Annotated in this window: 51 protein-coding genes and 2 pseudogenes (2 of these 53 cut by a window edge); 33 read left to right on the top strand and 20 right to left on the bottom strand. The window is 66.0% G+C overall.

The features are described from left to right. A protein-coding gene (locus tag H276_RS0116765) for an LLM class F420-dependent oxidoreductase (RefSeq protein WP_019972459.1) crosses the window boundary here: on the top strand, window positions 1-589 show its 3' portion. The gene continues 263 nt to the left of window position 1, outside the view; only the last 589 of its 852 coding nucleotides appear in the window; the start codon falls outside the window, past its left edge; it ends in the stop codon at window positions 587-589. Between the two features lie 841 nt (window positions 590-1430). On the opposite strand, the gene H276_RS0116760 is transcribed toward H276_RS0116765, so the two are convergent. The 5 genes from H276_RS0116760 to H276_RS0116740 form a co-directional block, all read right to left on the bottom strand. Further along, a complete protein-coding gene (locus H276_RS0116760) occupies window positions 1431-2897 on the bottom strand; it encodes a glutamate synthase subunit beta (RefSeq protein WP_019972458.1) in 1467 nt (488 codons plus the stop codon). Further along, the gene (gltB, locus tag H276_RS0116755; protein WP_019972457.1) at window positions 2890-7485 is read right to left on the bottom strand and encodes a glutamate synthase large subunit; all 4596 of its coding nucleotides are present in this window, start codon (window positions 7483-7485) and stop codon (window positions 2890-2892) included. The genes H276_RS0116760 and gltB overlap by 8 nt, the downstream gene beginning before the upstream one ends. A gap of 410 nt (window positions 7486-7895) precedes the next feature. Beyond that, a complete protein-coding gene (locus H276_RS25040) occupies window positions 7896-8048 on the bottom strand; it encodes a hypothetical protein (RefSeq protein WP_369758501.1) in 153 nt (50 codons plus the stop codon). Between the two features lie 147 nt (window positions 8049-8195). Next, window positions 8196-9095: a DNA-3-methyladenine glycosylase gene (locus H276_RS0116745; RefSeq protein WP_019972455.1), complete on the bottom strand. Its 900-nt coding sequence runs from the start codon at window positions 9093-9095 to the stop codon at window positions 8196-8198. A gap of 53 nt (window positions 9096-9148) precedes the next feature. Beyond that, window positions 9149-9967 carry a class I SAM-dependent methyltransferase gene (locus H276_RS0116740; protein ID WP_019972454.1) on the bottom strand — a complete coding sequence of 273 codons (819 nt, stop codon included), beginning with the start codon at window positions 9965-9967 and terminating at the stop codon, window positions 9149-9151. A 242-nt stretch (window positions 9968-10209) separates the two neighbouring features. On the opposite strand from H276_RS0116740, the gene msrA reads away from it, so the two are divergent. Then, the gene (gene msrA / locus H276_RS0116735) at window positions 10210-10725 is read left to right on the top strand and encodes a peptide-methionine (S)-S-oxide reductase MsrA (protein WP_019972453.1); all 516 of its coding nucleotides are present in this window, start codon (window positions 10210-10212) and stop codon (window positions 10723-10725) included. Between the two features lie 4 nt (window positions 10726-10729). Here msrA and H276_RS0116730 read toward each other — a convergent pair whose 3' ends face one another. Beyond that, entirely contained in the window at window positions 10730-12073 is a 1344-nt protein-coding gene (locus H276_RS0116730) for a cytochrome P450 (RefSeq protein WP_019972452.1), read from the bottom strand. A gap of 90 nt (window positions 12074-12163) precedes the next feature. On the opposite strand from H276_RS0116730, the gene H276_RS0116725 reads away from it, so the two are divergent. Beyond that, a complete protein-coding gene (locus H276_RS0116725; RefSeq protein WP_019972451.1) occupies window positions 12164-12796 on the top strand; it encodes a TetR/AcrR family transcriptional regulator in 633 nt (210 codons plus the stop codon). Between the two features lie 200 nt (window positions 12797-12996). Here H276_RS0116725 and H276_RS0116720 read toward each other — a convergent pair whose 3' ends face one another. Then, window positions 12997-13554 (bottom strand): hypothetical protein, encoded by a 558-nt coding sequence (locus H276_RS0116720; RefSeq protein WP_019972450.1) that lies wholly within the window; start codon window positions 13552-13554, stop codon window positions 12997-12999. A 128-nt stretch (window positions 13555-13682) separates the two neighbouring features. Between H276_RS0116720 and H276_RS0116715 the strand changes: the two genes are divergently transcribed. The 11 genes from H276_RS0116715 (at window position 13683) to H276_RS0116660 (ending at window position 23812) form a co-directional block, all read left to right on the top strand. Then, window positions 13683-14063 (top strand): helix-turn-helix transcriptional regulator, encoded by a 381-nt coding sequence (locus H276_RS0116715; protein ID WP_369758503.1) that lies wholly within the window; start codon window positions 13683-13685, stop codon window positions 14061-14063. Window positions 14064-14068: 5 nt separating this feature from the next. Next, a complete protein-coding gene (locus tag H276_RS0116710) occupies window positions 14069-14479 on the top strand; it encodes a VOC family protein (protein WP_026357098.1) in 411 nt (136 codons plus the stop codon). Between the two features lie 101 nt (window positions 14480-14580). Further along, window positions 14581-15381, top strand: a complete 801-nt coding sequence (locus tag H276_RS0116705; protein ID WP_026357097.1) for a DUF427 domain-containing protein — start codon at window positions 14581-14583, stop codon at window positions 15379-15381. Window positions 15382-15499: 118 nt separating this feature from the next. Further along, complete coding sequence (locus H276_RS0116700; RefSeq protein ID WP_019972446.1) at window positions 15500-15895, top strand: hypothetical protein; 396 nt, start codon at window positions 15500-15502, stop codon at window positions 15893-15895. 100 nt (window positions 15896-15995) lie between these two features. Then, entirely contained in the window at window positions 15996-16547 is a 552-nt protein-coding gene (locus tag H276_RS0116695) for an isochorismatase family protein (protein ID WP_019972445.1), read from the top strand. Window positions 16548-16865: 318 nt separating this feature from the next. After that, window positions 16866-19016 carry a glycogen debranching protein GlgX gene (gene glgX / locus H276_RS0116685; protein ID WP_019972443.1) on the top strand — a complete coding sequence of 717 codons (2151 nt, stop codon included), beginning with the start codon at window positions 16866-16868 and terminating at the stop codon, window positions 19014-19016. Between the two features lie 278 nt (window positions 19017-19294). Further along, the gene (locus H276_RS0116680; protein WP_019972442.1) at window positions 19295-19810 is read left to right on the top strand and encodes a MarR family winged helix-turn-helix transcriptional regulator; all 516 of its coding nucleotides are present in this window, start codon (window positions 19295-19297) and stop codon (window positions 19808-19810) included. Next, window positions 19807-20631 carry an ATP-binding cassette domain-containing protein gene (locus tag H276_RS0116675; RefSeq protein WP_019972441.1) on the top strand — a complete coding sequence of 275 codons (825 nt, stop codon included), beginning with the start codon at window positions 19807-19809 and terminating at the stop codon, window positions 20629-20631. Before H276_RS0116680 ends, H276_RS0116675 begins: the two co-directional genes overlap by 4 nt. 73 nt (window positions 20632-20704) lie before the next feature. Continuing rightward, window positions 20705-21457: an ABC transporter permease gene (locus H276_RS0116670; protein ID WP_019972440.1), complete on the top strand. Its 753-nt coding sequence runs from the start codon at window positions 20705-20707 to the stop codon at window positions 21455-21457. An 85-nt stretch (window positions 21458-21542) separates the two neighbouring features. Next, window positions 21543-22703: an acyl-CoA dehydrogenase family protein gene (locus H276_RS0116665; RefSeq protein ID WP_019972439.1), complete on the top strand. Its 1161-nt coding sequence runs from the start codon at window positions 21543-21545 to the stop codon at window positions 22701-22703. Window positions 22704-22711: 8 nt separating this feature from the next. Continuing rightward, window positions 22712-23812, top strand: coding sequence for an acyl-CoA dehydrogenase family protein (locus tag H276_RS0116660; RefSeq protein ID WP_019972438.1), 1101 nt, complete (start codon window positions 22712-22714; stop codon window positions 23810-23812). Window positions 23813-23924: 112 nt separating this feature from the next. Here the strand turns inward: H276_RS0116660 and H276_RS0116655 are convergent, their stop codons facing one another. Beyond that, window positions 23925-25166 (bottom strand): maltokinase N-terminal cap-like domain-containing protein, encoded by a 1242-nt coding sequence (locus H276_RS0116655; RefSeq protein WP_026357094.1) that lies wholly within the window; start codon window positions 25164-25166, stop codon window positions 23925-23927. A gap of 331 nt (window positions 25167-25497) precedes the next feature. Between H276_RS0116655 and H276_RS0116650 the strand changes: the two genes are divergently transcribed. Together H276_RS0116650 and pyrE are read left to right on the top strand one after the other, a co-directional pair. Then, window positions 25498-26298, top strand: a complete 801-nt coding sequence (locus H276_RS0116650; protein ID WP_026357093.1) for a HugZ family protein — start codon at window positions 25498-25500, stop codon at window positions 26296-26298. A 57-nt stretch (window positions 26299-26355) separates the two neighbouring features. Next, window positions 26356-26934, top strand: coding sequence for an orotate phosphoribosyltransferase (pyrE, locus tag H276_RS0116645; protein WP_019972435.1), 579 nt, complete (start codon window positions 26356-26358; stop codon window positions 26932-26934). Window positions 26935-26944: 10 nt separating this feature from the next. Here the strand turns inward: pyrE and H276_RS23130 are convergent. The 4 genes and pseudogenes from H276_RS23130 to H276_RS0116625 all read right to left on the bottom strand — a co-directional run bounded on the left by H276_RS23130 (window position 26945) and on the right by H276_RS0116625 (window position 30754). Continuing rightward, window positions 26945-27985 (bottom strand): annotated as a pseudogene (locus H276_RS23130) (ABC transporter ATP-binding protein). A 50-nt stretch (window positions 27986-28035) separates the two neighbouring features. After that, window positions 28036-28818: an ABC transporter permease gene (locus H276_RS0116635; RefSeq protein WP_019972432.1), complete on the bottom strand. Its 783-nt coding sequence runs from the start codon at window positions 28816-28818 to the stop codon at window positions 28036-28038. Next, window positions 28815-29675 carry an ABC transporter permease subunit gene (locus tag H276_RS0116630; protein ID WP_036461232.1) on the bottom strand — a complete coding sequence of 287 codons (861 nt, stop codon included), beginning with the start codon at window positions 29673-29675 and terminating at the stop codon, window positions 28815-28817. Before H276_RS0116630 ends, H276_RS0116635 begins: the two co-directional genes overlap by 4 nt. An 8-nt stretch (window positions 29676-29683) precedes the next feature. Beyond that, window positions 29684-30754 (bottom strand): ABC transporter substrate-binding protein, encoded by a 1071-nt coding sequence (locus H276_RS0116625; RefSeq protein ID WP_019972430.1) that lies wholly within the window; start codon window positions 30752-30754, stop codon window positions 29684-29686. 265 nt (window positions 30755-31019) lie between these two features. Between H276_RS0116625 and H276_RS0116620 the strand changes: the two genes are divergently transcribed. The 3 genes from H276_RS0116620 to H276_RS0116610 all read left to right on the top strand — a co-directional run bounded on the left by H276_RS0116620 (window position 31020) and on the right by H276_RS0116610 (window position 34259). Continuing rightward, a complete protein-coding gene (locus tag H276_RS0116620) occupies window positions 31020-31532 on the top strand; it encodes a hypothetical protein (protein WP_019972429.1) in 513 nt (170 codons plus the stop codon). Window positions 31533-31559: 27 nt separating this feature from the next. Further along, window positions 31560-31994: a TIGR03668 family PPOX class F420-dependent oxidoreductase gene (locus H276_RS0116615; protein WP_019972428.1), complete on the top strand. Its 435-nt coding sequence runs from the start codon at window positions 31560-31562 to the stop codon at window positions 31992-31994. A gap of 87 nt (window positions 31995-32081) precedes the next feature. Further along, complete coding sequence (locus H276_RS0116610; RefSeq protein WP_019972427.1) at window positions 32082-34259, top strand: elongation factor G-like protein EF-G2; 2178 nt, start codon at window positions 32082-32084, stop codon at window positions 34257-34259. A 26-nt stretch (window positions 34260-34285) separates the two neighbouring features. On the opposite strand, the gene H276_RS25350 is transcribed toward H276_RS0116610, so the two are convergent. After that, window positions 34286-35125 carry an alpha/beta hydrolase gene (locus tag H276_RS25350; protein ID WP_231376699.1) on the bottom strand — a complete coding sequence of 280 codons (840 nt, stop codon included), beginning with the start codon at window positions 35123-35125 and terminating at the stop codon, window positions 34286-34288. Between the two features lie 819 nt (window positions 35126-35944). Next, on the bottom strand, window positions 35945-36853 hold the full coding sequence (locus H276_RS0116590; protein ID WP_019972424.1) for a DMT family transporter: 909 nt from the start codon (window positions 36851-36853) through the stop codon (window positions 35945-35947). A gap of 212 nt (window positions 36854-37065) precedes the next feature. Here H276_RS0116590 and H276_RS0116585 point away from each other — a divergent pair, with 212 nt between their 5' ends. Further along, entirely contained in the window at window positions 37066-38511 is a 1446-nt protein-coding gene (locus H276_RS0116585; protein WP_026357091.1) for a hypothetical protein, read from the top strand. 44 nt (window positions 38512-38555) lie between these two features. Beyond that, complete coding sequence (locus tag H276_RS0116580; RefSeq protein ID WP_019972422.1) at window positions 38556-39329, top strand: DUF2127 domain-containing protein; 774 nt, start codon at window positions 38556-38558, stop codon at window positions 39327-39329. A gap of 43 nt (window positions 39330-39372) precedes the next feature. Here the strand turns inward: H276_RS0116580 and H276_RS0116575 are convergent, their stop codons facing one another. Both H276_RS0116575 and H276_RS0116570 read right to left on the bottom strand, forming a co-directional pair. Further along, the gene (locus H276_RS0116575) at window positions 39373-41112 is read right to left on the bottom strand and encodes an ABC transporter ATP-binding protein (RefSeq protein WP_019972421.1); all 1740 of its coding nucleotides are present in this window, start codon (window positions 41110-41112) and stop codon (window positions 39373-39375) included. Further along, on the bottom strand, window positions 41109-43667 hold the full coding sequence (locus H276_RS0116570; RefSeq protein WP_019972420.1) for an ABC transporter ATP-binding protein/permease: 2559 nt from the start codon (window positions 43665-43667) through the stop codon (window positions 41109-41111). The genes H276_RS0116575 and H276_RS0116570 overlap by 4 nt, the downstream gene beginning before the upstream one ends. A gap of 129 nt (window positions 43668-43796) precedes the next feature. On the opposite strand from H276_RS0116570, the gene H276_RS0116565 reads away from it, so the two are divergent. Both H276_RS0116565 and H276_RS0116560 read left to right on the top strand, forming a co-directional pair. Beyond that, entirely contained in the window at window positions 43797-44405 is a 609-nt protein-coding gene (locus H276_RS0116565) for a TetR/AcrR family transcriptional regulator (RefSeq protein WP_026357090.1), read from the top strand. Window positions 44406-44444: 39 nt separating this feature from the next. Then, window positions 44445-45104 (top strand): enoyl-CoA hydratase-related protein, encoded by a 660-nt coding sequence (locus H276_RS0116560; protein WP_019972418.1) that lies wholly within the window; start codon window positions 44445-44447, stop codon window positions 45102-45104. 43 nt (window positions 45105-45147) lie between these two features. Here the strand turns inward: H276_RS0116560 and H276_RS0116555 are convergent, their stop codons facing one another. Next, a complete protein-coding gene (locus tag H276_RS0116555) occupies window positions 45148-45453 on the bottom strand; it encodes a hypothetical protein (RefSeq protein ID WP_026357089.1) in 306 nt (101 codons plus the stop codon). 107 nt (window positions 45454-45560) lie between these two features. Further along, window positions 45561-46229: a GNAT family N-acetyltransferase gene (locus H276_RS0116550; protein ID WP_019972416.1), complete on the bottom strand. Its 669-nt coding sequence runs from the start codon at window positions 46227-46229 to the stop codon at window positions 45561-45563. A 284-nt stretch (window positions 46230-46513) separates the two neighbouring features. Between H276_RS0116550 and H276_RS0116545 the strand changes: the two genes are divergently transcribed. Genes H276_RS0116545 through lipE form a run of 3 tightly spaced genes read left to right on the top strand, consistent with a single transcriptional unit; the run spans window position 46514 to window position 49532 of the window. Next, window positions 46514-47737 carry a globin domain-containing protein gene (locus H276_RS0116545; protein ID WP_019972415.1) on the top strand — a complete coding sequence of 408 codons (1224 nt, stop codon included), beginning with the start codon at window positions 46514-46516 and terminating at the stop codon, window positions 47735-47737. A gap of 42 nt (window positions 47738-47779) precedes the next feature. Then, on the top strand, window positions 47780-48265 hold the full coding sequence (locus H276_RS0116540; RefSeq protein ID WP_019972414.1) for a peroxynitrite isomerase: 486 nt from the start codon (window positions 47780-47782) through the stop codon (window positions 48263-48265). Between the two features lie 31 nt (window positions 48266-48296). Further along, window positions 48297-49532, top strand: a complete 1236-nt coding sequence (lipE, locus tag H276_RS0116535; RefSeq protein WP_019972413.1) for a lipase LipE — start codon at window positions 48297-48299, stop codon at window positions 49530-49532. An 8-nt stretch (window positions 49533-49540) separates the two neighbouring features. Here lipE and H276_RS0116530 read toward each other — a convergent pair whose 3' ends face one another. Beyond that, window positions 49541-49984 (bottom strand): PPOX class F420-dependent oxidoreductase, encoded by a 444-nt coding sequence (locus tag H276_RS0116530; RefSeq protein WP_019972412.1) that lies wholly within the window; start codon window positions 49982-49984, stop codon window positions 49541-49543. A 110-nt stretch (window positions 49985-50094) separates the two neighbouring features. Between H276_RS0116530 and H276_RS0116525 the strand changes: the two genes are divergently transcribed. After that, complete coding sequence (locus H276_RS0116525; protein WP_019972411.1) at window positions 50095-50532, top strand: DUF4383 domain-containing protein; 438 nt, start codon at window positions 50095-50097, stop codon at window positions 50530-50532. 180 nt (window positions 50533-50712) lie between these two features. Beyond that, window positions 50713-52506: a CocE/NonD family hydrolase gene (locus H276_RS0116520; protein ID WP_026357087.1), complete on the top strand. Its 1794-nt coding sequence runs from the start codon at window positions 50713-50715 to the stop codon at window positions 52504-52506. Window positions 52507-52516: 10 nt separating this feature from the next. On the opposite strand, the gene H276_RS0116515 is transcribed toward H276_RS0116520, so the two are convergent. Further along, window positions 52517-53125 (bottom strand): class I SAM-dependent methyltransferase, encoded by a 609-nt coding sequence (locus tag H276_RS0116515; RefSeq protein ID WP_026357086.1) that lies wholly within the window; start codon window positions 53123-53125, stop codon window positions 52517-52519. Window positions 53126-53198: 73 nt separating this feature from the next. Here H276_RS0116515 and H276_RS0116510 point away from each other — a divergent pair, with 73 nt between their 5' ends. The 5 genes and pseudogenes from H276_RS0116510 to H276_RS0116490 form a co-directional block, all read left to right on the top strand. Further along, window positions 53199-54050: an AraC family transcriptional regulator gene (locus tag H276_RS0116510; RefSeq protein WP_019972408.1), complete on the top strand. Its 852-nt coding sequence runs from the start codon at window positions 53199-53201 to the stop codon at window positions 54048-54050. A gap of 131 nt (window positions 54051-54181) precedes the next feature. Then, window positions 54182-55366, top strand: coding sequence for an alpha/beta hydrolase-fold protein (locus H276_RS0116505; RefSeq protein WP_019972407.1), 1185 nt, complete (start codon window positions 54182-54184; stop codon window positions 55364-55366). 20 nt (window positions 55367-55386) lie between these two features. Then, complete coding sequence (locus tag H276_RS0116500) at window positions 55387-56865, top strand: FAD-binding oxidoreductase (RefSeq protein ID WP_019972406.1); 1479 nt, start codon at window positions 55387-55389, stop codon at window positions 56863-56865. Between the two features lie 22 nt (window positions 56866-56887). After that, window positions 56888-57154, top strand: a pseudogene (locus H276_RS0116495) (fumarylacetoacetate hydrolase family protein); the annotation flags it as partial. A gap of 159 nt (window positions 57155-57313) precedes the next feature. Then, window positions 57314-57671, top strand: the 5' end (the start) of a protein-coding gene (locus H276_RS0116490) for a diguanylate cyclase (protein ID WP_019972404.1). Its footprint extends 737 nt past the window's final position; only the first 358 of its 1095 coding nucleotides appear in the window; it begins with the start codon at window positions 57314-57316; its stop codon lies beyond the right edge, outside the window.

Genomic DNA, 57671 nt, shown 5'->3' with positions numbered 1-57671 from the left:
TGCAGCCCTTGACATCATTTCCGACGGACGCCTGGAGTTGGGCATCGGCGCCGGCTGGAACGAAGAGGAATCCGGCGCCTACGGCATTGAACTCGGCAGCATCAAGGAACGTTTCGACCGCTTCGAGGAAGCCTGTGAGGTGCTCAAGGGTCTGCTGAGCCAGGAGACGACGACGTTCGACGGCAAGTACTACCAGCTCAAGGACGCCCGGAACGAACCCAAGGGTCCGCAGCAGCCCCACCCGCCGTTCTGCATCGGCGGCAGCGGTGAGAAGCGCACGTTGCGGATCACCGCCAAGTACGCCGATCACTGGAATTTCGTCGGCGGAGCACCCGAGGAGTTCGCCCGCAAGCGCGACGTGTTGGCCGCCCACTGCGCCGATCTGGGTCGCGATCCGAAGGAGATCACGCTGTCAGCTCACATTCGCTTGGGTGCGGACCGCGATTACGCCAAGGTCGTCGACGAGGCCGCAGCACTCGGGGCCGAGGGGCTGGATCTGGCGATCATCTACCTGCCGCCGCCCTATGACCCGGCGGTGTTGGAACCACTCGCCGAAACGATCCGGGATTCGGGCCAGCTGAGCGCGTAGCTCGGCAGCCGACCCCGCGACGCTCGACCGCGCCTACCAGCACAGCCGGGCGCGGTCGGTCGGCGAAACACTTTTGCTCACCGGCGCTGATGCGGCTCGTTATCTTGGGCACAAACTGACAAACTTGCCGAAGCAAATGTGGCCCTCAGGCCATCACGACCACGGATGAAGACAGGCACCGAGGTCTTAAACTCCGAAGCGGAGTAGCTCGTCGGCCGTCACGAGACGTTCATTCTTGGCCGGAAACTCGCGGCTTTTCACGGGGTGGCGGAACCATGACCAGGCGATTCGTCCCATCCACGACCGACTCAGCGGGATGTTGTACACGGTGATCTCTCCTGCGATGTTTTGATAGCTGTGCCCGTGGCACTACGTTACCGCAGCGCTCTCATAAAGTCATTAGATACCTGTTCGTTGGCAAACAGTGTGTGCCACGCCGCCAAAAGAGCCGATGTTTCTGGTGATACTGATGTGATAGAAGTGGCGATAAATTTACCGCCGCTCGTGGCCTGCATCACTTCCCGGAGGCCATCTCACCCGATTATCACGATGCTGTAACAAAGCGGGCAAAGAATAAGAAAACGCCGTGAAAGGGCCAGCGGTAGACGATGCCGAGGTCTTAGGCACTTGTCAGTGCCGTGAACTCCGGGACCCAACGGGATCGCACCGCGACGGCGATCACCGCGCGCGGCACCCGTCACCGCCAGGCGACCGACGCCAGCACGAGGTCGAGAAGGGCAGTTAGACGAACCAGACTCGCCGCAACGCCGGCGCAGAACCGTCTGCCTGTCGGCTCTTCGCGCAAGCGCTCATCGGTACCGTCGGCTCTTCGCGCAAGCGCTCATCGCTGCGGAGCGGCGGTCGGCCCAATCGGCACCGGCAGCGCAGTGTGACCCATCAGGTAGCGGTCGACACCGGCCGCTGCAGCGCGACCCTCGGCGATCGCCCACACGATCAGAGACTGCCCACGGCCCATGTCGCCGGCGACGAACACGCCCGGCTCGGTGGTCTGGAAGTCCTTGTCACGCGCCACGTTTCCACGGTCGGTCAGCTCGACACCCAGCTCGGTCAGCAGGCCCTCACGCTCGGGGCCTACGAAACCCATTGCCAGGAACACGATGTCGGCGTCCAGCTCGAAGTCCGAGCCGTCGACCTTCTCGAACTTACCCGCGTTCATGACGACCTCGTGCACCTTGAGCGAAGTCACCCGCCCGTCGCCGCCGACGAACTGCTCGGTGTTCACCGAAAACACCCGCTCACCGCCCTCTTCGTGCGCCGAGGACACCCGGAACATCAGCGGGTAAGTCGGCCACGGGGTCGATTCTGCGCGGGCCTCGGGTGGCCGCGGCATGATCTCGAACTGGTGGATGCTGGCCGCACCTTGCCGGTGTGCGGTGCCCAGGCAGTCCGCGCCGGTGTCGCCGCCGCCGATGATGACGACCTTCTTGCCCTTGGCGGTGATGGGCGGTTCGCCGTCGGGACCCAGCACATCGTCGCCCTGCTGGACCCGGTTGGCCCACGGCAGGTATTCCATGGCCTGGTGAATGCCGTCGAGTTCACGGCCCGGGATCGGCAGGTCGCGCCACGCGGTTGCACCGCCCGCGAGCACCACAGCGTCGAAGTCTTCACGCAGCTGCTCGACTGTGAGGTCCACGCCGACGTTGACGCCCGCGCGGAACTTGGTGCCCTCGGCCGTCATCTGCTCGAGCCGGCGGTCGATGTGGCGCTTCTCCATCTTGAACTCGGGAATGCCGTAGCGCAGCAGACCGCCGATACGGTCGGCGCGCTCGAACACCGTGACGTCATGCCCGGCGCGGGTCAGCTGCTGAGCCGCGGCCAGGCCAGCGGGCCCGGATCCGACAACCGCAACCTTCTTGCCGCTCAACACATCCGGCGGCAGTGGTTTGACCCAGCCCTGCTCGAAGGCGTTGTCGATGATCTCGACCTCGACCTGCTTGATGGTCACCGGATCCTGGTTGATCCCCAGCACGCACGACGCCTCACAGGGCGCCGGGCACAGCCGGCCGGTGAACTCCGGGAAGTTGTTGGTCGCGTGCAACCGCTCGATCGCGTCACGCCACCGGCCCCGGAACACCATGTCGTTCCACTCCGGGATCAGATTGCCCAGCGGGCAGCCGTTGTGGCAGAACGGGATACCGCAGTCCATACAACGTGATGCCTGCACCTGCAGAGCGTCGTGGGAGAAGTCTTCGTAGACCTCTTTCCAGTCCTTCAACCGCAGTGACACTGGCCGGCGGGCCGGGAGTTCGCGGGTGGTGTGCTTGAGGAAACCGCTCGGATCAGCCACGAGCCGCCGCCATGATCGATTCGTTGACATCGGAACCGGTAGCCTCAGCCTCGGCGATCGCCGCCAACACCCGCTTGTAATCCCGCGGCATCACCTTCACGAAGTTCTCCGCCTCACCATCCCAGTCGACCAAAATCCGCTGTCCCACAGCTGAATCCGTCGCATCGACGTGCGCGGTGATCATGCCGCGCAGCCATTCGCGGTCGGCGCCGTCCAAACCGTCAAGATCGACCATCTCCGTATTCACGTTCGGCGGAAACGCACCGACCGGGTCGTACACATAAGCCACGCCACCGGACATGCCCGCGGCGAAGTTGCGTCCGGTGGCACCGAGGATCACCACCTTGCCGCCGGTCATGTACTCGCAGCCGTGGTCGCCCACGCCCTCCACGACAGCGTGCGCACCCGAGTTACGGACGGCGAACCGCTCGCCCACCACACCGCGCAGGAAGGCCTGGCCACTGGTGGCGCCGAACAGGATCACGTTGCCGCCGATGATGTTGTTCTCGGCAATGTAATCGGCCGGCGCATTGTCGGAGGGCCGCACCACGATGCGTCCACCCGAAAGGCCCTTGCCGACATAGTCGTTGGCGTCGCCGTACACCCGGAGCGTAATGCCGCGCGGCACGAACGCGCCGAAGCTGTTACCTGCGGAGCCGTCGAACGTGATGTCGATGGTCCCGTCCGGAAGCCCCTGCTCGCCATAGGCTTTGGTGACCTCGTGGCCCAGCATGGTGCCGACGGTGCGGTTGACGTTGGCGATCTTGGTCGAGAAACGAACCGGCGTACCCGTGTCCAGTGCTTCACGGCTCTGCACGATGAGTTGCTGATCAAGCGCCTTGTCCAGACCGTGGTCTTGGCGTGAACTGCAGTACAGGTCCTGATTCATGAAGGCCGATTCCGGCTCGTACAGCACCGGCGACAGGTCTAGCTTGTGCGCCTTCCAGTGCTCCCCGGCGCGGCTGGTGTCCAGCATGTCGACCTGGCCGACCATCTCGTTGACCGTACGGAAGCCCAACTGGGCCATGAGTTCACGGACTTCCTCGGCGATGAACATGAAGAAGTTCTCGACGAACTCGGGCTTGCCGTTGAAGCGCTCGCGCAGCGCCGGGTTCTGGGTCGCCACGCCCACCGGACAGGTGTCGAGGTGGCAGACCCGCATCATGATGCAACCCGACACCACCAGCGGAGCGGTGGCGAAGCCGAACTCCTCGGCGCCCAGCAGCGCGGCGACGACCACGTCACGGCCCGTCTTGAGCTGACCGTCCACCTGCACCACGATCCGGTCGCGAAGCCCGTTCAACAGCAGCGTCTGCTGTGTCTCGGCAAGACCCAGCTCCCAGGGTGCGCCCGCATGCTTCTGCGAAGTCAGTGGGGTGGCACCCGTGCCGCCGTCGTGCCCGGAGATGAGCACCACGTCCGCGTGCGCCTTTGAAACACCCGCGGCGACGGTTCCGACGCCGTTCTCACTCACCAGCTTGACGTGGATGCGCGCTGCCGGGTTGGCGTTCTTCAGGTCGTGGATCAGCTGCGCGAGATCCTCGATCGAGTAGATGTCGTGGTGCGGCGGCGGCGAGATGAGCCCGACGCCCGGTGTCGAATGCCGTACCTCGGCCACCCACGGGTACACCTTGTGCGCCGGAAGCTGCCCGCCCTCACCGGGCTTGGCGCCCTGGGCCATCTTGATCTGGATGTCGGTGCAGTTGGTCAGGTAGTGACTGGTCACGCCGAACCGGGCGGACGCCACCTGCTTGATGGCGCTGCGGCGCCAGTCACCGTTGGCGTCGGGCTCGAAGCGGTCGACACTCTCGCCACCTTCACCCGAGTTGGACCGGCCACCGAGCCGGTTCATCGCGATGGCCAGCGTCTCGTGGGCCTCGGCCGATATCGATCCGTAGCTCATCGCACCGGTGGAGAACCGCTTGACGATCTCGCTGGCTGGCTCTACCTCGTTGATCGAAATCGACGTGCGTACACCGTCTTTGAACTTCAACAGACCGCGCAGCGAAGCTATCCGCTCGCTCTGGTCGTCGACCAGCTTGGTGTACTCCTTGAAGACCGAGTACTGCCCGGTGCGGGTCGAGTGCTGCAGCTTGAACACCGTGTCCGGATTGAACAGGTGGTACTCACCCTCGCGGCGCCACTGGTACTCGCCGCCGACCTCCAGTTCGCGGTGTGCCCACTCGTCGGGCCGGTCCAGGTACGCCAGCTCGTGCCGCGCGGCCACCTCGGATGCGATGTCATCGAGGCCGATACCGCCTGTGGGGCAGTGCAATCCGGTGAAGTACTCGTCGAGCACCCGCCGGCCGATGCCGACCGCCTGGAACAGCTGGGCACCGGTGTAGGAAGCCAGAGTGGAGATGCCCATCTTCGACATCACCTTGAGCACACCCTTGCCTGCGGCCTTCACGTAGTTGGCCTTGGCCTGATCACTGGTCAGCCCGGTGATGATGCCGCGGTCGATCATGTCCTCGATCGATTCGAAGGCCATGTACGGGTTGATCGCTGCCGCACCGAAACCACACAGCATGGCCATGTGGTGCACCTCGCGGGCGTCGCCGCATTCGACCACAAGCCCGACCTGGGTCCGGCTGCGTTCCCGGACCAGGTGATGGTGGACGGCAGAGACGGCCAGCAGCGACGGAATCGGTGCCAGCCACTCGTTTGATTCGCGGTCGGAGAGCACGATGATGCGGGCTCCGTTGCGGATCGCCTGCGACACCTTGGTGCGTACGTCCTCCAGCGCCCGGCGCAGGCCGGCACCGCCGTCGGCCACCGGGTACAGGCAGTTCACCACCGCGGCCCGCATGCCGTGCTTACGGCCGCGGATCTCGTGGTCGGGGTCGACGTCGACGAGCTTCGACAGCTCGGCGTTACGCAGGATCGGCTGCGGCAGCACGATCTGCCGGCACGAGTTCTCGTCGGGGTTGAGCAGGTCACCCTCGGGACCGATGGCGCCCTGCAGGCTGGTGACCACCTCTTCGCGGATGGCGTCCAGCGGCGGGTTGGTCACCTGGGCGAACAGCTGCTGGAAGTAGTCGAACAGCATCCGGGGCCGCTGCGACAGCACAGCCATCGGCGTGTCGGTGCCCATCGACCCGAGCGCTTCAGCGCCGGTACGCGCCATGGGCGCGATCAGCAGGTTCAGCTCTTCGTAGGTGTAACCGAACGCCTGCTGGCGCTGGACCACCCGATGGTGCGGCATCTTGACGTACTTGCCCTGCGGCAGCTCGTCGATGTGGAACAGCCCGGCGTCCAGCCACTCCCGGTAGGGGTGTTCGGCGGCCAGCTCGGCCTTGATCTCCTCGTCGGAGACGATGCGGCCCTGCGCGGTGTCGACCAAGAACATCCGGCCGGGCTGAAGGCGCATCTTCTGCACCACGGTCGAGGGATCCAGATCCAACACTCCGGCCTCGGATGCCATGACGACCAAACCGTCGTTGGTCACCCAGATACGCGACGGCCGCAGCCCGTTGCGGTCGAGCACGGCGCCGACGACGGTGCCGTCGGTGAAGCAGACCGACGCCGGACCGTCCCACGGCTCCATGAGCGAAGCGTGGTACTGATAAAAGGCCCGGCGGGCCGGGTCCATGTCGGTATTGCGTTCCCAGGCCTCGGGAATCATCATCAGCACCGCATGGTGCAGGGGACGCCCGCCCAGGTGCAGCAGTTCGAGGACCTCGTCGAACCGGGCCGTATCCGAGGCGCCCGGAGTGCACACCGGGAAGATCTTGTTCAGGTCGTTGTGGTACCCGAACACGTCGGTATGGATGAGCGCCTCGCGGGCCCGCATCCAGTTCTCGTTGCCGGTGACAGTGTTGATCTCACCGTTGTGAGCGATGCGGCGGAACGGATGTGCCAGCGGCCACGACGGGAAGGTGTTGGTGGAGAACCGGGAGTGCACGATGCCCAGCGCGCTGGTCAGCCGTTTGTCCTGGAGGTCCAAATAGAACGCTCGCAGCTGCGGCGTGGTCAACATGCCCTTGTAGACGATCGTCTTGGCCGAAAGGCTCGGGAAGTACACGGTCTCGCGGCCGGGGCCGTCCTGGCCGGGGCCCTTGGTGCCGAGTTCGTGTTCGGCGCGCTTGCGGATGACGTAGGCACGGCGTTCCAGCTCCATGCCTTCGGCGCCGCCGATGAAGACCTGACGCAGCGTCGGCAGGGCATCGCGGGCCAGTGCGCCCAGCGAGGAATCATCGTGCGGGACATCGCGCCAGCCCAGCAGCTTCAGACCCTCGGCCTCGACGATCTTCTCGACGGCCTCGCACGCCAGCTTGGCGTCGCGCGAGGACTGTGGGAGGAAGGCGATGCCGGTGGCGTAGCTGCCCTCGGGCGGAAGCTCGAAGTCTTCTTGTTCCTTACAGACAGCGCGCAGGAACTCGTCAGGTACCTGAAGGAGGATGCCTGCGCCGTCGCCGGTATTGGGTTCCGCGCCCGCAGCACCACGGTGCTCCAGGTTCAGCAGCGCGGTGATCGCCTTGTCCACAATGTCGCGACTGCGACGGCCGTGCATATCGGCGACCATCGCGACGCCGCAGGCGTCATGTTCGTACGCGGAGTTGTACAACCCGACCTTATTGGGCGTCATTACCACTTGCCCTCCAACCACGCTCTTTTACAAGCTGGCGTCAGCCACTCGGCGGGGGAGGCCGTTCGTGCACCGCTGAACGACGGCTATGTCCGACACACCAAGTGGACAACCATAAGTGGACAAAACGATAGGGCAGATACCGTCTGACATGCCAACTTAGCTAAGCCTAACCATATCGCCCACTCGGCTCGTTCCACTCTGCCTACCAATGTACAGACTTCCGGAAACACCTTGCCCCGCTTTGGATTCCAATGCTCAGCCAAACTACTTCCAGGACTGCACCGACCACCTCAAGACCCGACACCCAGCTATTTATATTTGCTGTATTGACTTCGCAATGGTGTTATACAGTCGTTATACGAAGTATTATGTTTGCAGAAAAGCCTGGTCAGATTCTTAGATTTTGCTCATGCCCCGCTGGAATAGCCTTTACGACCCGTTTCAGGCCACAGATCGAGCCGGCGCAGCAGCTGCGCGTTGAGCGTGACCACGCTATTAGACATCGACATCACGACCGCTCCAACAGGCATCGGCATCACGAATCCGATCGGAGCCGGCATGCCGGCCGCCACCGGAACCGCGATCAGATCGTAACTCGCTTGCCTACCAACGGTTTTGCTGCGTCATGCGCTGGGACTGCCAATACAATGTTCGGATTACCGCACAGCCCAGTATTTTTCGTCGTGTTCGGTACGCTTGCCTTCGACTCATAGGGCCCGCAGATTCGGTATCGCCTGGCGGGCCCCACGACGCGGATTGACCGCCAGCCCACTGGCTTCCAGCAATCGCACCGCCCGGTGCCGATGCGGCCGCAGCGGCTCCAACAGATCGACCATGGCCGCATCGTCGATCGGCGTACCCAATAGGCTCAACCCCACCACCTTGGCCAGATGGTAGTCGCCGACCGACAGCGCATCGGGGTCACCGAACGCGCGTTGCACGGTCTCCGCTGCGGTCCACTCCCCTACTCCCGGTAGCGACCGCAGCCCCGCGACTGCCCGGTCCGGAGCTAGCCGCTCCAGCGCATCGGCCCGCTGCGCACAACCGACGATGGTGCGGGCCCGGCCCGGGTCCACATTGGCCCGATGAAATTCCCACGACGGGATGCGTCGCCACACTTCTGCGCCAGGCACGACGCGCATCCCGCTCGGCGCGGGTCCGGGCGCCGGCGCGCCGTAGCGGGTGACCAGTGCGCGCCAGGCCCGCCAGGCGTCCATGCCCGACACCCGCTGCTCGATGATCGCCGGGATCAGCGCCTCGAGCACCCGCCCGGTGCGGCCCAGCCGCAGATGGGGCGTGCGCCGATAGGCCTCGGCGATCGTCGGCTCCACCGGATCGAAGTCGCTGTCGTCATCGGCCGCACCCAGCAGGTCCGGCAGCCCATCCAGAAACTCCGCAGTGCCGCCACCCCAGACTTCGCAGTCGACGGTGTCGTGCGCCGTCTTGGTGATCCGTGCGGTGACCGGGCCGGTACGCATGAGGCTCGTGCGCCAGATCGCTCCGTCGGCACTGGTGCGAAAGCACGGGTCACCGGCACTGCGGCGCAGCGGAACCAGCGTCAGACCGGGACTCGCCGGGCCGTTGAACACCACACTGGCGGTCACCACCTGTCCAGGTTATGCACCGACGCTTTATCTACGTAAAAAGCCCGTCCTCGGGCTCAGAATGCGTAGCGGTGGTACTGCGCCATGTATCGCAACACCGACAGCATCCCCATCGCCTTCGCGGTCCACCGGTAGTACCAGACCACGTGGTCGAATGAACCGTCGTCGAACGGTGACGCCCAGGCCAGCAACCGGGTGCCCGGGGCGGCATCGAGAATGCTCTCGGGATTGTTGATCGCCCAATGTAAATGCGCCCCCGAGCGGCGCACCACGGCGTTCATCCACTGTGCTTTGACGCCCAGCCAGTTGAATGCGTCGAACTGCAGTTCTCCGCAAGAGAATCGGTCCACCACCCTGCGCAGCAGGGCGACCCCGTCTTGTTCGGTGAGGTACATGGTAAGCCCCTCGCCGATCATCAATGTGGGCCGACCGGTCGGAATATCCTGCAGCCAAACGGGATCCGTGACAGAGGCGGGTACGACGTGGTAGTGCTCCACGGCTGGGTAGAGCTCGGTACGTAACCGCGCGACGTCGGGATAGTCGATGTCGTACCACTCGACACCCGGCCCGGGCGCCAACCGGAAGAACCGGCTGTCCAGCCCGCAGCCCAGGTGTAGCACGACGGCCTCGGGATGCACTGCGAGGAACTGGCGGGCCCATTTGTCGAAGTGCGCACTACGGGTGGTCACCGCGGGTGAGTTCGCAGCCGTGATGGTGGTCTGGCTCCAGTCGTAGTCGATGCGATCGACGATGCCCTTGGCCCAGGTGTCATGCAGGACGGAGTTCGGCAGGTCGGCATCGAGCGCCTTGGCGTAGAACGTCGCGAGCATGGTCTGCGGCGCGCCGCGCAGGTCGACCTTCAGCTTTTCGGTCATGCTCGCCAGGCTAATCCGGTAATACGGTTGGTGCACAAGAGTTTAACGCCCAGCGGCGTGGCGTTCAGCCTTGCTTGGCGGCACATCCGAACGTCTTGCCCACCCAAGAACTAGAACACGTTCTACCGTCAGGAGTAAACCGGTAAGAGCTGCGGTTACCGCCATGCAGATGAGTCCCACCGTAGCGCCGGAGCACAATGGGACCCACCGGCCCGAAAGACCCTATTGAAGGAGCGAACGCAATGAGCAACTACTCCACGGCAATACTCGCGGGCGGCTGCTTCTGGGGCATGGAGGATCTGATCCGCAAGCAGCCGGGCGTGGTGTCGACGCGGGTGGGCTACACCGGTGGGCGCAACGATCACCCCACCTACCGCAACCATCCCGGCCATGCCGAGGCCGTCGAGATCGTCTACGACCCCGCCCAGACCGACTACCGGGCGCTGCTGGAGTTCTTCTTCCAGATTCACGATCCGAGTACCAAGGACCGGCAGGGCAACGACGTCGGCAGCAGCTACCGGTCGGCGATCTTCTACCTCGACGACGAGCAGAAACGCGTCGCGCTGGACACCATCGCCGACGTGGACGCCTCGGGCCTGTGGCCGGGAAAGGTGGTCACCGAGGTCACGCCTGCCGTCGACTTCTGGGAGGCTGAGCCCGAGCACCAGGATTACCTGCAGCACTTCCCCAACGGCTACACCTGCCACTTCCCGCGGCCGGGCTGGAAGCTGCCGAAGCGCCAAACCGCCAGCCAGTAAACCGCTACTGCCCCAGCGGGGTGGTGCGACGGTGTACGACGACCCGACCGCCTGACTTCGGGGTGTAGGCCACCCCGCGCGAGTGCACCTTTTCTCCGGGTGCCGTGGTGGTTTCGATGACGAAGTGCCGCAAAACCGTTCGCAGCACGACGTCCATCTCGACATTGGCGAACACCGCACCCACGCAGCGCCGGGTGCCGCCGCCGAATGGAATCCAGCCCAGGCCGGGACGGCTGCCGACGAACCGCTGCGGATCGAACCGGCCCGGGTCCGGGAACTCCTCGGGCCGTTCCTGAATCACGGCGAGTGCGACGATGACCGAATAGCCGTGCGGGATCACCCACTCACCGAGTTCGAATGCGGGCGCATAGATGTGGCGGCCGGCGAAATCGATGACGGTGCGAACCCGCTGTATCTCCAGGATGGTCGCCTGGCGGTACTCGTTGCCGTCGGTCGCGGCCTCGGCGACCAGTTCGGCGAGCACCTCGGGGTGACGGCTGACGCGTTCGAATGCCCACCCCAGCGTGGACGCCGTGGTTTCGTGCCCGGCAGCCAGCAGCGTGAGCAGCTCGTCGCCGATGTCCTTGCGGGACATGGCCGAACCGTCCTCGTAGGTGCTGCGCAGGAGCAGCGCGAGGATGTCGTCACGGTGCTCGAACTCGGGGTCGGATTCGATCCGCTCGATCAGCCGGTCGATCACCACGTCGTACTGGCTGCGGTATTCGGCGAGCCGCGCCCATGGGCTGAACCGGCCGTAGTCCCGCGTCGGGTTGGGCAGCACCGCGAGCCGTGATCCGAGAGTCACCCAGGGCGGGATGATGCGCCGCAACTCGTCGAGTTGTTCGCCGTCGGCGCCGAATACCGCACGCAGGATGGCGTTGAGGGTGATGCGCATCATCGGTTCGAGAGTTTCGAACTCCCTGCCCTCAGGCCAGCTGGCCGCTTCGCGCAGAGTTTCCTCTTCGAAGATGGCCTCGTAGTTGCGAATGCTCTTGCCGTGGAACGGCGGCGTCAGCAGCTTGCGCCGGCGCCGGTGGTCGGCGCCGTCGAGCGCGAATACCGAGCCCGATCCGAGGATGCGGCTCAGGTTGGGCTGGATGTTGCCGACATCTTCGGTGTTGGCCTGGAACAGCTGCTTGGCCAGTTGCGGTTCGGCGACGACGACAGTGCGGCCGAACATCGGGAGGCGAAGGGTGAAGATGTCGCCGTAGCGGCGGGATATCCGTTTGACCGTCCATCGCCGGGCGAACGCATACCCGGCGCCCTGGAACAGTACGGGGATTCGCGGACCGGGCGGGATCCGCGCGCCGTCGATTTCGGGTTGTATGACGGTCGCTGTTTCGGTCATGCCATCTCCAGCCACGCGATGGTACTGCGATGTACCACTCATGTGTGTAGTACGGTACTCTCAGGTACCAGGTGATGCAAGGGTGGTGCGATGACTGCTGCGCTCGCGGGTTCCGGCGCTCGCGTTGGAACTGACACCTTCCGGCTGCGATTGCTCGACGGGCTGGCAGCGGGGATCACCGACAGGGGCTATCGCGAGACCACCGTCGCCGACGTCGTCCGGTACGCCCGCACCTCCAAGCGCACGTTCTACGACCAGTTCTCCAGCAAGGAAGCCTGCTTCATCGAGTTGCTGCGGCTCAACAACGCGCGCCTGGCCGACGAGATCCGCACCGCCGTCGACGCCGAGGCACCCTGGCAGAACCAGATCGCACAAGCCGTCGGTGCCTATGTCGACCACATCGAGTCCGCTCCGGCCGTGACCTTGAGCTGGATACGGGAACTGCCCGCGCTGGGGAGCCAGGCCCGTCCGCTGCAGCGCGAGGCCATGCGCGAACTAACCGACCTCCTCATCGATCTCAGTGAAAACGCCGGTTTCCGGCACGCGGAACTGCCGCGGCTGACCCGCCCGATGGCCATCATCCTGCTGGGCGGACTGCGTGAACTCACCGCGATGATCGTTGAAGACGGCCGCGAGATCCGCGAGATCTACGATCCGGCCATCGCTGCATCACGGGCCATCCTGGGACCGCGCACGGATTCAGCCGAGCATCAGCCGCTCTGATAGGGCGACCAGCAGATTTCGACTCTGCGCTGGGGGCATTGAGATCCACGGCGTCCGCCATCGCTTACTCCCGGGCCATGACTCCGACGCTACGCACCATGTCTCCTCTGGACGCTCTGACGAGCGTGCAGGCTTCCGCGGCAAACCACCGAAAATGCCACGGGGAGCTACACGCTCGCCACGGCGCGTGGCACAAGACTTCACCGCCAGCTCGTGGTTGGCTCGCATTGCCTACCACTCGGCAGGACGAACGCAAACGGACGCGGGAATCCCAGCCCGGTAAGTCGGGCACCGCGGACCGCCGCGATATCGACGGGGACCACCGTTCCCGATGTCGGCTCGTAGCACTGCAGCACCTCATCGGCGGCCGCCACGATCAGCACCCAGTGCCGTGGGATACCGCGGCCGCCGACGAGCATCGCGACCGGCCAGCCGGCGTCGAGCGCAGCCAGGACATCAGCCAAACCATCCTGGTCGCCGCGGAAGGGCCGCCAACGATAGGTGACTCCGATGCTGTGGTGCGTCAGCGCCCGCGCCATACCCGCCGGTGTCGCGCCGAGCCGGCGTGGCCATATGCGGTTGATCTCCTCGTGAACCCGATGCTGCTCATCGAAGAACCACTCCCGGCCGGCGGGCCCCAGCAGCGTTGCGCGATACGCCGGGTCCATCAGCAGGCCCGCCACCACCGCGACGGTAGGGCCGCATGTGACCCCATCACGTTGCCGCAAACCCAGCGCCGCCAACTGTGCCGGTCTCACCGCCAGCAGCCTACCGCCCGGCCCAGCGGCTGCGCCGGTTCATTTGTGGCAGCATCGAACCCGTGGCTACCAGCCCCGACGTGCAACGACTGCGCGACCTCGCGCTGCTGCGCCGCGTGCGTGATCGGATGGACCGCGACTACGCCCAGCCACTCGACGTGGAAGCGTTGGCCCGCGGCGTGAACATGTCGGCGGGGCATCTATCGCGGCAATTCAAGCTGGCTTACGGTGAATCGCCGTACAGCTATCTGATGACTCGGCGTATCGAGCGGGCAATGTCGTTGTTGCGCGGCGGCGATCACCCGGTTACCGAGGTCTGTTTCGCGGTCGGCTTCTCGTCGCTGGGCACGTTCAGCACGCGCTTCACCGAACTCGTCGGCGTCCCGCCCAGCACCTACCGCCAGCAGATGGCCGACTCGGCCAAAGGCATCCCGGCGTGCGTTGCCAAGCAGGTGACCAGACCGATCAGGAATCGAGAAGCGTCGAGCCCCGACCCGCAATTAGCGTGACGGACATGGACATCACCATCAGCGCAAGCTTTCTCCCACAGAATGATCCGGACGCCGCCAGGACGTTCTACCGCGACATCCTCGGTTTCGAAATCCGCAAGGACGTCGGCTACAACGGTATGCACTGGATCACCGTCGGTCCGGCAGAGCAGCCCGACGTGTCCATCGTGCTGTTCCCGCCCACGGCCACTCCGGGCCTCACCGATGAGGAACAGCGGGTCATCGCCGAGATGATGGCCAAGGGCACCTTCGCCAGCCTGATCCTGGCCACCAAGGATCTCGACGACACTTTCGAACGGCTGCAGGCAACCGATGCCGAGATCATCCAGGAACCGACCGATCAGCCGTACGGCGTCCGCGACTGTGCGTTGCGGGACCCAGCCGGCAATCTCATCCGCCTCCAGGAGATTCGCTGAATGGCAGGGTTGGCTGAAAGCATCTCGCGAACTACGTCGGCACCTGAGAGTTTCCTTGTCCTGCGTGTGCCAATCGGTCTACCCGGCCGATAATGATCGATATGGCCGCCAAGGTGTCAGACCTACTCGCCGAAAGTCTGGACACCCTTCGGTATCAGCCGACGGCGAAACGGATCCGCGCCTGCATGGGCGGTGAGCCAGTGGCCGATACCTGCGCGGCCGTTCTGGTGTGGGAGCCCCGACGGGTCGTCCCGAGCTACGCGGTGCCCCGCAGCGCGCTGACCGCAGGATTGGTGCCGGCCGGTGCGGAATCCGGGGACGACGAGATCCCCGGGTTCCTCGATCCGTCGATTTCCTTCACCAAGCACAGTTGCGCGGGCACCGAATTCGACGTCATCGCAGGCGAAGAGACTGGCGTGGCGGCTGCCTATCAGCCGGACGATCCGGACCTGGCCGGGTACCTGATCCTCGACTTCGCCAGCTTCGAGTGGCGTGAGGAAGACGAACCGATCGTCGCGCACCCGCGTGATCCGTTCCACCGCATCGACATCTTGCGCAGCAGCAGGCACATCCGCGTGGAGCTCGACGGCCAGCTGCTGGCCGAATCCCGCCATCCCACACTGTTATTCGAGACACTCCTGCCGACGCGGTATTACCTTCCCCGCAGAGACGTGAAAGTTGCTCTGGTAGAAAGCAACACGATCAGCTACTGCTCATACAAGGGCCGGGCAAGCTACTATTCCGTGCCGGACGAACGAGCCGATGTGGCATGGAGCTACCCCGAGCCACTGCACGACGCCGAGCCCGTGCGCGGGCTGATCTGCTTCTTCGACGAGCGGGTCGACGTCACGATCGACGGAGTGGCGCGCGAGCGGCCGGTGACGCCGTGGAGCACTCAGTAGGTGTTCCGTCCCGGTATGCAGAAACGCCGAGCCGGGAGAAGACGGATCGCGGGGCCTTACAGGACGAAGATGGTTCACTGTGAACACGCGTACATGCAGACTGATCACCTTGGCGGCCGTGGCAGCACTCTTGGTGGCCGGATGCGGCAGTTCCGACAAGTCCTCGTCGACCGAGGCCGGCTCGACCACGCCTTCGGTGACCGCTGTCAATCCGTCAGACATGACAAACCGGCAGCAGGCACCCGCCCGCCTGGTCATAGACGTGACCATCAAGGGCGGTGAGGTGACGCCGACCAATGCGTCGTTGCAGGGCAGCGTGAAAGAACCCATCGTGGTGCGGGTCAACAGCGACGCCGCCGACGAACTGCACGTAAACTCCGCGCCGGACCACACCTTCAAGATCGAGCCGCGCGCCGGTCAACAGTTCCAGTTCACCGTCGACGTGCCCGGGACTGTTGAGATCGAACTGCACCACCTCAACCGGACCGTCGCCAGCGTGCAAGTGCTGCAGTGATCTGGGAGCAAATGAGCCACATGCGGACGCGAGGAGCAGAACAGCAGAAGCGGACGCGAGGAGCACAACAGCAGAAGCGGACGCGAGGAGCAAAAGGTAGATGCGAGCACTGATCGTCGTCGACGTCCAGAACGATTTCTGCGAAGGTGGCTCCCTGGCGGTCACCGGTGGTGCTGCGGTGGCGCGCGCCGTCAGTGAACTGCTGGCGGGCGATCACGGATACGACCACGTGGTGGCCACCAAGGACTTCCACATCGACCCGGGCGAGCATTTCTCGGAGCACCCCGACTATCAGACGTCGTGGCCGCGGCACTGCGTGGCCGAGACGCCGGGCGCGGCATTTCACCCAGAGTTCGACACCAGCGCTGTGGAGGCCGTGTTCATGAAGGGCCACTACTCGGCCGCCTACAGCGGTTTCGAGGGTGCCGACGATTCCGGGACGACGCTGATGGACTGGCTACGTTCCCACGATGTGGACGAGGTCGACATCGTGGGTATCGCGACCGATTACTGCGTGGCGGCGACGGCAGCCGATGCGGTGAAAGCAGGGCTGCGGACCCGCGTGCTCGCCGGGCTCACCGCCGGTGTCGCACCGCAGAGCACCGCCGCGGCGATCGACGAATTGCGTTCGGCTGGCGTCGACGTCAGTTAGTCGGATCCCGCGGGGAGCCGGTCCGGCGCGAGCGGATCGCACAGCAACCGCTTACCGGCCGCCACCGACATCCACATCCCGCAGAACGCGGGCGGCTCGCCGGTGCGCACGATCCTGGCGCATATCGTCGCCGACAGCGATGTGATACCCCCGAACGGTGCAATGTGACGGTCGCAACGCCGTGGTCCGCCATTACCCCGAGCAAGCGGTATTCGGGCAGTTCAGAGCCGGTGGACAGGGTGAGCCCCCGCTGGTTCGGCGCACGTCGGGCGGGCCGCCCGAATGGTCACGCAGCGCAGCGGACCGTAAAGTCGGATTGTGAATCCAGCCGAGCGAACCACGGAACCCGAACTCGAAATCTGGCGAGGTAAGGCTTACCCCCTTGGCGCCACCTACGACGGGTCGGGCACAAATTTCACACTGTTCAGCGAAGTCGCCGAACGTGTGGAGTTGTGTCTTTTCGATGCCGAGGGCAAGGAGACTGCACGCCTCACCCTGCCCGAGGTCGACGGCTTCATCTGGCACGGCTTCGTGCCGAACATCGAGCCGGGACAGCGTTACGGTTACCGCGTCACCGGTCCGTACGATCCCGCCGCCGGACACCGGTGCAATCCCAACAAGCTGCTGCTCGACCCCTACGCCAAAGCCATCGACGGGACCTTCGACTGGGGCCAGCCGCTGTTCGGCTACAACTTCGGTGACCCGGACAGCCGCAACGACGACGATTCAGCAGCCCACATGCCCAAGGCCGTGGTGATCAATCCGTACTTCGACTGGGGCACCGACCGGCCGCCCGGCCACGAGTACGCCGACACCGTCATCTACGAGGCGCACATCAAGGGCCTGACCGAGACTCATCCCGACATACCCGAGCAGATTCGCGGTACCTACGCGGCCGTGGCCCATCCGGTGATCATCGACCATCTGAAGTCGTTGGGCATCACTGCAATCGAGCTGATGCCGGTGCATCACTTCGTCGACGATTCGACGCTGCTGGAGAAGGGCCTGTCGAACTACTGGGGATACAACACCATCGGGTTCCTGGCACCCGATCCGCGGTACAGCTCGAGTGCCACACCCGGCGGCCACGTGCAGGAGTTCAAGGCCATGGTGCGGGCACTGCACGAGGCCGGCATCGAGGTGATCCTCGACGTCGTCTACAACCACACGGCCGAGGGCAACCACATGGGCCCCACGCTGTCGATGCGCGGTATCGACAATGCTGCGTACTATCGCCTCGTCGAGGACGACAAGCGCTACTACATGGACTACACCGGCACCGGAAACAGCCTCAACGTCGGCCATCCCCACTCACTGCAGCTGATCATGGACTCGCTGCGGTACTGGGTCACCGAGATGCACGTTGACGGTTTCCGCTTCGACCTGGCCTCCACGCTGGCCCGCGAGTTCTACGACGTGGACAAGCTGTCGACGTTCTTCGAACTGGTGCAACAGGATCCGACCGTCAGCCAGGTCAAGCTGATCGCCGAGCCGTGGGACGTCGGGCCCGGCGGCTACCAGGTGGGCAACTTCCCACCACAGTGGACCGAGTGGAACGGCAAGTACCGCGACACCGTTCGCGACTTCTGGCGCGGTGAGCCCGCCACGCTCGACGAGTTCGCCTACCGGTTGACCGGTTCGGCCGACCTGTACGAGCACACTGCGCGCCGTCCCGTCGCGTCCATCAACTTCGTCATCGCGCACGACGGCTTCACGCTGCGAGACCTGGTGTCCTACAACGAGAAACACAACGACGCCAACGGCGAGGACAACAACGACGGCGAGAGCCACAACCGCTCGTGGAACTGCGGTGTGGAGGGACCCACCGACGACCCGGAGATCCTTGCGCTGCGGGCCAGGCAGGAACGTAACTTCCTCACCACTCTGCTGCTGTCCCAAGGCGTTCCGATGATCTGTCACGGTGACGAACTGGGCCGCACCCAGGGCGGCAACAACAACGGGTACTGCCAGGACAGCGAAATCACCTGGATCGACTGGGCCAACGCCGACAAAGACCTACTCGAGTTCACCAGGACCGTGTCGGCGCTACGCGCTGCCCACCCGGTGTTCCGACGGCGACGCTTCTTCGACGGCAGGCCGGTTCGCCAGCCTGGTGCGCCCAACGTGCCCGATATCACCTGGCTCGCGCCCGACGGCTCCGACATGACCGCCGAGGACTGGGAAACCGGCTACGCCAAGTCGGTGTCGGTGTATCTGAACGGACACGGCATCCCGGATCTGAGCGTGCGCGGGCAGCAGGTGGTCGACGATTCGTTCCTGCTGTGTTTCAACGCGCACTACGAACCGATCGAGTTCGTGCTGCCACCGAAGGAGTTCGGCCAGCAGTGGACACCGGTGATCAGCACTGCCGCGATCGACGGCGCCGCAAACTCGGCTGATACGCCGCTGGCGGCCGGAGCGAAGGTCAACGTCGATGCCCGGGCGGTGTTGGTGCTGCGTGGCGAGTGAGATTCAGTGGCCGCAGCGGGCGTTGCTCAAAGCATCGGTATCCCAGTCCGTACCAGGAAGTATGGTACCTTCGGCAAGTAGCAGCCGTGGCCGCCTCGCAGGCATCGAACTTTAGGGTTCGTGCCGCCGGCCGGGCGGGCCGGGGGTAGCAGCCGAAGAGCGGCGGCAGCTACCCTGCGGCCACGGCTGCGGCAATCCGCGCGGCGCCCCCACCACCTTCACAGATGTTCGCGACGAGCAGGGCGATACCTCTGTGACAGAGGTATTGTGGTGAGGTGGTGGATGCCCGCAGAGATCTCATCAGCGACCTGTTCAGCGTCGTCGGTCGATTCCGGCGACAGCTGCGCCGCTCTACCGGCGGCGGATTCGACATCGGAGCCACCGGGGTGACGACATCGGGCTCCGCCGGGCTGACTCAGTCGCAGGCCGAACTCGTGCGTCTGGTGGGTCGTCGACCGGGCATCTCGGTGCGGGAGTCCGCCGTCGAACTCAGCCTGATGCCCAACACCGCGTCGACGCTGGTATCCCGACTGGTCGCCGACGGGCTGCTGATCCGGACCGTCGATGAGGCTGATCGCCGAGTGGGACGGCTCAGGCTCACGGAATCGGCCCAGCGGCTCGCCGACGAGTCCCGGGCCGCCCGCCGCACCGCGCTGGCGACGGTCATGGCGCAGCTGAACGGTGCCCAAATTGACGCGTTGGCACAAGGATTGGACGTGCTGGCCGAGTTGACCCGGCTGCTGCAGGAGCAGGCCGAGGTACGGGACATCCCCGAGGAGATCGAGTCCACATGAACGACGAACTGCTCGCCATCGACTGCCGACACCTGACCCATCGCTACGGGCAGTTCACCGCCGTGGACGATCTCAGCCTGCAGGTGCACCAAGGCGAGACCTTGGGCCTGCTCGGCCCGAACGGCGCGGGCAAGACCACCGTCGTGCGGGTGCTCACCACATTGACCCCGGTCCAGCAGGGCGAGGTGCGGATCTTCGGGCTGGACGCCCGGCACCGCACCATGGACATCCGGCACAACATCGGCTATGTACCGCAACAACTTTCGATCGAGTCGGCACTGACCGGCAGGCAGAACGTCGAGCTGTTCGCCCGCCTCTACGATGTGCCGCGGACCGAACTTCGCGAGCGTGTCGCCACGGCACTCGCCGGGATGCAACTGCTCGACGTCGCCGACGAGCCCGCAGGGACCTATTCCGGCGGCATGGTGCGACGGCTGGAACTGGCCCAGGCGTTGGTCAACCGGCCGCTGCTGCTGATTCTGGACGAACCGACGGTGGGGCTCGATCCGATTGCCCGCGACAGTGTCTGGGAACAAGTACAGCGCATGCAGGCCGAGTTCGGTATGACAGTGCTGCTGACCACCCACTACATGGGCGAGGCAGATGCCCTGTGCGACCGGGTGGCGCTGATGCACCACGGCCGGCTGCGAGCCGTCGGAACCCCGGCCGAACTCAAGGCGGCCGTGTCGGGCGACGGCGAGGACGCCACTCTGGAGGACGTCTTCCGCCACTATGCGGGGTCCGAACTCGGCGAGGACACCCGCCGTTCGGGCATCGGTGAGGTCCGTTCGAGCCGAAGGACGGCGCGTCGTGTCAGTTGATTCGCCTACTTCTGATTCGTCTACTTCGAGGGGCCTGGTCCTCGCGCCACGCGGGTGGCGCCGGGCCCGCGGCATGGCCGTACGTGTCGGCGCCTTCTCGCTCGTGGAGCTGCAGAAGCTGCGCTACGACCGCACCGAGCTGTTCACCCGCCTGATCCAGCCGGCGTTGTGGCTGCTGATCTTCGGGCAGACCTTCAGCCGGTTGCACGTGGTCAACACCGGTGGTGTGCCCTATCTGACGTTTCTGGCACCGGGCATCATCGCCCAGTCCGCCTTGTTCATCTCGATCTTCTACGGCATCCAGATCATCTGGGATCGCGATGCGGGCATTCTGGCGAAGCTGATGGTCACGCCGGCACCCGCATCGGCGCTGGTGACCGGTAAAGCGTTCGCGGCCGGCGTGCGCTCGGTGGTGCAGGTGGTCGGCGTCGTGGTGCTCGCCTACCTGATGGGCATCCCGATGACCGCCAACCCACTGCGGATCCTCGCCGCGATGGCCATCGTGACGCTGGGCGCGGCGTTCTTCGCGTGTCTGTCGATGACGCTGGCCGGGCTGGTCCGCAAACGGGACCGGCTGATGGGTATCGGTCAGGCCATCACGATGCCGTTGTTCTTCGCATCCAATGCGCTCTACCCCGTCGACATCATGCCCGGCTGGCTGCGCTGGCTGTCCACGGTCAATCCGCTGAGCTACGAGGTCAACGCCCTGCGAGGGTTGCTGATCGGCACGCCGACCAATTGGGCACTCGACGTCTCGGTGCTGATCGTGGCGGCCGTGCTCGGCATCGCCGCTGCCTCGGCGCTGCTGCGCCGGCTGGTGCGCTGACTCTGGCGCCCTGACCAGCCGCTTTCGTCTCCCAACCAACCGGTCGTTTACTCTGCTGTCAGATCCACGGAGCAGGGAGACGGTCATGCAACTGGCACTCACACCGCAGGAGGCTGCGTTCCGCGACGAGCTGCGCACCTTCTACACCACTCAGGTTCCCGCCGAGATCCGCGAACGCAACCGGCTGGGTAAACCGCTCGGCAAGGACGGAATCGTCACCGCGCACAAGACCTTGAACGAGCACGGCCTGGCTGTGCCGAACTGGCCCGTCGAGTGGGGCGGCAAGGATTGGACGCCCACTCAGCACCAGATCTGGCTCGACGAGATGCAGTTGGCCAGCGTTCCGGAGCCATTGACCTTCAATACCCGGATGGTCGGTCCTGTGATCGCCGAGTTCGGCTCGCAGGCCGTCAAAGAACGCTTCCTGCCGCCGACTGCCGCACTGGACATCTGGTGGTGTCAGGGCTTCTCCGAGCCCGAGGCCGGCTCAGATTTGGCCTCTTTGCGCACCACCGCGGTCCGTGACGGGGACAGCTACGTGGTCAACGGCCAGAAGACCTGGACCACGCTCGGCCAGTACGCCGACTGGATCTTCTGCCTGGTCCGCACCGACCCGCAGGCCCCCAAGAAGCAGGCAGGCATCTCCTTCCTGCTCATCGACATGAACACCCCGGGCATCACACTGCGGCCGATCAAGCTCATCGACGGCAGCTTCGAGGTCAACGAGGTGTTCTTCGAGGACGTGCGCGTGCCCGCCGACCAGCTGGTCGGTGAGGAGAACCAGGGCTGGACCTACGCCAAGTTCCTGCTCGGCAACGAACGCACCGGCATCGCGCAGGTGGCTCGCACCAAGGTACGGCTGGCCGACGTAAAGGCCCGAGCCAAGCAGTCCGGTTTGCTGTCTGACCCGTTGTTCGCCGCGCGATTGGCCGAGGCCGAGAACGACGTGCTGGCCCTGGAACTCACCCAGATGCGCGTCACGTCGGACTCCGCCGACGGCAAGCCCAACCCGGCGTCATCGGTGCTGAAGTTGCGCGGCAGTCAGCTGCAGCAGACCGCCACCGAACTGCTGGTCGAGGTCGCCGGGCCGGACGCGCTGCCATTCGAGGCCGGCAATACGATCGCGTCGCCCGCGTGGGCCCAGGAGGCCGCGCCGCACTATCTGAACTATCGCAAAACCTCGATCTACGGCGGCAGCAACGAGGTTCAGCGCACCATCATCGCGTCGACCATTCTCGGATTGTGAGTTGAACCATGGACTTTCAGCTGACCGAAGAACAGACCCTGCTGGCCGACACCATGCGCGATGTGTTGTCGGGCTATGACACCGAAAAGCGCAACAAGGTCGTCGACACCGACCCCGGCTACAGCACTCGGGTGTGGGCCCAGCTCGCCGAGATAGGGGTGCTCGGACTGGGTTTCGAGGAAGACGCCGGCGGCCCGCTTGAGATCATGGTGGTGCTGGGCGAGATCGGACGCCGGCTGGCGCCCGAGCCGGTGCTGCACGGCGCGCTGGTGCCGGGGTCGATCATCGCCGAGGTGGGCACCGACGCACAGCGTCAACTGCTCGACGAGGTCGCTGCCGGTCAGCGACTGCTGGCCTTCGCCCACACCGAGCCCGGCCTGCGCGGAACCGGTACCGTCACCACCACCGCTGCCCGCCAAGGTGATTCGTGGGTGCTCACCGGCCGGAAGAACCCGGTGCTGGCCGGCGACAGCGCCGACACGCTGATCGTCAGCGCCGTCCTGCCCGGGGGCGGGACCGGACTGTTTCTCGTCGACGCAGCCGCGGTCACCCGGGAGAGCTACCGTACGTTCGACGGGCAACGGGGCGCCCAGATCGACCTCGCCGAAACACCCGCCGACCCCCTCGGTGACGCGGTGGATGCCGGCACGGCCATCACGCACGCGCTGATCCGTGCCTCGGCGGGGCTGTGCGCCGAGGCAGTCGGCGCCATGGCGGAGTCGCTGCGGCTCACCACCGATTACCTCAAGGCGCGCAAGCAATTCGGGGTCACCCTGAGCAAGTTCCAGACTCTGACGCAGCGGGCCGCCGATATGTACGTATCGCTGGAGCTGGCCCGCAGCATGGGCCTCTACGCATCGATGTCGATCACCGACGGTGACTTCGATCCTGTGCTCGCCGCGCGTGCCAAGCTGCAGATCGGCCGCTCGGGCCGACACATTGCCCAGGAATCCATTCAGCTGCACGGCGGAATCGGTATCACCGCGGAGTATCCGGTCGGGCACTATGCGGCGCGGCTCACTGCGATCGAGCACACCCTCGGCTCGTCGCAAGACCAGTTGCATGCGCTGATCGACCAACTGGGCGACTACCAGATCGCCACGCTGTAGTCAGTTCCCTGGGCGAGGTAGTTCCCTGGGCGAGCAGACATTTGGGTCCGCCAAACGCGGCGTGTCGGGGGCCCACGCGTCTGCTCGCGGGAAGAAACTGAGCGGGAAGAACTCAGCGCACCAGCCGATCGATCGACCCCATCGGGATGGGCAGCCAATCCGGGCGGTGCCGGGCCTCGTATGCGGCCTCGTACACCGCCTTGTCCAACTCGTAGGCCGCCAGCAGGTCGGCGGGGTCGCGTGGGTCGACACCGGATTCTGCGGCGTAACCGTCACAGAAGGCCGTGCCGTTGCGGTCAGCCCAAGCCTCAGCGGCAACGCCCGGTCGTTGGTAGGCGGCGTAGTCGAACGAGCGCAACATGCCCGCGACATCGCGCACCGCTGAATCGGGACGACGCCTCTGCTGCAACGGTTTTCCGGGTTCGCCTTCGAAATCGATCAACAACCAGCGCTGTGGGGTACGGAGCACCTGCCCCAGGTGCAAGTCGCCATGCACGCGCTGCACCGTGATTTGTCGCCCCGCCAGGTCCCGGTAGCGCTGCTTGATTCGCGGAGCGAAGTCGTACAACTCGGGCACCGCTTGCGTGGCCGTCGTCAACCGGCTCAGCATCACGTCCACCGGAAACGGGATGGAATCGGTGCCCAACTCGTCGGCCAGGCAGGTGTGCACCGAGGCCACGGCTGCGCCGAGCAGGCGGGACTCGTCCGTGAAGTCCGCGCCGCCGGTGGTCGCCATGTGCCAGCCCTCGACGGAATCGGCGGCGAACTCCGACACCACGCCCAGCGCACACGGCTCGCCGTCCCACCAGGTTTCGAACGATCCGAGCAGCCGAGCCACATGGGGGTTGCCCGCCCTGCCCAGAGCCCGGTTGAGTTCGATGTCGGGATGCACACCGGCAGTGACCCGCCGGAAGACCTTGAGCATGGCGTCCCGGCCGAACACCACGCTGGTGTTGCTTTGCTCGGCCGTGGAGACCCGGGCAGGGGCATCCAGGGGAAGCTCCGCGTCCGGCTCCTTCGTGAAAACCACCGCCCCGACGGTGGCCGCGCCGTCGATCAGTTTCAACAGATAGCGTGCCGCATCCGGATCGAACAACGCGTCGTAAGCAATCCGGTCACCGTTGACACTGATGGTCGCGCCGGTAGGACCGCGATCTGAGCCGTCTCGGCGACCGACCCCGACGATCACCTGATAGCGCTCGCAAGTGCCGTCCACGTACGACGCGTCCAACAACACCAGCAGGAGGTGCTCGCGCAGCGGCTGCACGAGCACCGGGCGCGCCGCAGTCAGCGCACGGCCCCGGCCGGCGTACCACCGCTGCCGGGGTAACCACGCGCTGAACGGGATGTCCAGATCTTGCACGGTCGCTCCGTTGATGCCTTCCATCAGCCTTAAACCTACCCACAGAAGCGGCTTTTCAACCGTCCTAGAACTGTTGCGCCGAAGCTCGGTTTCCGACGTCCCGACCGTCTCTACCCACCAGCAACGTGATTCGTCCTCGCTAACGAGTTTGCGGAAAGGCCCACGGTTGTATCACGGGTCCACGAGGGTTACGTTTTCCCCGAATGTGAACTTGTCTGCGGCGGTGCCGCGGAGATCGCCCCAACAATTCGATGAGGGATGCCCTGTGGGTGAGTCGACGCCTGACGATCGCGACGCAGCGGGAATCGGTGCTCGGTCGGATCTGAGCACCAGAGACCATGGCACTCCGGCGAACGCCCCCTCGGTCCCACCTCCACTGAGCACACCTGCCGTGGCGGCGCGGCCGTCGGCGGCCGAGGAAGCCCGCACCGTCGCCAAGTCGACCAACTCCGGCACGCTGGCAACTCTCACCGCCGAAGGCGCACCGTGGGCATCGTTCATCACCTACGGGTTGCTGGACGGTGCTCCGGTGCTGTGCGTGTCGAATCTCGCAGAGCACGGCCGCAATCTCGCGCAGGATCCGCGGGCAAGCATCGCGATCGTCGCACCCGGGGCCGGGTCGGATCCACTCGCCAGCACCCGTGTCACCCTGGCCGGGGTAGCCGAACACCCCTCCGGTGCCGAGGCCGCAGCGGCCCGCGACGCTCACCTGTCAGCGGTCGCGGCGGCAAAGTACTACATCGACTACAGCGATTTCTCGCTGTGGGTGCTGCGCGTGGACCGGGTGCGCTGGGTCGGCGGCTACGGCCGGATGGACTCGGCCACCGGTGCGGCCTACGCCGCCGCCGAGCCCGACCCGGTGTCGCCCCGCGCTGCCGGTGCCATCGAGCATCTCAACGCCGACCACGCCGCGTCACTGCTGGCGATGGCCCGCACCCTCGGCGGCTACCCCGATACGACCGCCGCAGTGTGCACGGGCGCTGACCGCTACGGCCTCGATCTGCGAGTCACCACCGACCGCGGGGTGGCATACACGCGGGTGGGTTACGCCGCGCCGATCAGCTCCTTCGATGAATTGCGTTCCGCGACAGTCGAGTTGGCCAGGCGGGCCCAGGCCGGGTAGGCGCACCGCGCCCAGGCCGGATCGGCACACGCCGCCGAGTGCAATACGATCGCGGGTATGTCTGCTGCCGCCGAGCGTCCGGAAACCTGGCACGCCGCCTTCGATCTGATCCGCACGCGCGGCTACGAGCACCGCGAGGAGCCGTTCCGGCTGGCCAGCGGCCAGCTCAGCCATGACTACATCGACGGCAAGTACGCCATCGACACGGGTGAGCGGATGGCGATCGTCAGCCGCGCGGTCGCCGATCTGGCCGCGGCCCGCGGCATCGAGTTCGACGCCGTCGGTGGCCTGACCATGGGTGCCGACCCGCTGGCCCACGGCGTCGCGATGGTCACCGGCAAGGCCTGGTTCTCAGTGCGCAAGGAACAGAAGAGCCGCGGCCGCGAACAGTGGATCGAAGGCACCCGGCTCGAACCCGGCACCCGCGTGCTGCTGGTCGACGACGTGATCAGCACCGGCGGCTCCACCGAGATCGCCTACGAGCGCGTCGTCGCCGCGGGTGCGGTGGTGACCGGGGTAATCCCGATGGTCGACCGCGGTGATGTCGCGACGGGACGATTCGCCAAGCGCGGGGTCCCGTTCGCGGCACTGGTGACCTACCGCGATCTGGGTATCGAACCGGTCAAGGACGTCTGAGCCCACCGGCTCAGATCACCAGCACCGGCGCGGGCCGTACCCCGACGCGCACCGGGTCCCCCGGGCTGAACTCCTCCGCGGCTGAACTTGCCAACTGCGCATGCAGGACCGCCCCGTCGGGCAATGTCACGTATACCCGCGAGATCGGCCCGAGGAACGCCACCGAGCTGACCCGAGCGGCACCGTCGGTGTCGGCAGTGACCGTGATGGACTCGGGGCGCACCAGCGCTGTGCCCGTACCTGCACCGACCGAACCGGCCAGCGTCGGGACCGAGGCGCCCAGCAGGAGGGCCTGCCCGCCCGAAACCTCCACGGGCACTTGATTGTTCAGTCCGACGAACTCCGCGACGAACGGCGTCGCGGGGCTGGCATACAGATCCGCCGGCGCTGCGAGCTGTTCGAGTTTGCCCTAGCTCATCACCCCGACCCTGTCGGCAACGGCCAGCGCCTCCTCCTGATCGTGGGTGACGAACAACGTCGTGGTGCCGACCTCGAGCTGAACCCGACGGATCTCGTCGCGCAACTGCACCCGCACCTTCGCGTCGAGCGCCGACAACGGCTCGTCGAGCAGCAGCACGCTCGGCCGGATCGCGAGGGCCCGCGCCAGCGCGACACGCTGCTGCTGGCCACCGGAAAGCTCGTCGGCGTACTTGTCCTTGTGCTCGCTCAAGCCCACCAGATCGAGCATGTCCGCGGCCCGGGAAAGCCTGTCGGCCTTGGCTTTTCCTCGCATCTTCAACCCGAACGCGACATTGTCCAGCACGGTCAGGTGCGGGAACAGACTATAAGCCTGGAACACCATGCCCATATCGCGCTTGTTGGCCGGTACCGAACTCACGTCACGCCCACCGACCTGCACGCTGCCCGATGTGGCCTCGTCGAGTCCGGCCAGGATACGCAGCGCGGTGGTCTTACCGCACCCCGACGGTCCGAGCAGGGCCACCAGCTCGCCTGGCTCGATGTGCAGGGTTAACCCGTCGAGCGCCTTGACACTGCCGTAGACCCGGGTGAGGTCGTTGAGTTCGACGGCAAGACCCCGATTGCTCCTCACGTCCGCAAGACCTCCATTGCTCCTCACGTCCGCAAGACCCCGATTGCTCCTCACCTCAGACCACCCGCTCTCCGACGGCGGCCGCGGGTGACAACCGCCAGGACCAGCAGCAGCACGAAGCCCAACATCAGCACCGCGAGCGAGGCGGCCACCGACGTCGGACCGTCGCTCTTACCGATTGCGACGATCTGCACCTGCAGGGTCTGGTAACCGCTCAGCGACGCAATGGTGTATTCGCCGAGCACCACCGCGATGGAAATAAAAGCGGCGGAAAGGATTCCGGGCCAGATGTTGGGCACGATCACGCGGCCGATGGTGGCACCCCAGCCGGCGCCGAGCGAGCGGGCCGCCTCCGACAGGGTCCGCAGGTCGATGGCCGCGAGCGCCGCGTCGAGGGCCCGGTAGGCGAACGGCAGCACGAGAACGACGTAGACGAACGTCAGCGTCAGCGCGGATTCCCCCAGGAAGTAGGTGACCCAGAGGTAGACATTGCGCAGGCCCACCACGATCACCAAGGCCGGAATCGTCAAGGGCAACAGGCACAGGAATTCGATCGCACGTCGTGCCCACGGCGCTCGCAGCCGCACCCAGATCATCGTCGGCACCAGCAGCACCAGCATCGCGGCCACGGTGAACACCGCCAGCAACACCGAGATCACGATCGCCTGGTACAGGGTCTCGTCGGCCACCAGGTTGCGCCAGGCCGCCAGGGTGCGTCCGCCCTCGATCAGGTTGCGCGTGGAGAAGTCCGCCATCGCGTACAGCGGGAACAGGAAGAACAACCCGAACAGCACCCACAGTGTGATCCGCAGTGCCGTTCTCGCACGCGTCATTTCAGCCACCTCGCGGTCCGCCGCACCAGCGCGTTGTAAACGAGCATCACAGCGGCCACCACGACGATCATCTCCAGCGCCAGCGCGTAGGCGAACCCGGATTGCCCGAGCACCACCTCACTGGTCAGCGCCGCGCGGATCAGCAGCGGCACGATCGGAGCGCCTTGACTGACCAGAGCGGCGGCGGTCGCATAGGCGGCAAAGGCGTTGGCGAACAACAACAACGCCGATCCGAGGAACGCCGGGGTCAACAACGGCACGGCCACCTCACGCCAGTACTGCCACCTGGATGCCCCGAGGTTGACGGCGGCCTCGCGCCACTGATCGCGCAGACCTTCCACGGCGGGCAGGAAAACGATCACCATCAGCGGGATCTGAAAGTAGGTGTATACCAGGATCAACCCGGGTAGCCCGTACAACCAGCCGGATCCGGCCAAGTCCCAACCCAGATGTGCACGCACCCAGACCGTCAGCACACCGTTGAGACCGATCGTCGCCAAGAACGCGAAAGCCAATGCCACACCGCCGAACTGGGCCAGCACACTGCACAGCGCCAGCACCGAGCGGCGGACCATCGACGACGGCGGACTGCTGGCGATCAGCCAGGCCAGTACGGCGCCCAGCACCGCCCCGATCAGTGCCGTGCTGCCCGAGAGCAGCACGCTCTTGCCGAGGGCCGCGAGCGCCGTCGGTGAGAACAGCGCCATGATCCGCGCGAGCGAGAAAGATCCTTCGGCGAAGAAGGCCATGACGACCACCGTCACCGTCGGCACGATCAGAAATACGGTGACCACCGTGAGAAACGGCAGCAGCGGCAGACTTTCGCGAATCCGCCGACCCACAACGGCCCGGGGCATCGGCCGACTCAGCCGATCGCCCTGGCCCAGTTGTCCGCCAGGTACTTGGTGGCCGCTTCGGTCTGGGCCGGTGTCGGGATGACCACCTGCCCGTCGATCGACGGGAGTTTGGCGAACGCCGCCTTGTCGACGGTTCCCGCGATGGCCATCTGATCTGCACGCACCGGCCGGACACCGCCCACCATGAACAGGTTCTGGCCTTCGTCACTGAACAGGAACTCCTGCCACAACCGCGCCGCGGCCGGATGCGGGGCCTCTTTGTTGATCGCCTGGAAGTAGTAACCGGCGACTGCGTGGTCCGGCGGCACGACCACCTGCCAGCTGGGCAGCTTCTGGGTTTCGGCGGCGTTGGTGTAGTTCCAGTCGATGACCACCGGCGTCTGGCCCGACTCTATGGTGGCCGGGGTCGGGTCGACCGGTAGGAAATTGCCCAGCTGGTGGAGCTTTCCGAAGAAGTCGACGCCCGGCGCGATGTTGTCGGCCGACCCGCCCTGGGCCAGCGCGGCCATCAGCACTCCGGAGAACGCCACGCCGGCCTGGGTGGGATCGCCGTTGAGAGCGACCTTTCCGTGGTATTCAGGCTTGAGCAGGTCGTCAACGTCGGTGATGGCAGGCACTTTGGCCGAATCGAACCCGATAGACATATAGCCGCCGTAGCCATTGACCCAAACCCCGTTCGGATCCTTGAACTTCGCCGGGATGCTGTCGAAAGTGGCCACCTTGTACGGCGCGAACATCGAAGTGTTCGACAGTGCCACAGCCTGTCCGAGATCGAAGACGTCGGGCGCGGTGCTCTTGCCCTTCTGCTGATTGGCAGCGTTGATCTCCTCCTGACTGGAGGCCTCGGGCTGCGCCGAGTTGACCTTGATGCCGTACTTGTCGGAGAACGCCTTGATGATTGCGCCGTAGTTGGCCCAATCCGGGGGCAGGGCAATGACGTTGAGCTCGCCTTCTGCTTTGGCCGCGGTGACCAGGCCGTCCATGTCGCCGAATGCCCCGGCAGAGGTGGCCTCGGCGGCCTTGACTCCCGATTCCGTCTGCGCGCCGCCGCCGTCTTTCTGCGGTGGTGCGCATGCCACGGCAGATGTGACGACGAGGCACGTAACGGCGGCGAGGATGCCCGGGACAAGTTTTGGTTGCAACATTCGCGTAAGCGCTGTTCTGATGAGCATTGCCAACCTTCCGATGATCAGAAAGCGCAGCAATGGCGCCGCGGTTACCGACACTGGTCGCTGCGGTGAATGGCTCCGGCGTGACGTCCGAACCCTACCGTGACGGACGGCCGATCGTGTCGACATCACGATCATCGCGCGTTTGTGCAGGTCGTCCCGCTAACATCAGAACGTGGCTGAACCTGAAGCAGCGGGTCGCTTCGACTACCTCTGGAACGACGCTGCGCAGCAGGCAGACGGCGAGGCTGCCGGTGCGGCCGCCGGTTTCGATGCGTTCGATTCCAGCACCTGGAATTTCAAACCTGCGCCCGTGCCGTGGTACCGCACCCGTCGGGCTGCGGCCGCGATCGTCGCGGCCGGGCTGGCTGCGGCCGCGATCGTGGTTTCGCTGGTCCTGCTGATAGTTCGCAATCCGTCATCGACGGTCGACCGGGCTCCGACATCGGTGACGCCGACGGCATCGAGTGCCCCCGCGCCCGCACCCGAGCCGCCACCGCTGCGGGCCGGCATCCTGCCTGCTCCCGCTCCCCCGGCTCCCCCACCGCCGGCTCCTGCGCCGCCCGAGCCCGAGTCCCAGTCGCCGGTGTACCGAGCGCCGCAGCGGCCCACACCCACCAAACGGCCCGAGATCAACGTGACCCGGTCGCCGTACAGCGTGGCACCACAACCCAGACACCCGCATTGACCCCCGCTCTGCTCCTACGCTGAAGGTATGGGCCAATTCGAACCGACCGAGTTCGATGCGGTGGAGCAGTTCGCCGGCAGCCCCACCGCGGTGTTGGCCACGCTGGGATCCGAAGGCGCCCCGCATCTGGTCCCGGTGGTGTTCGCGGTGCATCGCGGGTCCGAAGGCATCACGATCTACACCGCGGTCGACGCCAAACGTAAGGCCACGCAGAAGCTGCGGAGGCTGGCCAACATCGAACACGACCCTCGGGTGAGTCTGCTCGCCGACCACTATGACGACGACTGGACGCACCTGTGGTGGGTCCGGGCCGACGGCCAGGCCGCAATCCACTACGCCGGCGATGAGGTGGCGATCGGATACGCGTTGCTGCGCGCCAAATATCCCCAGTACGAACGGATTGCGCTGGACGGCCCGGTCGTCACGGTCGCCACCACTCGCTGGGCCTCTTGGCAGGCGTGAGCACGCGACCCCTCGAAGCCCACGTGCAGCCCTTGTGCTGTAGGTCACATCGGGGAATGGTGGAAAGGGACCTCAGGAGGAGATGCCATGGCGGACAGGACGGCCTCTGCGGCCGGCAACGGGGCCCTACCTACGGCGGAAAGCCCGGAGGCGATCCGCAACATCGCACTGGTCGGGCCGTCGGGCGCTGGTAAGACCACGCTTGTCGACGCGTTGCTGATGGCCGGCGGGGTGCTGACCAGGATCGGTTCGGTGCTCGACGGGTCGACGGTGTGCGACTTCGACGACGCCGAGATCGCTCAGCAGCGTTCTGTGGGCCTGGCACTGGCGTCGTTGCAGCACAACGGGATCAAGGTGAACCTGATCGACACCCCCGGGTACGCCGACTTCGTCGGGGAACTGCGCGCGGGGCTGCGGGCCGCGGATTGTGCCCTGTTCGTCGTTGCAGCCAATGAGACCGTGGACGAGCCGACCAAGGCGCTGTGGCAGGAGTGCAATGCAGTGGGAATGCCACGCGCGGTGGCGATCACCAAACTCGACCATGCGCGAGCCAACTACGCCAACGCGCTGGCCACGACCCAGCAGGCGTTCGGCGACAAGGTGCTTCCGCTCTACTTCCCCGCCGGTGATGGGGTGATCGGGCTGATCACCAAGACCCAGTACGACTACTCGGACGGTACGCATTCGTCACACGCGCCCGCCGAGTCCTATAGCGACGAGATCGCCGAACTCCGTGGCACGCTCATCGAAGGCATCATCGAGGAGTCCGAGGACGAGACGCTCATGGAGCGCTACCTGGGCGGTGAGGACATCAACCAGAACGTGCTCATCGAAGACCTGGAGAAGGCGGTGGCCCGGGGCTCGTTCTTCCCGGTGATCCCGGTGTGCAGCGGATCCGGCGTCGGGACCCTGGAACTGCTGGAGATCGCCACTCGCGGGTTCCCCGCACCACCGGAACATCCTCTGCCCGAGGTGTTCACACCGCAGGGGGCGCCCCGCAAGCCATTGGCCTGCGACCCCGCCGGACCGCTGCTGGCCGAGGTGGTGAAGACGACGTCGGATCCGTATGTCGGCAGGGTCAGCCTGGTCCGGATGTTCTCCGGAACCCTCAGGCCCGACGCGACGGTGCACGTGTCGGGCCATTTTTCGGCCTTCTTGCCGAATGGCGGCGCCGCAAGCGACGATACGGGCGCGCACGCCACGACCGGGCACGCCGACCACGACGAGGACGAACGCATCGGCACCCTGTCCTTCCCGTTGGGCAAGCAGCAACGCCCGGCACCGCTGGTGGTGGCCGGCGACATCTGCGCGATCGGCAAGCTCAGCCGCGCAGAAACCGGTGACACGCTGAGCGACAAGGCCGATCCGCTGGTGCTGCGGCCGTGGACCATGCCAGACCCGCTGCTGCCGGTGGCTGTCCAACCGCGCGCGAAGACCGATGAGGACAAGCTCTCGGTCGGCCTGCAGCGGCTCGCCGCCGAGGACCCGACCCTGCGTATCGAGCAGAACCCGGAAACGCACCAGATCGTCCTCTGGTGCATGGGTGAGGCGCACGCAGGCGTCGTACTCGACGCGCTGTCCCGCCGCTACGGCGTATCGGTGGACACCGTGGCGTTGCGCGTGCCGCTCCGGGAGACGTTCGGCGGCAAGGCAAAAGGACATGGCAGGCACGTGAAGCAGTCGGGTGGGCACGGCCAGTACGCGGTGTGCGACATCGAGGTCGAGCCGCTGCCCGAAGGAGCCGGTTTCGAGTTCGTCGACAAGGTGGTCGGCGGTGCGATTCCGCGCCAGTTCATCCCGAGCGTCGAGAAAGGGGTGCGGGCCCAGATGGAGAAAGGGGTCGGTTCCGAAGTCGGCTACCCCGTCGTCGACATCCGGGTGACCCTGATTGACGGCAAAGCGCACAGCGTCGACTCGTCGGATTTTGCCTTCCAGATGGCAGGCGGGCTGGCACTGCGGGAGGCCGCCGCCACCACTCGGGTGAATCTGCTGGAGCCGGTCGATGACGTGACCGTGCTGGTGCCCGACGACCTGGTCGGTGCCATCATGAGCGATCTGTCCAGCCGCCGCGGTCGCGTGGTCGGCACCGACAAGGTCGGTGAGGACCGCACGGCCGTGAAAGCCGAGATCCCCGAGATCGAACTGACCCGCTACGCCATCGATCTGCGGTCGCTGTCGCACGGTGCAGGTTCGTTCACGCGGTCGTTCACCCGGTACGAGCCGATGCCCGAGACGGCAGCCGCGCGGGTACGCGGTGCGGTGTAGCCGAGGATTTGCGACCCTCACGCTCGCTAGGCGTTACCGGTCGTTTGGGTGATCCAGCCGGCGACGTCGTTGACGACTTGTGCGTCGACGTGGTGTGGTTCGAGGTAGCTGCCCGGTGTGGAGGTCTGTGTTCCGGTGAAGAAGTAATGGTCATCGTCGGGATACACACAGATCTGCACGTTTGAACGGTCCGACAGCACGGTTTGCCATACGCGGAGATCGTCTTTGGTGGTGACTTGGTAGTCACGGCCGCCTTGGAGGAACAGCATTGGCAGTTCGAGGTGAGACGCGGCGATGAGGGGGTCGTGGGCGCGTAGATCGAGCCAGTAGACCGCCGGAACTTCGAAAGGCAGCTCGCTGGTCGGTGTTAATTCCGACAGGTTCTCGTCATCGACGACAGCGGCTTGACGGGTGAGTTTCCCGAGCATCTCTTCAATGGCGGGATTGGGTCGGGTCTCGAGGTCGGCGAGATACTGCAGTTGACGAATGGCGGCATGGTGCATTGGTTGCGCGGCAGCAGCGAGGCAGATCAGGCCGGCCAAATCGGGGTGGTTCTCGGCGATGCGGGTTGCAACTGTGGCTCCTTGGCTGTGCCCGAGCACAAAGACTCGACAACTGTGGATGGCCGGGTGCCCGCCAAGCAGCGTGATCGCCGCTGTCACGTGGGTGAGGTATTCGTCAGCGACAGTGAAGTTGGTTTGAGAGGCGACCGTAGCGGGGTGGCTGTAGGTGACTTTGTCGAAGCGCACGGTGGCAATCCCGCGGGTGGCAAGACCCCACGCGAGATCTTTGAACGGCTTGTTCGGGCCGATGGTGCTGTCGCCGTCGGCGGGCCCTGAACCCGGCACCAGGACGACACCTGCCACCGGCACAGCGCAGTGGGGAAGGCAAAGCGTTGCCGGGACAGCTAGCCCAGCCGGTCCAATGGTCACCTCTGATTCGGTGAACATCGACGGCGATGCGTAATCGGGTGCAGTCCATAAGCCTGGACCAGGGGCATCGGTCGGTTCACTCACCGGCCGTAGATAGAGACCCGCGACGCGACAATCGGAGTCAACCGTCGCGCGCAATTGAAAAGGTCGTTGCTCGCAGCGTACGACGATGGTCGCGACCCGGCTACCGTCTGTACGAGGGGCTTCCACTGTCGGGGGCTCCAGACCGGTGACCGGGCCGTGGCTGTCCACCATGTTTTGCCAGGCCTCGGTAATGCCGTCATCGATGTCGTGTATCGCGGCCATGGTCGGGTCAAGCATGGCCACGACAGCAGTGATCCGACCAGCCACTAGACAGTCAGCCAATGTCGACACCACCGCGCAAGCATCGTCGTTCACGACGGGAACCACCATCTCCGGAGCGGCCTGCGAGTCACGAACGTGCTCTCCTTGAACCTGGGTGTCGGCATGTAATTGTCGACCGGCTGGTCACCTGTGGGCGAATCAGATCGATGATCAGGTTCCGCGATCGCATCCGCTGTTTGGCCGCGTTCTTGGCGTGCTGCCGGAGGCGGTTTCCGGCGAATGTCGAGGCTGAGGCCGCGGGGCTGAGCAGAAAGAAGTGACCGCCATCAATGAGAACATCGACGACAAGTGGCTTACGCGCCAAGATCTCGCCGATCGGTATGGAGTCGCGCTGTGATCGCCGCAATCGGCGGCGGTCGGTGCTGGTAGCCCATCGCGAACGCACCATCAATCCGTGACGGTGCGCACCGACCGCAGGCCCATCTCGGCTTCCAGCTTCTCCTCGTAGGCGCCCTCGTCGCGGCCCAGCGCGATCGTCGCCACGGCCATCGCGCAGATCGCCAGCGACACCGCGATGGGCTCCAGCCCGGTGATCGACATGTGCTCGCCGAGCACGATCGAACCGAGCACCACCGCCACCACGGGTTCGAGCACCAGCATGGTCGGTACCGAGGTCTGCAGGGATCCGGCGTGAAAAGCCGATTGCTGCAACAGTGTTGCCACCACCCCGAGCATCAGCACGAGGTAAAGGGCGGGTGTGGTGAACACCGTGAGCACGCTGCCCTGGGTGACCAGGTGCATCACAATCTTGGTCAACACCGCCACCACGCCGAACATCACGCCCACCGCCATGGCGAGCAGAGCGGCGCGACGCCAGGTGGTGCTGCGGGTCGCCGCGAGGACGAACAGGGTCACCCCGGCCGCGCACACCACCGCGACGATGAGTGTGGTCGCCACCGGCACCTGGTATGAGCCCGTGCTCGCCCGGGCCAGCAGGACAAAAACCGTCAACGCGGCCGTCAGCAGCAGCGCCCACAGCCACTCGGCGCGACTGACCCGACGGCCTGCCAGTCGAGCGCTCAAAGGCAACGCGAACAACAACGCCGACACCAACACCGGCTGCACCAGCAGCAGTGAACCGAAACCCAGCGCGAGCGCCTGAAACGCATAGCCGGCTACCGCGGATGCGGTACCGAACCACCACAGCCGGCGACCCAGCAGAGTGCGCAGCATGACGGTGCTGACGCCCTTCTCCGCCGGGACGTCCATGGTGGCGCGTTGCCGTACCACGATGCCGACCGCGGCGAAAACCGCTGCACACAGGGCGAACAGCACCGCAAGACCGTTGCCGAGCAAGCCTCGTCAACCCCTTTCGGGCCGGTAGGCCCCTGAACGCCAGTCACCTCCAACCGTAGAGTGCCTGACGCTCTCGTGCCGGTCCAGGTCTCCTACCCAACGCGGCGTGTCGGGCTTCTTGGCTCAACCGAGCCCCGGCGGATGCGGTTTCGTGATCGGGCCGCCGTAGCGTTCGTGACCCGTACGGTTCCGTCCGCCACCAGGAGTTGACGATGTCGGTAAGCCGATGGCTTGCAACGCTCCTGGCTCCAGTGCTGGTGACAGCGCTGACGGTGACGCCACCACCGGCCGCGGCCGCGACCCAGTTCGGTCCGCAGTTGCCGGACAACCCCTACGACGGCCCCACCGGTACCGCGTCAAGGCACGGCGACAGCGGCGCATCGGACACCACGTCATTGCCGGGGCCCGGCACCGGCCATGTGCTCGCCCAACCCATCGGCCTGTCCGCGGCCTGTCCGACGGTCCTGATCGGCTCCGACGGTCTACCGGTAGCGCTGTGCACCCAGGCTCTCGGCCGATCGCCACGCGTGTACCTGCTGGACAAATCCACCGGCACGCCGTTGACCAGCATGGCGGTTGCGGCGGCCAGCCCGCTCGGCGGCGGCTATGGATATCTGGACCGCAACGACCGGCTGGTCCTGGTGGACGGCGACAACAACCTGATCCGGATCAGCCACAGCCGCAACAAGCTCGGGTTGTGGGGCCTGTCCATCGCCGAGTCGACACCGCTGGGTGCGGGTCTGCCTACCGGCGACTCGGTCACGAGTGTCGCACCCGCATACAACGGCAAGGTCTGGTACGCCACCGCCGGTGGGACGGTGGGAATCGTCGACACGGCCGCGCGGAAGGTCACCTCCGTGGCGCTGCCCGACGGCGAGCATGTCGCCAACAGCATCTCCACCGCACCGCAGGGCACCGCGGTGGTGACCACGCACGCGCTGTATCTACTGACCGAAGATCCAGCCGGAAACCCCGCGGTCAAATATCGGGTCGGCTATGACAGGGGGTCGGCCCGCAAGCCAGGACAGCTGAGCTGGGGCAGCGGATCCACGCCGACGTTCTTCGGGCCGGTCACCGGCGGTGAGTACCTCGCGCTCGTCGACAACGCCGACAAGCAGGTCCATCTGCTCGTGGTCAGCACGGCCTCCGGCACGGTTCTGTGCTCGACCCCGGTACTCACCTCCGGCGGGCCGGGCTCGGAGAACTCGTCGATCGGCGCGGGGCGCACGGTGATCGCCTCCAGCACCTACGGCTATCCATATCCCGCGGCGCCCAGCGACGCCGACCCCGCCGTGCCGGCCACGGCACCGTTTGTCGGAGGGATGACGCGGGTCGACGTCCGGCCCGACAACTCCGGATGCGACGTGGCGTGGAACAACAGCGTGCGCTCGGCAGCGGTACCGAGACTGTCGGTGGCCGACGGCATGATCGTGACCGTCACCCGGCACAATCCGGTCAACGATCAACTCGGCACCACGCCTGCCGACAAGTTCTTCTACGCCGCCGTGGACGCCAGCACCGGAGCGGTGCTCACCGAGCAGTTCATCGGCGCCGCGATCGCCGCCGACCCCATGCAGTCTGCGGGCACCACGGCATCTGGCGGAGTGATCTACCAGGGCACGGCAACAGGAATTCAACGCATCGCACCGCTGACCTGACGCCGTTCCATGCGACCAGATGCATCGGTCGCTACGGTGCTGAAATGGTGAATTTCGCGCTGCGGTCCTGTGGTTTACGGGGTCACGCCACGTTCGCCCCCGACGAGCCCGATCTGCGCGAGCGGCTTCGGGCTGACACCCCGGTCGGGGAAGCGTGGCGCTGCCTGCGGTGTGAGACGTTTGTCGTCGGCCCGCCGAGGGGGCACGGCCCGGCCGACACCGCCCCCGAAGTCCCGCGGGGACGGCTGTTGCGCGACCGGACGATCATGCGCCTGCTGGCCGTAGAGCGGGCGGTCCGCGCGGCGGTCTTCGTGGCGCTGGCGATTGGAGTGCTCAAGGTGCGCGCCACCCGCTCCCAGTTGCATGACGCGTTTCAGAAGGACATTCCGCTGGTCCGCCCGCTGGCCGACCAAATCGGTTGGAACCTGGACGATTCCAGGATCATCCGGACCATCGATCACGCGTTCTCGCTGTCGGCGACGACGCTGCTGTGGATCGCCGTCGGTCTGGCCGTCTACGCCTTGATCGAATTGATCGAAGCGGTCGGGTTGTGGCTTGCCGAACGCTGGGGCGAGTACTTCGCGGTGATCGCCACCAGCGTGTTCCTGCCGTTGGAGATCTACGAACTCACCGAGAAGGTGACCGTGGTTCGGCTCGGCGCCTTCCTCGTCAACGTCGCGGCGGTGATCTGGCTGTTGTGGAGCAAACGGTTGTTCGGGATCAACGGCGGCGGTGCGGCATACCGGGCCGAGCATCACACCGAGAGCCTGCTCAGTGTCGAACGTGCCGGTCTCGCAGCATCGGAGCGACACCAGTAAGCCGGCGGTAGCACGCCATCAGCGTCGTGCAGGTCGGCGAATCTCAGTGCACGATCTGCCATTCCGCGGCGGCGTGCTGCTGACGCCAGAACTCGCCGAACCGGCCACCTGCGCTGAGCAGCTCTTCGACGCTGCCATCCTCGACGACGCGTCCGCCGTCGAGGAACAGCACCCGATCGGCGTGGCGGATACTGGCCAACCGGTGCGCGACGATCACCCGGGTGCGCGGCTGCAGATCGACGGTGAGGGCGTCCACCACGGCTGCCTCGTTCTCGGTGTCCAGAGCGCTGGTCGCCTCGTCGACAAGCAGTATCGGCGCGGCCTTGACGAGCGCCCGGGCGATGCTGACCCGCTGTCGTTCGCCGCCTGACAGTGCGGTGCCTGCTTCGCCGACCTTCGTGGCATCACCATCGGGCAGCCGCCCGGTCAACTCGTCCACCCGGGCCAGCCGCATCGCAGCGGAGAGCCGGTCCGCATCGGCCGCGGGATCTCCCACCGCGATGTTGTCGCGGATCGACCCGTCGAACAGATAAGGATGCTGGAATACCACACTCGTTGCGGCCCTGCGGGTTTCAGCATCCAGCGTCGCAGCGTCCACACCGTCGATCAGAACCCGACCGGCGGTCGGCTGATGCAGGCCGGCGATCAGCGACAGGATCGTGCTCTTGCCCGATCCGGACGGACCGACGATCGCCGTCGTGCCGCCCGGGTCCAGCACGAAGCTGACCTTGTCGAGCACCGGGTCGTTGCCGTAGGCGAAGCTCACCTCGTCGAACTCGATGCGTGGCAAGAAGTTTCGCTCGAGAGGCCCGACCGTCCCGGCGGGGAGCGTCGGCGCCGAGAGAACGCTGCCGATTCGGTCCAGGGTGGCGCGGGTCGACTCGATCGCCGGGGCCAACTCGCTCAGCGCCGTGAAAGGTTCCAGGTAGCGGGCGATGACGACGATCAGCGCGATCGCCTCGGGCACGGTCAGTGCACCGCGCATGGTCAGCACCGCGGCCATACCCGCCAACGCGATCAGGGCCAACTGGCTGGCGAGGCTGAACAACAACTGCCCGGGAATCTGCATGGCCAGCAGTCGCACGCTCGCGCCATGCTGGGCCGCGAGCGCTTCGCCGACCAGGCTGCGCGCCGGTTCCGCGCGCCGGGCCGCCCGCAAGGCCTGTTGAGTGCGGGCGAACTCGATGATCCGTTCGGTCAAGGCACCGTTGGTCTCGTCGGCGACGGCGTCGGCCTTGCGACTCAACTGCCCCGACGCCCACAGTGCGCCCAGCAGGACCACCACACCGGCCAGCGCGGCGAGTCCCAGGGGCAGCGACACCGCGATCAGCGCCACCGCGATGGCCGCAGGCAGCAGAATCGCGCCGACGAGCGGCGTGAGCAGGTTCACCACGAGGCCGACGAGTTCCGGCCCGGTCGCGGCGATCGCCTGACGGGTGTTGGCGATGTTCGCGCCGTTGTCGCCGGCCAGCCAGTCGAGCCTGATGTTCGGCAACCGGTCGGCGACGTTGTGCTGAGTGTTGTCGAGGACCGCGAAGCCGAGATCGAATCCCAGCCGCGAGGTGATGGTGTCGACGATCCAGCCTCCGACGGTCGCGGCGGTCAGCCAGCCGAGCCACGGCACCGCGTCGCTCGGACTGGCACTGAACAGCGCGGCCACCAGCGGTACCAGAAGCACCGTGCCCGCCGCGCGGATCAGTACCGAAATCAACGTCAGGGCGGCGTAAACACCGACCGTACCGCGCTTCTCGGTGGGGATGAGCGCAATCAGCGTGCGGATCATCGAGCGGCCTCTCCGGCGGTCACGGTGTCGCGGTGCCCGGTCTGCCACAGCTGGTGGTAGCGGCCACCGGCGGCCAGCAGTTCCTCATGCGTACCGGTTTCGACGATCCGTCCGGCATCGAGCACGACGATCTGATCGGCATGGGTGATGGTGTGCAGCCGGTGCGCGATGACGAGTACGGTCCGGTCCCGGGTCAACCGGTTGAGTGCCTGTTGCACAAGGTATTCCGACTCCGGATCGGCGAACGCGGTGGCCTCGTCGAGGATCAGCACCTCGGTGTCGGCGAGGATCGCCCTGGCGATGGTGAGCCGTTGCCGTTCCCCCCCGGACAGGGCGGGTGCCGCGCTCAGAGCGGTGTCGTAGCCGTCGGGCAAGCGCAGCACCCGGTCGTGGATCTGCGCGTCGCGCGCGGCGTCCTGCACCCGGTCGATGCCCGCGTCGGGGTCGGCCAGGGCGATGTTCTCCGTGACAGTCCCCGCCACCAGTTGGGTGTCCTGGAGCACGAAACCCACCCGGCGATACAGATCGTCGGCGCTCAAAGTACGGATATCGCTGCCGGCGACCTGGATTGCGCCGTCGTTCACGTCGTGGAAGCGGGCCAGCAGCGCGGCGAGCGTGGACTTGCCCGAGCCCGACGGCCCGACCAGCGCGGTGACCGTCCCGGGTCGCAGTGTCAGTGAGACGTCTTCGATCACAGGAACGCCCGGGCGATAGGCGAATGTTACGTGGTCGAACACCACTGCACCCGAATCATTCTGGGGCGGATCAGCATCGGCGATCGCGAGGTCGGTCTCTTCCAACGCGTTCTGGATGCGCCGGGCGGCGATCATGCCGCCGCGGATACCGCCCAGACCGTAGCCGATGCCGAGCAACCGAACACCGAACGTGGTGCCCAGCAACAGGAACGGCAGTAGATCCACCGGATCCAGCCAACCGTTGATGATCATCGGGGTGCCGATGACGGCGATCAACCACAGGAAGGTACCGGGCCTAGTGACCAGATCCATCAGCGACTTCTTACCGGTGAACGGGCGCTGCCAGGCCACCAGGAAACCGATGTACTCGTCGAGGCGACGGCGAAAACTCGATGCCGCAGCGCCACCGAACACCCGGACCACGGGCTGGCCCTCGAGGTAGGCGCCCGCCTCACCGTTCATCCGTTCGGCCCATCGCTGCGCCTGCGCGATACGGGGTCCCGACTGGATCGTCATGATCGACATGAGCACGAGGTAGGCCAGCACCGGCACGAACAGTGCGGCAGCCAACCTCCAGTCCACGGTGAACAGGTAGACCAGCACCGCCAGCGGCGCGATCACCGCAGCGACGGCGTCGGGTATGGCGTGCGTGACGAGGTAGTGCAGTGACAGCGTGTCGTCCTGCACCAGTTGCTTGATCGCACCGGATCCGCGGGCGGTGAACCAGCCCAACGGCAGCCGGGACATCTTGGTCAGCAACCGGGTCCGCAGATCACGCGCGAAATTGGCGTCGATCCAGTGCAGCCAGAGCGTGAGCACCGCCGCCAGGAAGGTGCCCGTGCCGAGCAGTCCGATTGCCACGAGTCCTACGGTCCACAGCTGCTGCCGGTCCGCGCCGGTCAACAGTAGCCGCGCGAGTTCGACCAGCAGCACAAAAGGCGCCAACTGGACCAGTGTGATCACGGCCTGCAGCACGCCGGAGACGATCAGCGGTGTGCGGAGCGGGGACAGCAACCGGCCTGCGGCCTGTGCCCGCCAGTTTCCGCGTGTCTCAGCAGTTTTGGCAGTCTTGGCGTCTGTCGGCTTGGTTTCGGCGGGTTTGTCGGCCGCAGCGTCGTCGCGCTTGGTGCCCATGGCCCGACCCTCGGTCCAGTAGGCCTGCGCGTGGATCTCTGTCTTGGGAAACCCGAATTCGTCGCGTAACCGGGTCCGCAGGTGCTTGAGCGATCCGGCTTCCGGCGTCACCCAGCAGTACCAGTCCGACCAGTCCCTGCCTTCTATCGCCGCCGCGAGGGAGGTCGTGTCCGCGCGGGCCACCCAGTGCACCCGCATCCGTGGGTGTGCGGCGATCGGGATGAGCAGATCAGACTCATCGTGCTGTTCGAGGTAGACCTCGATCGGAATGTCGTGCGGGACAGCTCCGATGATGCCGTTGATCGCGGGTGTCGCCGCGGCATCACCGATCAGCAGATAGCCGGCCGGCGACTCCTCCGGGACACTGAATCCGGCAGACCCCAACGTCGTCACCGGTATGGTCGCGTCCGGCGTTGCGGTTCTGGCCCATTGCGCCGCGGGTCCGGACGGCTCGTGCAGGACGACGTCGATGGCGAAATGCCCCGTGCTGACCTCGGCTTCGACGATCGTGTAGGCCCGCTGGAATTCGGTCTTTGTCCCCTCCGGGTCTGGGAACCAGAATCTCAACCAGGACGTCGGCTCGGCGATCGCATCGTCGAACAACGTGGGCGAAACCATCCGGATGCGCAGCAGATTCGGCGTACGCCACTCGGTGCCGACGACCGTGGCCTGGTGATCACGGGCGCCGAAGCCCCGCATGATCGCCCCTTGGAATCCACGTGCCATCGCCGGTCCCCTCCTGATTGGTCCTGACCACGATACGCACCCAAAGTATGGGTAGCCTTACCTACTGTCAACGTGGCCCTGCCGACACATGCCATCAATACAGAGCAAATGCTCTGTTACTGTGTCGTCATGCCGCGCCCGCGCGTCCACGATCCTGACATGGTCCTCGATGCGGTCGAATCGCTCGCGGTGAGCTCAGGCCTTGCCGCGGTCACCATCCGCGCGGTGAGCTCAGCCGTGGGTGTATCCAACGGCGCGCTCTACCACCAGTTCGGATCCCGCGGCGGTCTCCTGGGCCGTGCCTGGGTGCGGGCCGCCCGCCGGTTCCTGGACCTGCAGCGGGAGCTGGTCGACGCAGCCGCCAACGGTGTCGATGCGATCACCGCCGCGGCACAGGCGCCTGCCGTATTCGCCGAGCACCACCCGGCGTCAGCCCGGCTGGTGCTCATCATCCCGCCACACGAGATCACCGGCCTCGGCCTGCCCGACGACGTGGCCGACGAGCTGGCAACACTTCAGACGGAACTGCTTGGTGTGTTGATCGAGTTGGCCGATGCCGCCTGGGCACGCCGCGACCGGGCCGCCGTCGACGCCGTCACCACGTGCATCGTCGACCTGCCCACCGCCATCCTGCTGCAGCGCGATCGACTCGGCGATCCCACGGCGCGCCGACACCTCCGGGGAGCGGTGGAGGCCGTGCTCGCCATCGGCCCCAGCCCGGTGACCACCGAACGATGACTCCAGCCCGGTAATCCCCAGCCCAACGAAAGGTGCACCATGACAACGACACTGGACTTCGACGGAGAGATCGCGATCCTCGACCTCGGGGACGACGAGAACCGGTTCTCCCCCGAGTTTCTCGATGAGGTCGACGCCAATCTCGACCACGTGATCGCCAAGGGCGCGCACGGCCTGGTCACCACGGCCGACAGCAAGTTCTATTCCAACGGCTTGGACTTGGATTGGCTTGGGGCGCACAGTGATCAGGGCTCGTGGTACGTCGGGCGGGTTCAGGGCATGCTGGCCAGGTTCCTGACGTTCCCGGTGCCGACCGCAGCAGCAGTGGTCGGTCACGCCTTCGGCGCCGGGGCCATGTTGGCGATCGCTCACGACTTCCGGGTCATGCGCGCCGACCGCGGCTTCTTCTGTTTCCCCGAGGTCGACATCCGCATCCCGTTCACACCGGGGATGGCAGCACTGATCCAGGCCAAACTCACGCCACAGGCCGCTGTCGCGTCGATGACGACCGGCCGACGCTTCGGCGGCCTGGACGCGCGGGCACACGGACTGGTGGACGCCACCGCACCGGAGGGCGGGGTCACGGTGGCAGCAGCCGATCTGTTGCGCCCGTTGCACGGTAAGGACGGCGGCACGCTCGGCGCCATCAAAGATGTCATGTTCGGCGCCGCTGTCCAGGCGCTGAAAGCCAACGGTTAGCCGACAACGAGCCAGTCAGCCCGTCGCCGGCACCGGGCGCGGCTCAGTTACCCCACCCGCGCTGACCGTCCCAGCCTCCGCACATGCCGTTGAAGCAGCCGTGGCCCCAGCCACCCTGGGCAGGGTTCCAGCCACCGCAGCCCTGCCAACCGGCGCCACTGTCACAACCGCCACCGCCACCGGCGTCACCCCCGCCGACCGGGTCGGCGAGCACCACTTGATTCGTTCCGCTCAGGTCGGTCAACGTGGCCGGCGCCTCAGCGAGCAGCATGGCCGTCGGTGCGGCGGCAATGGCCGCTGCGGCTCCCGCTACGAATACTGTTCCCGCGAGTTTTCGTATGGTTAGCATGACTCCATAGTGCCCCGCTGTGAGCTCCCTGCCAAGGAATTCTGTGAGCACAGCCACCACTTTTCGGCGAAAGCCGTAATCAGGAGTGTGGACAGGCGGAAACTTTCTCAGGCCGGCGGGACAACCCCCGGTGCGCGGACGACCATCGGAACAGCCGGGAAGTACGAGGCCATCTCCGACCGCGACTTACGCAGCGCCGCAGTACCGTATCCACGCTTACGGAAATCGGGACGAATCCAGATCCGCACGTTGACCTCGCCGCCTGCGAGTTCACCAAAGACCATGCCCACCTTGTCCGCACCCTCGATGGCGACGAACCACGCGGCCTCGTCGGCATCGACGCGGGCCAACGCCGACCGGATCTCGTCGTCGATGTCGGCGGCAGGTGCGCCGGACCCGTCACCGGAGGCGCCGACGTCGGCGGTACGTGCCGCGAAGATGTCGCGGTCGGAGTCGGGCGAGAACGCACGCAGCACCAGCGTCTCACCGGAGCTGGCAGGACGTTCCTGAACCGTGAAGGACAACCGGCTGTTCAGATCGTCGAGTTCGGCGGCAATCTGCCGCCGCGATTCCTTGGTGATCCGGTCGAAGGACAACCCGACTACGGCGTCGGCAGCGGCATGCGATGTGTTGAGCAACGTCGCGACGGCGGCGACGGCGGACTTGCGGTCGTCGGCCTCCACGATCACATCCAGCAGCTCGTGCCGCCGGTTGAGTGCGTTGAGCAGAGCGTCAGCGATCTCACGCCGCGCGGCGGCCTTGTCGTGATCGGTCATGCCAACGAGGGTAGAGCAAGCTCCGTCCACCCTGCCGTGCGTTCGCGGCGACCACCGCAGGTGGCAAATGACGGGCGCAGCCCCAGATTGATCGCGTAGCCGGATCCGCAACGCCTCGGGCCGGACTTCGCACCAATTAACTCGGCCCCAATTAACGGCAATTCCACGCTAGAGGCGAACGGTCCGTCACCCGTGGGCCAAAAGGCCCTATCCATCCGGGTATTGCCACCGATAACTTTTCGCCAGACACCCGCGCCTTCCGAAGGGACCCCCTCGTGAGCACCATGACACCTACCTCGCTGCTGTCACCAGCCAGCCTCGACGTGGTGCGGGCGACCGCCTCCGTCGTCGCGGCGAATGCCGACGCGATCACCGCGCGCTTCTATCCGCGGATGTTCGAAGCTCACCCCGAACTGCTACGGGTGTTCAACCAGGGCAACCAGGCCACTGGGGAACAGAGTAAGGCATTGGCCGGGTCTGTGGTGGCCTACGCCGTGCAGCTGATCGACCCCGAGGCCCCGCCGTTCGACCACGTCATGCGCCGGATCGCCTACAAGCACGTCTCGCTGGGGATCCGTCCCGAGCACTACACGATCGTCGGCGAGCATCTGCTCGCCGCTGTCGGCGAGGTGCTCGGTGACGCCGTCACCCCGGAAATCGCTGCGGCTTGGAGCGAGGTGTACTGGCTGTTCGCCCTGCAACTGGTCGCCGAGGAGGCCCGGCTGTACCGGGAGGCCGGAGTCGACCCGAACCAGCCGACGCGCCAGTACCGGGTGGTCCGCCGGATCGAGGAGACCGCCGACGTCATCTCCCTCGTGCTGGAGCCGGTCGACGGTGGCCCGCTGCCGGACATCGCTCCCGGTCAGTACGTGTCGGTGTTCGTCGACCTACCGAACGGTGATCGCCAACCTCGTCAGTACACGGTGTCGTCCACAGCTGTCCACACTCGTCTGCAGATCACCATCCGACGGGTTCGCGGGGTCAACGGCGCACCGGACGGCCGGGTTTCCAGCTACCTGCACGACCAGGTCAAGGTCGGCGATATTTTGGACCTCAGTGCGCCTGCCGGTGATTTCGTCGTGACACCCACCGATGGGCCACTGCTGCTCGCCAGCGCCGGCGCGGGTATCACCACGGTGTTGCCGATCGTCGAGCACATCGCCCGTAACCAGCCGCAGCGGAAGGTGGTCGTCGCGCACGCCGACCGCCGCGCCCAGGATCACGCGCTGCGGGACACCGTGCTGCACCTCGGCCGCGAGCTCGACGACTTCACCGCCTACGCCTGGTACGAGACCGTCGACGATGGTGACACCCGGTCGCGGCACGGGTACATGGACTTGACAGACGTGCCTCTGCCCGACGACGTACAGGTGTTCACCTGCGGTCCGCTGCCGTTCATGCGGCACGTCAGGACGACGCTGCTGGAGCGCGGCGTGCCCGCGACCCGGATCCGCTACGAAGTCTTCGGCCCGGATCTCTGGGCTGCGCAGGGTTCGCCCGACGACTGATCGGATACGACGCCGTGCCAGGCGGTCCGTACCCTGGCGACCGTGGCTGATCTGCATCCCGACGTCGCGGCGTTGGCTCCGCTGCTGGGCACCTGGGCCGGGCACGGTGCTGGCGAGTACCCGACCATCGAGTCGTTCGACTACGTCGAAGAGGTCACCTTCGGCCACGTCGGTAAACCGTTCCTCACCTATGGCCAACGCACCAAGGCACGTGCGGACGGTCGCCCGCTACACGCAGAAACCGGATATCTCCGGGTGCCGACGCCCGGTCGGGTGGAGTGGATCCTCGCCCACCCGACCGGCATCACCGAGATCCAGGAAGGGTCGCTGACAGTCGCCGACGACTCCATCGAGATGGAGCTGACCGCAACCAACATCGGCCTCAGCGCGAGCGCCAAAGGCGTTACGGCACTGTCACGTTCGATCAAAGTGTCCGGTGACGAGCTCAGCTATACCGTGCGCATGGGTGCCGTCGGTCAACCGGTGCAGCATCATTTGGCCGCGTCGCTGCACAGGAGCCGAGCATGACTGGCCAGCGAGAAGCGCAGGCGGATCGCGCATGAGCTCAGACGGCCGGATCGCAGTCCCCTCCGACCTGGACACAGTCACCGCCATCGCGGAAGAAGCTCACTCCGATATCGACCCGCAGGCAGTCGAGCGGATCTGGCAGTCGGTGCAGTATTGGTACCGCGCCGGGATGCACCCGGCGATCCAGATCTGCCTGCGCCGCAACGGCAAAGTGATCCTGAACCGCGCGATCGGACACGGCTGGGGCAACGGCCCGGACGATCCGCCCGAGGCCGAGAAGATCCCGGTCCGCACCGACACCCCGTTCTGCGTCTATTCGGCGGCCAAGGCCATCAGCACGACAGTCGTGCACATGCTCGTCGAACGCGGATGCTTCTCGTTGGATGATCGCGTCTGCGACTACCTTCCGAGCTATACCAGTCACGGCAAGGATCGCACCACCATCCGGCACGTCATCACCCACAGCGCGGGGGTGCCGATCCACACCGGTCCGCGTCCCGATGTCACGAGGGTCAACGACAGTGAGTACACCCGTGAGCAGTTGGGGAACCTCAAACCGGTCTATCGGCCCGGGCTCGTGCACATCTACCACGGGCTGACCTGGGGTCCGCTGGTCCGCGAGATCGTCCTGGCGGCCACCGGCCGTAACATCCGCGACATCCTGGCCGAGGACATCCTCGATCCCCTCGGATTCCGCTGGACCAATTACGGTGTTACGCCTGAAGAGGTTTCGCTGGTGGCGCCGAGCCACGCCACGGGCAAGCCGCTGCCGCCTCCGATCGCCGCGGCGTTCCGGGCGGCCGTGGGCGGCACCCTGGACCGCATCATCCCGCTCAGCAACACCCCGCTGTTCCTCACCAGCGTCGTACCCTCGTCGAGCACCGTCTCGAACGCCGACGAACTCTCCCGCTTTGCCGAGATCTTGCGTCGTGGCGGGGAACTCGACGGGGTGCGGATCATGCAACCCGAAACGCTAAGGGCGGCAATCAAACCGGCTCGGCGGATGCGACCGGACGTCGCGACCGGGCTCAAGCCGATGCGCTGGGGCACCGGCTACATGCTCGGCGGTAAACGGTTCGGACCGTTCGGGAAGAACACCGAGGCGGCGTTCGGGCACACGGGCCTCGTCGACATCGCGGTGTGGGCCGACCCGGCGCGCGCGCTGTCCGCCGCGATCGTCAGCAGCGGCAAACCCGGCGGCCATCGGGAGGCCAACCGCTATCCCGCCGTGCTCGACCGCATCGCCGCCGAGATCCCGCAGAGCTGAGTCAGGGGTCAGCGCAGCTGCTGGCCGTAGACCCGCTCGACGGTCATGGTCATCAACACCCGCCGATCGGACACCATGACCGCCCGGTACTCATCCCAGTCGGGATGCTCGCCGGCGGCGTTGCGGTAGTAGTCGACGAGCGCTTCCACCTCGGGACCGTGCGGATCGGTACCCGGACCGATGAGCGTCACCGGCCCTTCGGCGGTCGCCCAGGCCCAGCCGTCCGACCTGGTCACCTCGATCGCGGCACGGGGGTCGCGTCGGAGATTGAGGGTCTTGGCGCGGCCGTCGGTCATCGATACCTGGATGATGTCGGCGGACCGGACATACGACTGCGTCACCGGGGACAGCTGTGGCATACCGCTGGCCTTGATGGTGGCGAGTATCCCGAGGCGGACCTCGGCGAGCAGATCCCGCGGATCGAACGGCGGGTTAGATGAGGTGACCGTCACGTCTGTGCGCAACCTCCGAACCCACGCCCACTATTCCAGGAGACCTCGATGCCTCGTGGCCCAGTGCATCGACGTTGACCACAGACTGTAGTGGTCGTAACGTCCGAAGGGTGAAGCACTGGAGCTTTGCACAGTGGGGATTGTTGGTGATCGCACTGTTTCACGTGGTCCAGGCGGTCGTCGGATTCATCGCCGAGCCGAGTTTCGCCATCGGTCCCGGCGCCCCCACCATGCAGATCATGGGGATGGATTACAACGGTTGGCACGCCGTTGCCGGTCTCGCCTTGTTCGCTCCCGGCCTGGTGTTCTGCTGGCGCAAGTCGTGGTCGGTGCTGTACCTGCTGCTGGCGGCGGTGGCCGGTGCGCTGCCGGGAATCTGGGCCTTCTTCTCACACCAGGTGGCGTTCGTGTTCTCGTTCCCGAACAACACCACCGATGCCGTCGTGCACATGATCACTGCGGCCATCATGCTTGCCGTGGCCCTCGTGCAGATCTGGCTCGACGGCGGCCTGCGCAATTCTCTGGCCGACCTGCGGCAAAAGCGGTGACGTCACCTCCTCGTCTACGGTCGAGCTGATCGCCGACACGTCGTCAAGGGGGACTTCATGACGAACCGGTTGCAGGCCGTGCGAGAAAAGACGATGGCCGGCTGGGCAGCGGCACGGACGCGCAAGACAAGCCCGTCACCACTGGAACCACCGTGGACGCCCGAACCCGCGCGGTTCGGCATCGGCGTGCGCCACAACGTCGCGGTCCCGGTGCGCGACGGCACTGTGCTGCGGGCTGACATTCACTACCCGACCATTCCCGAGACCGGTGAGCCGGCACCGGGCCCGTTCCCGGTGCTGCTGTCCATCACGCCCTACGGCAAGAAGGCTCCGCCGCCGGCCGCGCAGATCGGCGGCGGGGCAACCCCATATCTGATCAGGCGCGGCTACATCGAGGTGATAGCCGACGTCCGCGGTACCGGGGTTTCCGGCGGATCGTTCGAGATGCTGGGCGCCGAGCAGGTCACCGACGGCGTCGACCTGGTCGCCTGGGCCGCGCAATTGCCGAATTCCAACGGCCGGGTCGGCATGTTCGGTATCTCCTATCTGGCGATCAACCAACTGCTGACCGCAGCCGCTGTCGGCCCGGGCTCACCGCTGCGGGCGATCTTTCCGGTGATGGCCGCCAACGATTTCTACCGCGACGTGGTCACCATGGGCGGCGTCCCGCACATGCGCACGGTCCGGGCCTACGGTGCGGTGTATTCGCTTCTGAACGTGGTCAATTCGACGCTGGAGTTCGCCAACCGTGGTCCCCACGAGCGTCCGCGGGCGGGTGGGCTGGCCGGGGTACGTCAGCGCGGACACGACCAACGGCAGTACTTCAAGAGCATGATCGCCGATGCGACGGCCGGCGGGGACAACGCATTCGACGGCCCGTTCTGGGACGGTATGCGCGCCAGCGACGTGTTGCCGAACATCGTCGGCAACGACGTCGCGGTGTTCCTCGTCGGCGGGTGGCACGACGCTTTCCAGCGCGGGGCGCCACTCAACTACGCCGCCCTGCAGAACACCTTCGCGGGTCGGCCCGCCGATGCGCCGATGCAGCCGGGCCAGCCGACCTCGGAGCGCATCCAGCTGATGATGGGTCCCTGGTACCACGTTTCGGATCTGGACGGCCTGCATCTGCGTGCCCTGCAGCTGCGGTGGTTCGACCGTTGGCTGAAAGACTCCGAGGACGCCGCGGTGACGGGTACGCCGGTGCGCTTCCAGGCCATCGGCGGCTCGCGGTGGTTTCACACCAGCGAATATCCGTTCCCCGAGGCCACGCCCACGCGGTTCTTCCTGTCCGACGGCGGCGGACTGAGCACCGAGGTCGAGCCCGACGTGACCGAGGCGATGCTCCGGTACGCCACGCGTGGGCCGATCTCGGGACGCAGCCTGGAACAGTGGAGTCTCGGGATGGGCAGCTTCGTGGTGTCCCAGGCCGGCCGCCGCATCCGCTACGACCTCGACAACAGCAGGCTTCAGCGAGAAGCGCTGACCTACACCACCACAGTGTTCGACACGCCGCGGTTGGTGGCGGGCCCGGTCGCGCTCACCGTGTACGCGCGCGCCAGCACGACGGAGACGTTGTGGGTGGCTCATCTGGACGACGTGTCCCCCGCAGGGGTGAGCCGTCCCCTGACCCAGGGCGCCCTGCTCGGTTCGCATCGCACCCTGGATACCGACAAGACATGGTACCTGGACGACGGCACGGTGCTGCGGCCGCACCACATCAGCACTCGCGCAGCCGTCGTCCCGGTGGTGCCGGGGCAGCTGACGCGCTACGACATCGAGGTGTTTCCCACTGCTGCGCTGATCGAGGCCGGACATCGGTTGCGGCTGACCCTGACCACCTACGACTTCCCGAACCTGGTGCCGACCAAGCCGGCCCGCCGAGCCCTGGCGGGCGGCGTCTATCAGCTGCGCCAGGGCGGACAGTCGCCGTCCCAAATCCTCATCCCGCTGGCCGACCCGGCGGCATTCGGATAAGGCACCGATCTCAGGCGGAACGCGACGCGTGATAGAAACTCAGGCTGCCCATCACGCGATGGGGCCGGGTCCTGACGACGGCGCAGTCGAAGCCGGCCGTGGTGAGCAACTGCGGTATGGCGGCACCGCGGATATCGACGATGTCGAGTCGGCCACCGGGTTTAAGCACCCGAAACAGTTCCGCCGCGGCGGCGGACTTGGTGGCCTCGTCGAGGTGATGCAGCATCATCGACGACAATGCCCGGTCGAATTCACCGTCCTCGAACGGCAGGTGCTGCGCGTAAGCGCGTTCGAACCGAATGCCGGTCATACCCTTGGTTTTCCGCTGCGCCCGGGCCAGCGCCCGCGGATCCGGATCGGTTGCGGTGATATCCACTGCGGGGCAGGCCCGTTTGACGCGGGTGGTGACGTTGCCAGTGCCGCAACCGATTTCGATCACCCGCTGTCCGGGGGCGAGCTCTGCCTGCCGGACCAGGGCATCGTAGACGCGGCCCATTCCGAGCAGCTTGGTCAGCAGGTCGTAGCCCGGCAGCAGCAGGTCGTGCCCGGCAGCGGGCAGGTAGTCGTGCCGATTGGCCGGACGATGCGGATTCAGAAGATGCGGATGATGCTCGGTCATACTCCCCATGGTGATCTGGTCTTGACAGGCCATGTTGGGGGATTCTCGGCAATATCTGGACTATCTTCGGTACATGCCTGAGGTTGCGCGCCTCGCTCACCGCCGCGACGGCGTACCGGTGTTCCAGTACCACGGCACCCCGGATCGGCCGCCCGTCACCGTGCTACGGGGCGTGCGGGCCGAGGTGACCGCACCCGGCCCGCACATCCACGAGTTCCCGGTGCTCTGGTACGAGCCCGCCACCGGGGCGGTATTCGTCGTCGCCACCGGCGCCGTGATCGATCCGTCGATCACGACGACTTCGGGTGAAGGAGCCGGGGTGCTCTTCGATCCGGGCGCACTCGGCAGCGACAGCCGTTCGCCGTGGCCGTCGTGGCAATCGCATCCGCTGCTGTTTCCGTTCCTGCACGGCCAGGCCGGCGGCTTGCTACAGCTGGCGGTCCCGATGGAGAGGCAAACCTTGTGGGACAGCACGATCCGATCGATCGAGACCGAGCTCGCTGAGCGCCGGGACGGGTACCGCCAGGCGGCGCTGGCCCATCTGACGCTGCTGCTGATCGACCTGGCCCGACTGGCCGGCGATGTGGTGGGCGATCTGCGCCGCAACGGCGAACCTCTGCTCGCCGAAGTTTTCGACGTCATCGACCGTCGCATCGGCGAGCCCCTGTCATTGCGGGACGTTGCCGACGCTGTCGGGCTGACCCCGGGCCATCTCACGACACTGGTACGCCGCCGCACCGGCCGCACGGTCGGCGAATGGATCATCGAACGCCGGATGGCGCGGGCTCGACAACTGCTCACCGATACCGAACTGCCGGTGGCCGAGATCGCGACCCGGGTCGGAGTTGTCGATCCGGGGTATTTCAGCCGCCAGTTCCGGGCCACGCATGGTGCTTCGCCGCGGGTGTGGCGCCGTTCGCACTGACCAGCCGTCCGGATCGCAAAATAGACGATCATCGGTCTGTTCAGCATCGGGATCGAATCATCTTGGTAACGGCCGGGTTACGCCGGGCGCGGCCCTGTGGCCATCACAGACTGCATTGTTAGCTTGCCAATGTGACGGGCAGGTTTCTGGGCCGGATGATATGGCGGCTGACGGCTACCGCGAGCGCGACATTGTTGGTGTCGGCACTGTTGAGCGTGGCTGGTACGCCCACCGCGACGGCCTACTCGCGTAAAGGACTTCCGGTCGAGCAGCTCGAAGTCCCGTCTGCGTCCATGGGCCGCAACATCAAGGTCTCATTCCAGCCCGGCGATGGGCCGGCGACCGCCGGCGGCACCCCGGCGCTGTATCTTCTGGACGGCCTGCGAGCTCAGGACGACGAGAACGGTTGGGACATCAACACCGCCGCGTTCGAGTGGTACTACCAGTCGGGTCTCGCGCTGGTGATGCCGGTCGGCGGGCAGTCCAGCTTCTACACCGACTGGTACCGGCCCGCGGCAGGCAGCGCAGGCACCACCACCTACAAGTGGGAGACGTTTCTCACCCAGGAACTACCGGCGTGGCTGGCTACCAACCGCAGCATCCGGCCGACGGCCAACGCCGTCGTCGGGCTGTCGATGTCAGGCGGCGCCGCACTGACCCTGGCCATCTGGCACCCGGCCCAGTTCATCTTCGCCGGCGCGCTGTCCGGCTTCCTCAATCCGTCACAGGGCTTGTGGCCCACCATGATCGGATTCGCGATGAAGGATGCCGGTGGGTTCAATTCCACCGACATGTGGGGCACATCCAACGATCCGGCCTGGCGGCGCAACGACCCCATGGTCAACGTCGGCCAACTGGTCGCCAACAACACCGCTATCTGGGTGTATTGCGGCAACGGCGTCTCCTCCGACCTGGACTCGGCCGGCGGCAGCTTCGGCCAGATGTACAGTGCGCAGTTCCTGGAGAACATCACCGTGGATTCCAACAAGGAGTTCCAGAAGCGCTATCTGGCCGCCGGAGGACACAACGCCGTCTTCAATTTCCCACCCAACGGCACGCACAGCTGGGGTTACTGGGGCGCCCAGCTGCAGCAGATGAAGCCTGACCTGCTTCGGGTCCTCGGGGTCGGCGCCCCACCACCGACCCCGGCGCCGGAACCAGCACCTGATGCGCTCGCGCAGCAACCCGGCGTGGCGCAGGTGCCCGGGGCCCAGGTACCGCAAGCAGCTCAGGTGCCCGGCGCCGTGGCGCAGGTACCTCAGGTCCCACAGGTGCCCGCGGCGGTGGCGTCGGTACCTGCGGCATACCCGCAGTAGCCGGCTCCGCCCGTCGCACCATGACCTCGCAGATCTCTCGTCAGACCTTCTTACGCGGGGCACTTGGACTGGCGACCGCCGGAGCACTCGGCGCGTGCCGCGACGGTCCCGCACCTCCCCCGGCAGGCTCGACGACGGCTGCCGGACCACCGGACTGGGGCGCCCTTTCCGGTTCGCTCGACGGTAAGGTCATCCTGCCGGATGACGCGGAATTCCCTGCTGCCAAGGGCGTTTTCAATACCCGGTTCGATGACACGAGACCTGCCGCGGTGGTCGTGGCCGGCTCGTCCGGCGACGTGTCGAAAGCCCTCGTGTTCGCCGCCGAGCACGCCATCAAGGTTGCGCCCCGTAGCGGCGGGCACTCCTACATCGGCGCCTCGGCGACATCGGGCGCGATGGTCATCGACTTACGCGGGCTGCCCCGCACCATCGACTACGACGACGGTACCGGCCTGGTGACGGTTGCAGCCGCCACCGATCTCGACACGGTGCAGAGCGCACTCGACGAGCACGGCCGCTCGATTCCCACCGGGAGCTGCCCGAGCGTCGGTGTCGCGGGCCTGACGCTGGGCGGTGGCCTGGGTTCCGATGCCCGGCGCTACGGACTGACGTGCGACAGCCTGGTTTCGGCGACCGTCGTCGTGCCCGGCGGCGAGACGGTCACCGCGTCGTCGGACGACCACGAAGACTTGCTCTGGGCGCTGCGGGGCGGCGGAGGCGGGTGCGGCGTGGTCACCTCGTTCACATTCCATACCTTTGCAACCGTCGACCGCGACGTCGTCACCCTCACGTTCCCTGAAAGCGCGGCGGCACAACTGCTCTACGGATGGCATCACTGGCTGAGCACGGCACCGCGGGAAGTCTGGGGCATGGTCAACCTGACTTCCGGCCCTGGCACCGATCTGCAATGCAGCATCGTGCTGGCGACTCCCGCACAGACCGGTGACCACGCGGCGGCTGCCCTGGCCGCCGTGATCGGCGCGGCCCCGCTGAGCACCCGAACCCAGACCCTGGGCCATCTGGACTTCGTCCATTACTTCGAAGGCGGCAACGACGCCACCAGGCCCCGGGCCTTCGTCGCGGGCTCGGACATCGTCGCGGAAATGACCCACACCGCTGCCGAATCCATCGTCACCGCGTTGTCCGCCTGGGCCAAGGACGCGGGGGCCGCGACCGCTGTCGTCGAATCACTCGACGGCGCCGTGACCGATACGGCACCTGACGCCACCGCCTTCCCGTGGCGACGCGACGCCGCCTGCGTGCAGTGGTATACCGAGCCGACATCATCGGCCGCAGTCGACACCGCCACGGGCTGGCTGCGCGACGCGCACCACGCGGTGCAAGCGAATTCGGCCGGCGGGTACGTCAACTACGTCGAGGCCGGCATGCCCGCGGCCCGCTACTTCGGGCACAACCTGGACCGGCTGAATACCGTCCGGTCTCACTACGATCCCGCCGGGCTGATCTGCACGGCGCTGGGACCGACGGAGCACCGATGAAACTACGGCGAGTCCGCACCGAAACCTGCCCCGCATCGACGCGATCACCGGTTCGGTCGCGATCAACGGTTCGGTGGTCAGCACCGTGTCCAGCGCTGGTAAGCAGCACACCCTCGGCGAGGTGCTCGCGCACGCATCGCGCAGCGAGCAACTGTTGCCGGGTGAGCTCTTCGGCACCGGAACCCTACCCGGCGGTAGTGGCATGGAGACCGGGAACTGGCTACGTCGCGGTGACACCCTCACCCTGGCACTCGAGGGCTTCGGCGAGATCGAGCACGTCATCGGGTAGCGGCCCGACGTAGCCCATCGTTGCTAGTTGATCGACTCAGGCACCAAAAACGCACAGAAGAACGTTAGCTGACGATCGGCGCGGTATTGCCACCATCGGCCCGCAGATGTCGTAAATTCCCGCACTATGCGGAGGTTTGGTAAATCGGGGGGCGGTGAGGTGAGCGGGGTACCGGAACAGACTCACCAGTTCGACTGGCTCAGCACCTATATCCGGGACCGCGGGCTACGACGCCACTGGCAGTGGGTGACGGCCCTGTATACCGCCGTGTTGGCGGCGCTTCCGCTGTTGATGATCTGGAGCCCGAACGGTCCCGACCATATGCTCTCCAGATTGATTGCGGTGGGCACCGCAGCACTGGGATTTCTCAGCGCCCTGGTGTGGCTCGTGCACTGGCCCACCAGAAGACAGTCATCGCTGTTCTTGTTGGCTGCGAGCGGTATCACCGGGCTCGGGTGTGCCGCCCTGTCCAATCCCTACTCGGCACTGATGGGTTGCGTGATCTTCGCAGTGCTCG

This window comes from Mycobacterium sp. 141 (assembly GCF_000382405.1).
Lineage (GTDB): Bacteria > Actinomycetota > Actinomycetes > Mycobacteriales > Mycobacteriaceae > Mycobacterium.
The sequence above is the reverse complement of the archived record's forward strand: the minus strand, read 5'-3'. Positions and strand labels throughout refer to the sequence as shown.

Bases quoted from the DNA above. Each gene is read 5' to 3' on its own strand.
- gltB (WP_019972457.1), bottom strand. From the start codon at position 7,485: ATGACGCCCAATAAGGTCGGGTTGTACAACTCCGCGTACGAACATGAC.
- H276_RS25040 (WP_369758501.1), bottom strand. From the start codon at position 8,048: ATGCCGGCTCCGATCGGATTCGTGATGCCGATGCCTGTTGGAGCGGTC.
- H276_RS0116740 (WP_019972454.1), bottom strand. From the start codon at position 9,967: ATGACCGAAAAGCTGAAGGTCGACCTGCGCGGCGCGCCGCAGACCATG.
- msrA (WP_019972453.1), top strand. From the start codon at position 10,210: ATGAGCAACTACTCCACGGCAATACTCGCGGGCGGCTGCTTCTGGGGC.
- H276_RS0116730 (WP_019972452.1), bottom strand. From the start codon at position 12,073: ATGACCGAAACAGCGACCGTCATACAACCCGAAATCGACGGCGCGCGG.
- H276_RS0116725 (WP_019972451.1), top strand. From the start codon at position 12,164: ATGACTGCTGCGCTCGCGGGTTCCGGCGCTCGCGTTGGAACTGACACC.
- H276_RS0116715 (WP_369758503.1), top strand. From the start codon at position 13,683: ATGGACCGCGACTACGCCCAGCCACTCGACGTGGAAGCGTTGGCCCGC.
- H276_RS0116710 (WP_026357098.1), top strand. From the start codon at position 14,069: ATGGACATCACCATCAGCGCAAGCTTTCTCCCACAGAATGATCCGGAC.
- H276_RS0116705 (WP_026357097.1), top strand. From the start codon at position 14,581: ATGGCCGCCAAGGTGTCAGACCTACTCGCCGAAAGTCTGGACACCCTT.
- H276_RS0116695 (WP_019972445.1), top strand. From the start codon at position 15,996: ATGCGAGCACTGATCGTCGTCGACGTCCAGAACGATTTCTGCGAAGGT.
- H276_RS0116675 (WP_019972441.1), top strand. From the start codon at position 19,807: ATGAACGACGAACTGCTCGCCATCGACTGCCGACACCTGACCCATCGC.
- H276_RS0116670 (WP_019972440.1), top strand. From the start codon at position 20,705: ATGGCCGTACGTGTCGGCGCCTTCTCGCTCGTGGAGCTGCAGAAGCTG.
- H276_RS0116665 (WP_019972439.1), top strand. From the start codon at position 21,543: ATGCAACTGGCACTCACACCGCAGGAGGCTGCGTTCCGCGACGAGCTG.
- H276_RS0116660 (WP_019972438.1), top strand. From the start codon at position 22,712: ATGGACTTTCAGCTGACCGAAGAACAGACCCTGCTGGCCGACACCATG.
- pyrE (WP_019972435.1), top strand. From the start codon at position 26,356: ATGTCTGCTGCCGCCGAGCGTCCGGAAACCTGGCACGCCGCCTTCGAT.
- H276_RS0116635 (WP_019972432.1), bottom strand. From the start codon at position 28,818: ATGACGCGTGCGAGAACGGCACTGCGGATCACACTGTGGGTGCTGTTC.
- H276_RS0116630 (WP_036461232.1), bottom strand. From the start codon at position 29,675: ATGCCCCGGGCCGTTGTGGGTCGGCGGATTCGCGAAAGTCTGCCGCTG.
- H276_RS0116615 (WP_019972428.1), top strand. From the start codon at position 31,560: ATGGGCCAATTCGAACCGACCGAGTTCGATGCGGTGGAGCAGTTCGCC.
- H276_RS0116610 (WP_019972427.1), top strand. From the start codon at position 32,082: ATGGCGGACAGGACGGCCTCTGCGGCCGGCAACGGGGCCCTACCTACG.
- H276_RS0116585 (WP_026357091.1), top strand. From the start codon at position 37,066: ATGTCGGTAAGCCGATGGCTTGCAACGCTCCTGGCTCCAGTGCTGGTG.
- H276_RS0116580 (WP_019972422.1), top strand. From the start codon at position 38,556: ATGGTGAATTTCGCGCTGCGGTCCTGTGGTTTACGGGGTCACGCCACG.
- H276_RS0116575 (WP_019972421.1), bottom strand. From the start codon at position 41,112: ATGATCCGCACGCTGATTGCGCTCATCCCCACCGAGAAGCGCGGTACG.
- H276_RS0116570 (WP_019972420.1), bottom strand. From the start codon at position 43,667: ATGGCACGTGGATTCCAAGGGGCGATCATGCGGGGCTTCGGCGCCCGT.
- H276_RS0116565 (WP_026357090.1), top strand. From the start codon at position 43,797: ATGCCGCGCCCGCGCGTCCACGATCCTGACATGGTCCTCGATGCGGTC.
- H276_RS0116560 (WP_019972418.1), top strand. From the start codon at position 44,445: ATGACAACGACACTGGACTTCGACGGAGAGATCGCGATCCTCGACCTC.
- H276_RS0116555 (WP_026357089.1), bottom strand. From the start codon at position 45,453: ATGCTAACCATACGAAAACTCGCGGGAACAGTATTCGTAGCGGGAGCC.
- H276_RS0116550 (WP_019972416.1), bottom strand. From the start codon at position 46,229: ATGACCGATCACGACAAGGCCGCCGCGCGGCGTGAGATCGCTGACGCT.
- H276_RS0116545 (WP_019972415.1), top strand. From the start codon at position 46,514: ATGACACCTACCTCGCTGCTGTCACCAGCCAGCCTCGACGTGGTGCGG.
- lipE (WP_019972413.1), top strand. From the start codon at position 48,297: ATGAGCTCAGACGGCCGGATCGCAGTCCCCTCCGACCTGGACACAGTC.
- H276_RS0116515 (WP_026357086.1), bottom strand. From the start codon at position 53,125: ATGACCGAGCATCATCCGCATCTTCTGAATCCGCATCGTCCGGCCAAT.
- H276_RS0116510 (WP_019972408.1), top strand. From the start codon at position 53,199: ATGCCTGAGGTTGCGCGCCTCGCTCACCGCCGCGACGGCGTACCGGTG.
- H276_RS0116500 (WP_019972406.1), top strand. From the start codon at position 55,387: ATGACCTCGCAGATCTCTCGTCAGACCTTCTTACGCGGGGCACTTGGA.